Annotated in this window: 51 protein-coding genes and 1 tRNA gene (2 of these 52 cut by a window edge); 21 read left to right on the top strand and 31 right to left on the bottom strand. The window is 71.6% G+C overall.

Going from position 1 to position 55,112, the window contains the following annotated elements; all coding sequences use genetic code 11:
• Window positions 1–112, top strand: the 3' portion of a protein-coding gene (locus RGE_RS11340) for an ATPase domain-containing protein (protein ID WP_014428530.1). Its footprint begins 1,433 nt before the window's first position; 112 of the gene's 1,545 nt are visible here — the last part of the coding sequence; the start codon falls outside the window, past its left edge; the stop codon is at window positions 110–112.
• Entirely contained in the window at window positions 102–1,694 is a 1,593-nt protein-coding gene (locus RGE_RS11345) for a hybrid sensor histidine kinase/response regulator (protein WP_014428531.1), read from the top strand. The genes RGE_RS11340 and RGE_RS11345 overlap by 11 nt, the downstream gene beginning before the upstream one ends.
• Before the next feature lie 64 nt (window positions 1,695–1,758).
• On the opposite strand, the gene RGE_RS11350 is transcribed toward RGE_RS11345, so the two are convergent.
• The 8 genes from RGE_RS11350 to RGE_RS11385 all read right to left on the bottom strand — a co-directional run bounded on the left by RGE_RS11350 (window position 1,759) and on the right by RGE_RS11385 (window position 9,221).
• A complete protein-coding gene (locus RGE_RS11350) occupies window positions 1,759–2,685 on the bottom strand; it encodes a hypothetical protein (RefSeq protein ID WP_014428532.1) in 927 nt (308 codons plus the stop codon).
• On the bottom strand, window positions 2,682–3,224 hold the full coding sequence (locus tag RGE_RS11355; protein WP_014428533.1) for a hypothetical protein: 543 nt from the start codon (window positions 3,222–3,224) through the stop codon (window positions 2,682–2,684). The genes RGE_RS11350 and RGE_RS11355 overlap by 4 nt, the downstream gene beginning before the upstream one ends.
• Window positions 3,221–4,225: a vWA domain-containing protein gene (locus RGE_RS11360; RefSeq protein WP_014428534.1), complete on the bottom strand. Its 1,005-nt coding sequence runs from the start codon at window positions 4,223–4,225 to the stop codon at window positions 3,221–3,223. The genes RGE_RS11355 and RGE_RS11360 overlap by 4 nt, the downstream gene beginning before the upstream one ends.
• A 4-nt stretch (window positions 4,226–4,229) precedes the next feature.
• Complete coding sequence (locus tag RGE_RS11365) at window positions 4,230–5,093, bottom strand: hypothetical protein (protein ID WP_014428535.1); 864 nt, start codon at window positions 5,091–5,093, stop codon at window positions 4,230–4,232.
• Entirely contained in the window at window positions 5,090–5,989 is a 900-nt protein-coding gene (locus RGE_RS11370; RefSeq protein WP_014428536.1) for a DUF58 domain-containing protein, read from the bottom strand. Before RGE_RS11370 ends, RGE_RS11365 begins: the two co-directional genes overlap by 4 nt.
• A gap of 11 nt (window positions 5,990–6,000) precedes the next feature.
• The gene (locus tag RGE_RS11375) at window positions 6,001–7,020 is read right to left on the bottom strand and encodes an AAA family ATPase (protein WP_014428537.1); all 1,020 of its coding nucleotides are present in this window, start codon (window positions 7,018–7,020) and stop codon (window positions 6,001–6,003) included.
• A 117-nt stretch (window positions 7,021–7,137) separates the two neighbouring features.
• Window positions 7,138–7,839 carry a response regulator gene (locus RGE_RS11380; protein WP_014428538.1) on the bottom strand — a complete coding sequence of 234 codons (702 nt, stop codon included), beginning with the start codon at window positions 7,837–7,839 and terminating at the stop codon, window positions 7,138–7,140.
• The gene (locus RGE_RS11385; protein WP_014428539.1) at window positions 7,836–9,221 is read right to left on the bottom strand and encodes a HAMP domain-containing sensor histidine kinase; all 1,386 of its coding nucleotides are present in this window, start codon (window positions 9,219–9,221) and stop codon (window positions 7,836–7,838) included. Before RGE_RS11385 ends, RGE_RS11380 begins: the two co-directional genes overlap by 4 nt.
• Window positions 9,222–9,381: 160 nt before the next feature.
• Here RGE_RS11385 and RGE_RS24285 point away from each other — a divergent pair, with 160 nt between their 5' ends.
• Entirely contained in the window at window positions 9,382–9,543 is a 162-nt protein-coding gene (locus RGE_RS24285; protein WP_014428540.1) for a hypothetical protein, read from the top strand.
• 55 nt (window positions 9,544–9,598) lie between these two features.
• Here the strand turns inward: RGE_RS24285 and RGE_RS23195 are convergent, their stop codons facing one another.
• From RGE_RS23195 to RGE_RS11430, 9 genes are all read right to left on the bottom strand, one after another.
• On the bottom strand, window positions 9,599–12,244 hold the full coding sequence (locus tag RGE_RS23195) for a hybrid sensor histidine kinase/response regulator (protein WP_014428541.1): 2,646 nt from the start codon (window positions 12,242–12,244) through the stop codon (window positions 9,599–9,601).
• 330 nt (window positions 12,245–12,574) lie between these two features.
• A tRNA-Asn gene (locus RGE_RS11395) sits at window positions 12,575–12,650 on the bottom strand.
• Between the two features lie 36 nt (window positions 12,651–12,686).
• A complete protein-coding gene (locus RGE_RS11400) occupies window positions 12,687–14,849 on the bottom strand; it encodes a TonB-dependent siderophore receptor (protein ID WP_014428542.1) in 2,163 nt (720 codons plus the stop codon).
• A gap of 299 nt (window positions 14,850–15,148) precedes the next feature.
• Window positions 15,149–16,237, bottom strand: coding sequence for an NAD(P)/FAD-dependent oxidoreductase (locus RGE_RS11405; RefSeq protein ID WP_014428544.1), 1,089 nt, complete (start codon window positions 16,235–16,237; stop codon window positions 15,149–15,151).
• 23 nt (window positions 16,238–16,260) lie between these two features.
• The gene (gene fdxA, locus RGE_RS11410; protein WP_014428545.1) at window positions 16,261–16,584 is read right to left on the bottom strand and encodes a ferredoxin FdxA; all 324 of its coding nucleotides are present in this window, start codon (window positions 16,582–16,584) and stop codon (window positions 16,261–16,263) included.
• Between the two features lie 69 nt (window positions 16,585–16,653).
• Window positions 16,654–17,394: a uroporphyrinogen-III C-methyltransferase gene (cobA, locus tag RGE_RS11415; protein ID WP_014428546.1), complete on the bottom strand. Its 741-nt coding sequence runs from the start codon at window positions 17,392–17,394 to the stop codon at window positions 16,654–16,656.
• 16 nt (window positions 17,395–17,410) lie between these two features.
• A complete protein-coding gene (locus RGE_RS11420; protein ID WP_014428547.1) occupies window positions 17,411–18,142 on the bottom strand; it encodes a phosphoadenylyl-sulfate reductase in 732 nt (243 codons plus the stop codon).
• 4 nt (window positions 18,143–18,146) lie between these two features.
• A complete protein-coding gene (locus RGE_RS11425) occupies window positions 18,147–18,524 on the bottom strand; it encodes a DUF934 domain-containing protein (protein WP_014428548.1) in 378 nt (125 codons plus the stop codon).
• A gap of 12 nt (window positions 18,525–18,536) precedes the next feature.
• Window positions 18,537–20,249 (bottom strand): nitrite/sulfite reductase, encoded by a 1,713-nt coding sequence (locus RGE_RS11430; RefSeq protein ID WP_014428549.1) that lies wholly within the window; start codon window positions 20,247–20,249, stop codon window positions 18,537–18,539.
• Between the two features lie 121 nt (window positions 20,250–20,370).
• Between RGE_RS11430 and RGE_RS11435 the strand changes: the two genes are divergently transcribed.
• Entirely contained in the window at window positions 20,371–21,270 is a 900-nt protein-coding gene (locus RGE_RS11435; RefSeq protein ID WP_014428550.1) for a patatin-like phospholipase family protein, read from the top strand.
• A gap of 7 nt (window positions 21,271–21,277) precedes the next feature.
• Here the strand turns inward: RGE_RS11435 and RGE_RS11440 are convergent, their stop codons facing one another.
• Window positions 21,278–21,847 (bottom strand): helix-turn-helix domain-containing protein, encoded by a 570-nt coding sequence (locus RGE_RS11440; RefSeq protein WP_014428551.1) that lies wholly within the window; start codon window positions 21,845–21,847, stop codon window positions 21,278–21,280.
• Window positions 21,848–21,862: 15 nt separating this feature from the next.
• On the opposite strand from RGE_RS11440, the gene RGE_RS11445 reads away from it, so the two are divergent.
• Window positions 21,863–22,762 carry a DMT family transporter gene (locus RGE_RS11445; protein WP_014428552.1) on the top strand — a complete coding sequence of 300 codons (900 nt, stop codon included), beginning with the start codon at window positions 21,863–21,865 and terminating at the stop codon, window positions 22,760–22,762.
• Here RGE_RS11445 and RGE_RS11450 read toward each other — a convergent pair.
• Window positions 22,752–23,171 (bottom strand): GreA/GreB family elongation factor, encoded by a 420-nt coding sequence (locus RGE_RS11450; protein WP_014428553.1) that lies wholly within the window; start codon window positions 23,169–23,171, stop codon window positions 22,752–22,754. The genes RGE_RS11445 and RGE_RS11450 overlap by 11 nt on opposite strands.
• A 350-nt stretch (window positions 23,172–23,521) precedes the next feature.
• Window positions 23,522–24,079 carry a phasin family protein gene (locus tag RGE_RS11455; RefSeq protein WP_014428554.1) on the bottom strand — a complete coding sequence of 186 codons (558 nt, stop codon included), beginning with the start codon at window positions 24,077–24,079 and terminating at the stop codon, window positions 23,522–23,524.
• A 133-nt stretch (window positions 24,080–24,212) separates the two neighbouring features.
• On the opposite strand from RGE_RS11455, the gene RGE_RS11460 reads away from it, so the two are divergent.
• From RGE_RS11460 to RGE_RS11475, 4 genes are read left to right on the top strand one after another with little or no spacing between them, the layout of a single operon-like run.
• Window positions 24,213–25,157 carry a histone deacetylase family protein gene (locus RGE_RS11460; RefSeq protein ID WP_014428555.1) on the top strand — a complete coding sequence of 315 codons (945 nt, stop codon included), beginning with the start codon at window positions 24,213–24,215 and terminating at the stop codon, window positions 25,155–25,157.
• The gene (locus RGE_RS11465) at window positions 25,154–25,597 is read left to right on the top strand and encodes an acyl-CoA thioesterase (protein WP_014428556.1); all 444 of its coding nucleotides are present in this window, start codon (window positions 25,154–25,156) and stop codon (window positions 25,595–25,597) included. The genes RGE_RS11460 and RGE_RS11465 overlap by 4 nt, the downstream gene beginning before the upstream one ends.
• Entirely contained in the window at window positions 25,594–26,295 is a 702-nt protein-coding gene (locus RGE_RS11470; protein ID WP_014428557.1) for a nitroreductase, read from the top strand. The genes RGE_RS11465 and RGE_RS11470 overlap by 4 nt, the downstream gene beginning before the upstream one ends.
• Entirely contained in the window at window positions 26,296–27,282 is a 987-nt protein-coding gene (locus RGE_RS11475; protein WP_014428558.1) for a 2-hydroxyacid dehydrogenase, read from the top strand. It begins immediately after the preceding gene.
• Here RGE_RS11475 and otsB read toward each other — a convergent pair whose 3' ends face one another.
• Both otsB and RGE_RS11485 read right to left on the bottom strand, forming a co-directional pair.
• Window positions 27,283–28,053, bottom strand: a complete 771-nt coding sequence (gene otsB, locus RGE_RS11480; RefSeq protein WP_014428559.1) for a trehalose-phosphatase — start codon at window positions 28,051–28,053, stop codon at window positions 27,283–27,285. It lies immediately after the preceding gene.
• Entirely contained in the window at window positions 28,050–30,299 is a 2,250-nt protein-coding gene (locus RGE_RS11485) for an alpha,alpha-trehalose-phosphate synthase (UDP-forming) (protein ID WP_043785246.1), read from the bottom strand. Before RGE_RS11485 ends, otsB begins: the two co-directional genes overlap by 4 nt.
• A gap of 162 nt (window positions 30,300–30,461) precedes the next feature.
• Here RGE_RS11485 and RGE_RS11490 point away from each other — a divergent pair, with 162 nt between their 5' ends.
• Both RGE_RS11490 and RGE_RS11495 read left to right on the top strand, forming a co-directional pair.
• Window positions 30,462–31,739 (top strand): DNA recombination protein RmuC, encoded by a 1,278-nt coding sequence (locus RGE_RS11490; RefSeq protein ID WP_014428561.1) that lies wholly within the window; start codon window positions 30,462–30,464, stop codon window positions 31,737–31,739.
• Entirely contained in the window at window positions 31,732–32,916 is a 1,185-nt protein-coding gene (locus RGE_RS11495) for an MFS transporter (RefSeq protein WP_014428562.1), read from the top strand. The genes RGE_RS11490 and RGE_RS11495 overlap by 8 nt, the downstream gene beginning before the upstream one ends.
• On the opposite strand, the gene RGE_RS11500 is transcribed toward RGE_RS11495, so the two are convergent.
• From RGE_RS11500 to RGE_RS11520, 5 genes are all read right to left on the bottom strand, one after another.
• Complete coding sequence (locus tag RGE_RS11500) at window positions 32,913–33,524, bottom strand: glutaredoxin family protein (RefSeq protein WP_014428563.1); 612 nt, start codon at window positions 33,522–33,524, stop codon at window positions 32,913–32,915. The two genes, RGE_RS11495 and RGE_RS11500, sit on opposite strands and share 4 nt — an antisense overlap.
• Before the next feature lie 9 nt (window positions 33,525–33,533).
• Complete coding sequence (locus RGE_RS11505) at window positions 33,534–35,576, bottom strand: M3 family metallopeptidase (protein WP_014428564.1); 2,043 nt, start codon at window positions 35,574–35,576, stop codon at window positions 33,534–33,536.
• Window positions 35,573–36,424, bottom strand: coding sequence for a bifunctional methylenetetrahydrofolate dehydrogenase/methenyltetrahydrofolate cyclohydrolase FolD (gene folD / locus RGE_RS11510; protein ID WP_014428565.1), 852 nt, complete (start codon window positions 36,422–36,424; stop codon window positions 35,573–35,575). Before folD ends, RGE_RS11505 begins: the two co-directional genes overlap by 4 nt.
• A gap of 72 nt (window positions 36,425–36,496) precedes the next feature.
• Window positions 36,497–37,120, bottom strand: coding sequence for a response regulator transcription factor (locus tag RGE_RS11515; protein ID WP_014428566.1), 624 nt, complete (start codon window positions 37,118–37,120; stop codon window positions 36,497–36,499).
• Window positions 37,117–39,705 carry a PAS domain-containing sensor histidine kinase gene (locus tag RGE_RS11520; RefSeq protein WP_014428567.1) on the bottom strand — a complete coding sequence of 863 codons (2,589 nt, stop codon included), beginning with the start codon at window positions 39,703–39,705 and terminating at the stop codon, window positions 37,117–37,119. The genes RGE_RS11515 and RGE_RS11520 overlap by 4 nt, the downstream gene beginning before the upstream one ends.
• 169 nt (window positions 39,706–39,874) lie before the next feature.
• Here RGE_RS11520 and aceE point away from each other — a divergent pair, with 169 nt between their 5' ends.
• The 3 genes from aceE to lpdA are packed head-to-tail and all read left to right on the top strand — an operon-like array spanning window position 39,875 to window position 46,053.
• Window positions 39,875–42,577 carry a pyruvate dehydrogenase (acetyl-transferring), homodimeric type gene (aceE, locus tag RGE_RS11525; RefSeq protein WP_014428568.1) on the top strand — a complete coding sequence of 901 codons (2,703 nt, stop codon included), beginning with the start codon at window positions 39,875–39,877 and terminating at the stop codon, window positions 42,575–42,577.
• 28 nt (window positions 42,578–42,605) lie between these two features.
• A complete protein-coding gene (gene aceF / locus RGE_RS11530; protein ID WP_014428569.1) occupies window positions 42,606–44,297 on the top strand; it encodes a dihydrolipoyllysine-residue acetyltransferase in 1,692 nt (563 codons plus the stop codon).
• A 10-nt stretch (window positions 44,298–44,307) separates the two neighbouring features.
• A complete protein-coding gene (gene lpdA, locus RGE_RS11535) occupies window positions 44,308–46,053 on the top strand; it encodes a dihydrolipoyl dehydrogenase (RefSeq protein WP_014428570.1) in 1,746 nt (581 codons plus the stop codon).
• Window positions 46,054–46,147: 94 nt separating this feature from the next.
• On the opposite strand, the gene RGE_RS11540 is transcribed toward lpdA, so the two are convergent.
• Window positions 46,148–46,450, bottom strand: a complete 303-nt coding sequence (locus RGE_RS11540; RefSeq protein ID WP_014428571.1) for a high-potential iron-sulfur protein — start codon at window positions 46,448–46,450, stop codon at window positions 46,148–46,150.
• 261 nt (window positions 46,451–46,711) lie between these two features.
• Between RGE_RS11540 and RGE_RS11545 the strand changes: the two genes are divergently transcribed.
• Window positions 46,712–48,130, top strand: a complete 1,419-nt coding sequence (locus RGE_RS11545; protein WP_014428572.1) for an EAL domain-containing protein — start codon at window positions 46,712–46,714, stop codon at window positions 48,128–48,130.
• Between the two features lie 16 nt (window positions 48,131–48,146).
• On the opposite strand, the gene RGE_RS11550 is transcribed toward RGE_RS11545, so the two are convergent.
• On the bottom strand, window positions 48,147–48,692 hold the full coding sequence (locus RGE_RS11550) for an NUDIX hydrolase (RefSeq protein WP_014428573.1): 546 nt from the start codon (window positions 48,690–48,692) through the stop codon (window positions 48,147–48,149).
• Window positions 48,693–48,755: 63 nt separating this feature from the next.
• Between RGE_RS11550 and RGE_RS11555 the strand changes: the two genes are divergently transcribed.
• From RGE_RS11555 to pgeF, 3 genes are read left to right on the top strand one after another with little or no spacing between them, the layout of a single operon-like run.
• Window positions 48,756–49,445: a fumarylacetoacetate hydrolase family protein gene (locus tag RGE_RS11555; RefSeq protein WP_014428574.1), complete on the top strand. Its 690-nt coding sequence runs from the start codon at window positions 48,756–48,758 to the stop codon at window positions 49,443–49,445.
• Window positions 49,446–49,447: 2 nt separating this feature from the next.
• Window positions 49,448–50,083: a maleylacetoacetate isomerase gene (maiA, locus tag RGE_RS11560; RefSeq protein ID WP_014428575.1), complete on the top strand. Its 636-nt coding sequence runs from the start codon at window positions 49,448–49,450 to the stop codon at window positions 50,081–50,083.
• 4 nt (window positions 50,084–50,087) lie between these two features.
• Window positions 50,088–50,873 (top strand): peptidoglycan editing factor PgeF, encoded by a 786-nt coding sequence (gene pgeF, locus RGE_RS11565; protein ID WP_014428576.1) that lies wholly within the window; start codon window positions 50,088–50,090, stop codon window positions 50,871–50,873.
• Here pgeF and RGE_RS23695 read toward each other — a convergent pair.
• Window positions 50,802–51,080, bottom strand: a complete 279-nt coding sequence (locus RGE_RS23695) for a hypothetical protein (RefSeq protein ID WP_014428577.1) — start codon at window positions 51,078–51,080, stop codon at window positions 50,802–50,804. The two genes, pgeF and RGE_RS23695, sit on opposite strands and share 72 nt — an antisense overlap.
• A gap of 133 nt (window positions 51,081–51,213) precedes the next feature.
• Here RGE_RS23695 and phaC point away from each other — a divergent pair, with 133 nt between their 5' ends.
• From phaC to phbB, 3 genes are all read left to right on the top strand, one after another.
• Window positions 51,214–52,905 carry a class I poly(R)-hydroxyalkanoic acid synthase gene (phaC, locus tag RGE_RS11570; protein WP_014428578.1) on the top strand — a complete coding sequence of 564 codons (1,692 nt, stop codon included), beginning with the start codon at window positions 51,214–51,216 and terminating at the stop codon, window positions 52,903–52,905.
• A gap of 28 nt (window positions 52,906–52,933) precedes the next feature.
• Complete coding sequence (locus tag RGE_RS11575; RefSeq protein WP_014428579.1) at window positions 52,934–54,115, top strand: acetyl-CoA C-acetyltransferase; 1,182 nt, start codon at window positions 52,934–52,936, stop codon at window positions 54,113–54,115.
• A 105-nt stretch (window positions 54,116–54,220) separates the two neighbouring features.
• The gene (gene phbB / locus RGE_RS11580) at window positions 54,221–54,958 is read left to right on the top strand and encodes an acetoacetyl-CoA reductase (protein ID WP_014428580.1); all 738 of its coding nucleotides are present in this window, start codon (window positions 54,221–54,223) and stop codon (window positions 54,956–54,958) included.
• 21 nt (window positions 54,959–54,979) lie between these two features.
• On the opposite strand, the gene RGE_RS11585 is transcribed toward phbB, so the two are convergent.
• Window positions 54,980–55,112, bottom strand: the 3' portion of a protein-coding gene (locus RGE_RS11585; protein WP_014428581.1) for a YitT family protein. Its footprint extends 491 nt past the window's final position; the window shows 133 of its 624 coding nt (coding positions 492–624); its start codon lies beyond the right edge, outside the window — the gene reads right to left on this strand; its stop codon occupies window positions 54,980–54,982.

Genomic DNA, 55,112 nt, shown 5'->3' on the forward strand with positions numbered 1-55,112 from the left:
GTCGGGCGTGCCCGAGGAGACCGCCGGGCCCCAGCCCGATCCGGCGTCGGGCGCCGCGCCGGATCTTGCCGTCCCGGATGCCGCCAACGGGGGCATCCGGCATGACGAGTGACGAACGAGCCCCCGCGGAGCACCGCGTCCTGCTGCTGACGCCGACCCAGCGCGACGGCCAGATCGCGCTGCGCCTGCTCTCGGCGGCCGGCATCGCCTGCCTGGAATGCGCGGACAGCCAGGCCTTGGCCTGGGAGATCGAGCTCGGGGTCGGCGCCATCGTGATGACCGACGTGGCCGTCTCGGATCCGAACTTCCGGCTGGTCCGCGCGGCGCTGGCGAACCAGCCCGACTGGTCCAAGGTGCCGGTGGTGCTGCTCAGCCGCGAGCGCGATCTGCCCTGGGCCGCGCAGCGTCTGATCGACGAGCTCGACAACGTCACGGTCATCGACCGTCCGTCCTCCCTGCGGACACTGCTGAGCTCGGTCCAGGCGGCGCTGCGCGGCCGCCGCTGGCAGTACGAGATCCGCGACCGCTTGGTCGAGCAGACCTTCGCCCGGGCCGCGCTGCAACAGGCCGACCGGCGCAAGGACGAGTTCCTCGCCACGCTGTCGCACGAGCTGCGCAACGGCCTGGCGCCGCTGGTCTACAACGTCGCCATCGGCAACCGCAGCCTGGACAACACGCCGTTGCTGCAGGAACTCTTCGCGCGCACGGGGCGCCAGGTGCACCACCTGGTGCGGCTGGTCGACGACCTGCTCGACGTGGCGCGCATCAGCACGGGCAAGATCGAGCTGAGCCTGGAGCGGCTGAACGTGCTGGACATCGTGAACCTGGCGCTCGACGCCTGCCGCGCCGAGGTTCAGCGCAAGCGCCACCGCTTCGTCATCGTCGAGGAGTGCGGCACCGATCTCGTCGTGCGCGGCGACCGCGTCCGGCTGACCCAGGTCCTGTCGAATCTGCTGTCCAACGCGGCCAAGTACATGGACGCCGGGGGCACCATCACCGTGCGCGTCGCCCACGATGCCGGCCAGGCCGTCGTCGAGGTCTCCGACACCGGCGTGGGCATTCCGCGCGAGTCGCTGCACAAGGTGTTCGACCTGTTCTCGCAGGTGCGCAACCAGCAGGCCTACTCTCAGGGCGGGCTGGGCATCGGGCTGTCGCTGGTCAAGCAGCTCGTGGAGATGCAAGGCGGCAGCGTGAGTGCCGCGAGCGACGGCCCCGGACGCGGCAGCACCTTCGCCGTGCGGCTTCCGGTGGTCGAGGCGGCCGAGCCGGCAGCCGCGGCGCCCGTCGCCGACGGCGCGGGCGAGCGGCCCGCCGAGCGGCCCTTGCACGTGCTCGTGGTCGACGACCAGTTCGACGTCGCCTCGTCGCTGGCCGACATGCTGCGCCTCGAGGGCCACGACGTCGAGGTCGCCAACAACGGCGTTCAGGCCTTGAACCTCGCGCGCGGACGGCGGCCCGACCTGGTGCTGCTCGACCTGGGCATGCCGGGGATGGACGGCTTCGAAGTCGCCCGCCGTCTGCGCATGCAGCTCGACGGCGAGCCACGCGTGCGGATCGTCGCGCTCACCGGCTGGGGGCAGGAAAGCGACCGCGAACGGACCAAAGCGGCATCCTTCGACAGCCACCTGGTCAAGCCGCCGGCACCGGCCGAACTGGAAGTGCTGCTCGCTCAGGCGCGGCAGGCGTCGCCATGACGCCGTGGCGGGCGATCGTGCCGCCGGCCTCGCGCGCCCGCCGCGGCCACAGCCGGACCGGCCATCAGGCCGAGCGGGGCCGCCGCGCGGCCACGGCATCGGGCACGAAGCGCGCGGCCAGCAGCAGCAGGGCCAGCAGCGCCGGCAGCCAGCGCAGGTCGGTGGCCACCGGCTGCGGCCGCGCCAGCGCCGGGTCGAGCATCGCGTCGGCCGCGGCCTGCGGCGCGGACAGCCGCCGGTAGCCCAGCCCCAGCAGCTTGCCCAGCGCCTGCAGGTGCTCTTCGCGCAGTTCCGACAGGTGCTCGTGCGCGCTGCCCGGGGTGTCGGGGCCGAAACGCTGCACCACGTCGTCGGCGGCCCACCAGCCGAGGCGGCGGCCGTTGCGGTCGACGCGCGGGATGCGCGCCGGCACGTCGCCGCCGACGCCGATCAGCCAGCCGCCGGTCTCGCCGGGCGTGATGTCCTGCATCGGGGGCTGCACCTCGCGGTGGCGCAGCGGCGGCGCTTCCTGGCCGTCGGTGAAGAACACGACACGCGTGTCCGGGTCGATCGCACGCGCCGCCCGCAGCACCCAGGTCGTGCCCTTGCCGATGTTGCTGGCGTTGGCCCAGCGCATGCGCCCGTCGACCTGCTCGAGCGACGCGAGCAGGGCGTCGTAATGGGCGCAGACCTCCACCGGCAGCATCAGCGGCATCACGCGGTAGTCGGCGAAGACCGCCCAGCCGATGCGCGAGCCGCAGGGCAGGCGACGCAGTGCCTCGCGCGCTGCGGCGCGCGCGAAGGCCAGCCGCGTCGCCGGCACGCCGGCCAGCTGCTGGTCCTCGACTTCCATGCTCTGCGTGACGTCGAAGGTCACGAGGTACTGGAAGGTGGCGCGCTGCAGCGTCAGCGGCGGCAGCCACACCGCCGCGGCCAGCAGCGCCGCCGCAGCGGCGATCGGCAGGTTCTGGCGCGAGCCCAGGCCGCGCGCCAGCCAGCGCCAGGCGCTCAAGGCAGGTCTCCCGGCTTCATGCCGCGCAGCGAGATCTCGCGGCGCTCGACCGGCTCGTTGTCTTCCTCCTGCGGCGCGGCGTCTTCCTCGGGCGCGGCGCGCAGCGCCCGCTCGAGGTTGTAGCGCGCGTCCCAGGCCTGCGGGTCGGCGCGCAGCAGGTCGCGGTAGCGCTGCTTGGCCAGCTCGATGAGCGGCCCGGCCTCGCCGCGCTGGCCCTGTGCCAGGCCCTGGCGCAGCACGAGGTTGCCGAGGTTGTACTGGGCGTCGCGGCTGATCGAGTCGCCGCCGCCGGGCTGCACGAGGCCGCTGTAGAGCTTGAAGGCCTCGTCGAAGGCGCCGGCCTTGGCGAGGGCGGCGGCATGGGCCAGCCGCACCGGGCGCGGCGCGTCGCGTGCCACCGCAGCGTCCGGCCGCGACGCGGCGCCGACGGCGTTCAGCAGCTGGTGCTGGCGCTGGAGCTGCAGACCGTGCCAGGCTGCGACAGCGGCCGCGGCCAGCGTCGCGAGCGCGAAGGCGGCGTGTGCGGAGAGTCGTTTCATGCGGTTCGCCAGTCGTCGAGTTGCAGCGCCCGGCAGGCCAGCAGCCCCAGGCAGCACAGCAGTGCGGCGAGGAAGCAGCCGGGGCTGTAGTCCAGCCGCGGCACCTGCTGGAGGTCGCTGAGCGGGTAGTTCTGCTGCCGGTCGATCTCGGCGATGGCCGAGGCCAGCGCCTGCGGATCGTCGGTCTGGAACAGGTGGTAGGGCGTGGCCAGCGTCTTGAAGAACGCGTGCAGCGCGGCCTCCTCCTCGGAGTCCAGCGTGCCGGCGACCGGCCGCGTCAGGTCGGGCGAGTTCGGCCCGCTGCGGATGTAGATCCAGTACAGGCCGATGCGCTGCCGCGCCAGGCCGGCGGCGATGCGCCGGCGCTGCTCGTCGTCGAGCTGGGCGCCGCCGTCGGAGACGACGATGACGATGCGGCTGCCGGTGTAGCGCCGGTGCTCGAACTGCCCGATGGCCGCCAGCAGCGCAGGCCCCATCAGCGTGTCGGGCAGGCCGCGACCGATGGCGGTGGCCTTCAGCCCGGCCAGCACGGTGGCGTGGTCCTGCGTGAACGGCGCCACCAGCATCGCGCTGGTGCTGAAGGTCATCAGCGCGAAGCGGTCGTCGGGGCGGCGCTCGACGAAGTCGGCGAGCAGCTCGCGCACGACCTGGTTCTTGGTCGGCCGGCTGGCGTTGATCTGGCCGCCGGACTTAACGTCGCGCTGCATCAGGTTGGCGTCCATGCTGGAGCTGCGGTCCATCAGGATCAGCACCTCGGCGCCCTTGCCGGTGCGCAGCACCTGGGTGCCGCTCCGACCGGGCCCCGCCAGCCCGATCACCGCGGCGCAGATCGCGCCGCAGGCGAAACCCCGCCACAGCAGGCCGGCGGCGCGGCCCCAGGGATCGGCGGGCAGCCAGCCCACGGCCGCGAAGCTCAGCGTGTCGCGGCGCCGCCGCAGCAGCGGCAGCACGGCCAGCGGCAACAGCAGCAGCCACGCGGCTTGGAGGAAATCGAAGTCCATCGGCTCAGCGCTGGTGGCGGCGTTCGACGTCGCGCAACGCGCGGGCCAGCGCGTGCAGCGACGGCGCCGGCCCGGCCGCGCCGGTCGTGCCGGCGAAGAAACGCAGCTCGGACTGGCGGAAGAAGGCCTCCAGCTGGGGCGCCAGCGGACTCAGCTGCGGCGACTCGGCCAGCAGCCGCGGCAGCGTGCCGCCGTGCACGACGTGGCCGGCGCTGGTGTTCAGCGCGCGGTGCAGCACCCGCCAGGCCTCGGCGCTGTCGGCCTCGGTGCGGCGCAGCTCGCGCCAGGCCCGTGCGAACGGCAGCCGGCGCGCCTCGTACAGGTTGCGTGCGGCCCACCAGCCGCCCCAGGCCGCCAACAGGGCGGCCAGTGCCGCGAGCGACGCCGTCAGGCGCCGCCGCGGGCCGTCGTCGGGCACCGGCACGGCTGCACGGTCGGGCTGCAGCGCCTGCAGCGCGCCCTGGTCGAAGGTGGCACGCGACGTCATCGGGCCGATGCTGACCGGCCAGGTCGGCACCTGCAGCGGGCCGGCCGCGGTGGCCAGCGTCAGCGCCGGCAGCGAGGCCGCCAGCAGCGTGCGCGGCGAGTTGACGACCTGGTACTCGATCACCAGCCAGCGCCCACCGGCGTCGTCGCGCTCGACGCGCAGCGCGCGGCGCTCCAGGTACAGGCCGACACGATCCAGCGGCAGCGCTGCGGCGTCGACATCGTGTCCGTCGGGCAGCCGCACACGCTGGCTCAGCACGTCGCCCAGCAGGTGGCCGAAGCTGCGCGGCTGCTCGACGGTCGCCACGGGTGCGGCCGGTGCCGCCGGCGGCCCCAGGCACACCAGCGCCAGCACGAGTGCGGCGAGGCCCGGCGGCTTCATGCCACGGCCTCCATGAAGTAACGGGTCAGCGCCTCGGCGTCGAAACGGCCCTGCAACTCGAACGGCGCCAGGCCATGCGCCGCGAACAGCGCCTGCAGCTCGGTGCGGCGCCGCGCCACGGCTTCGGCCCAGCGCCGGCGCAGCGGCTCGCGCAGCCACAAGGTGCGGCGCAGGCCGGTCTCGGCGTCGCTGACGGCCAGCAGCGCGTGCGCGGCCGGCGGCGCCGTCTCGGCCGGATCCCAGGCGACGATCGGCAGCACGCAGGCCGGCGCCAGCTGTTCGAGCACGCCGTGCAGCGCCTGCAGCGGCCAGTGGAAGTCCGACACCAGGAAGACCAGCCCGGGGCGGCCGGCCAGCGGCGCCACGGTCTGCTGCAGCGCCCGGGGCGTCAGCTCGTGGGCGCGGTCGTGCTGGTCGGGCGCTTCGGCATGGCAACGGCGCAGGGCCTCGGCCATCAGCTGGCCGGCGCCCCGGCTGTGGCGCGCGGGCATGAACAGATCCTCGCGCCGGCCGTGGTCGAAAGCCAGCAGCCCCAGTGCGTCGCCGCTGCGGTAGGCGCTGCGGCCCAGCGCCTCGACGAAGTCGGCGACGACGTCCAGCTTGCGGTGCCGGGCGCCGAAATGCATCGACGCCGAGACGTCGACGACCGCGTGAACGGCGACCGCGACGCGCTGGCGCGGCAGGCGCACCAGCCAGTCGCCGCGCGGGTCGCGCAGGCTGGCGCGCAGGTCGATGCGGCGCGGGTCCGGGTGGTCGAACAGCCGCCGGTGCGCCGCGAACACCTGGCCGGCACCCAGGCTGCTGCCGCGGTGTGCGCCCGGCCGCTGGCCGCCGAAGACGGCGGGCAGCCGGTAATGGAACTCGGCCGCCGCCGGGCCGGAACGAGGCCCGGACAAGTCCTGAGCTCTCATGGCGCCGCCACCCGGTCGACGATCTGCTGCACCAGCGCCGGCGCCAGCTCGGCGCGGCGCAGCTCGTAGACCGGCGTGAAGAACACGCGGTGCGCCAGCACCGACGGCAGCACCGTCAGCAGGTCCGCCGGCAGCAGGTGGGTGCGGCCTTCGAGCCAGGCGACGACGCGCGCGGCGCGCAGCAGCGCGCTCATGCCGCGCGGGCTGGCGCCGGCCAGCACCAGGCGGCGCATGTCGACGCCGTCGAGCTGCACGCCGAAGCGCTGCGGGGCCTCGGTGGCTTCCCAGACCTCCAGCACGTAGCGCTCCAGCGTCGGGCTGGCCGTCACCGAGGACTGGATCAGCGTGCCGATCGTGTTGAGCTGCCCGGCCGGCAGGATCGCCGCCGGCACCTGCTCGATCAGCCGGTCGGCGTCGTGGAACACGGTGTCGAAGACCAGCGCCCGCCTAAGCTCGCGCTCGGCGGGCTTGCCCATGTTCAGCTCGAACATGAAGCGGTCGCGTGCCGCCGACGCGAGCTCGAAGGTCTCCTCCTTCTCGACCTTGTTGCGGTCGGCGAAGACCGTCATGTGCGGGAAGCGGTACTCGCGGTTGAAGGCCGACACCGTGCGCTCGGCCATCGCGCGCAGCAGCAGCGACTGCACCTGCGGCCGGGCGCGGTTGATCTCGTTGAAGAAGAAGGTCGTCAGGCGCTCGCCGTGGCGCAGCAGCGGGCCCGGGTCGATGCGCGGCCGGCCGTCGGCGTCGACGTAGGTGTGATAGATCAGGTCGCCGGGCATCAGGTCGACGGTGCCCTCGACACGCTCGAAGTCGCCGCCGACGGCGCGTGCGAAGGCGCGCAGCACCGTCGTCTTGCCGACGCCGACGTCGCCTTCGAGCAGCACATGGCCGCGTGCGAACAGGGCGACGGTGATCAGGCGGATCGTCGGCGCCTGGCCGATCACCGCGCGGGCGACCTCGCGCTCCAGGCGCAGGGCCAGTTCACGCCAGTCTTGAAGTTCTCGTTCGGGGTCCATCGGCGGCTCACGGTGTGGGTTCGGGGCGCAGTCCGCCGCGCCGCGGGCCGGGAAGGCCGCGGCGGAGCGCCTGCGGGCAGGAGAGGGCGGGCCGCTCAGCCCGTCGGCGGCGGGCGTTCAGTCATCGCAGCGCCCCGCGGGCAAGCCGGGCACCGGGAACGGCAGCGCCGCGGCGACGTCGTCGACGCGCACCAGGCCGATGCTCAGCGCGAACCAGACCAGCTGGGCGTCGGTGCGCACGCCGATGCGGCTCTTGATCGCGTAGTGGTAGTTGCGCACCGTCTTCTCGCTGAGGTTCAGCGCGTCGGCGATCGCGTCGCTGGTGTGGCCGGAGGCGACCAGGCGCAGGATCTCGACCTCGCGCGGGCCCAGGTCGTCGAGCACCGCCACCGGGTCGGCCAGGCGCTGGGTCTCGATCGCCTGCCGAGTGTCCTCGCACAGCGCCTGCTCGCCCTGCGACACGGCCAGCACCGCGCGCACCAGCTCCTTGGGGCCGCTGCTCTTGGTGACGTAGCCCCAGGCGCCGGCCTGCAGCACCTTCAGCGCCATCGACGCGCCGCTGTGCATCGTCACCATCAGCACACGCGCGTCGGCGTCGCGCTGGCGGATGTGGCGCAGCGCGTCCAGGCCGCTGGCACCGGGCAGCAGCATGTCCATCACGACGACGTCGGGGCGGTGGCGGCAGAAGGCCTCGTAGGCGCTGTCGGCGTCCACCGCTTCGGCGCAGACGCTCAGGCTGGGCTGGCGCTCGAGCAGCCGGCGATAGCCTTCGCGCACCACCGGGTGGTCGTCGACGAGCAGGACGCTGACCGGCTTCATGCGGCGGCGCGGTGCAGGGCCGCGTCGTTGGCCGGCAGCGGGACCACCGCCGCGACGCGGATGCCGGCGCTGCCGTTGGCGATGGCCAGCGTGCCGCCGAGCGCGCTCAGGCGCTCGCGCAGGCCGGGAATGCCGTGGCCGCCGATACGGCCGATGCGCGCCGCGTCGCCGCCGCCGTCGTCCTCGACGGTGATCGCCACCGCCTCGCCGTCGCGCGCCACGCGCAGCGCCACCTGCGTCGGCACGCCGTGGCGCGCGGCGTTGTTCAGGCACTCCTGGGCGATGCGGTAGACGTCGATCGCGATCGGCCGCGGCAGCGCGGCGATCGCGCCGTGGACCTGCAGCTGGAACACCGAACGCGAGGCCGTCAGCAGGTTGTGCTCGCTGATCAGCTGGCGCAGGCTGGCCTCCAGCCCGATCTCCTCGATGTCCTGGGTGCGCAGCCGTACCAGCGCGCTGCGCAGCGTCTTCATCATGCGCGCCTGGGCGCGGCCGATGGCCTGCGCCTCCTCGGCGATGTCGGGGCGATCGGCCGGCGCGCCGGCTTCGATCGACGCGGCCAGCGCGGCGGTCGCCGTCAGGCACTGGCCGAACTCGTCGTGCAGGTCGCGCGCCAGCGCGCGGCGTTCGTTCTCCTGCACCTGCAGCAGCCGCGTCGTCAGCAGGTTGCGCTCCTCGTGGGTATGAGCCAGGCGGCCGGCGAGCTGGTTCACCGCGCCGGCGATCAGCGCGAACTCGCCGGTCCGGAACGCGGGCAGGCGCCAGGCCAGCTCGCCGTCCTCCAGGCGGCGCAGGCCGGCGACGATGGCACGGGCCGGGCGCAGCGTGCGGCCGATCATCAACGCCGTCAGCAGCGCGATCGCCGCGGCCATGCCGGCGGCGATGCCCGCGACCAGCGAGACCTGCTGCCAGGCCAGGCGGATCGCCGCGCCGCGGTCGGGCGTGTTGACGATGTAGCCGGCGGCCGGTGCGCGCGCGAACAGCGGCCGCCGTGCCGAGCTGTCGTGGCGGAACAGCGCGCCGTAGCCGGCGACGAACCACGCCGGGGCCTGCGGCCCCAGCGCCGCGGTCTGGCTGCACAGCGTGCGCTCCGGCTCGCCGTGCAGCGCGAAGCTGACGCAGACGCCGGGCGAGATCAGGTTCAGCGTCTCGAAGGACTGCCAGTCCGACACCGGGATGTTGAGACCGGCACGTGCGCGGCCGCGCCACAGCAGTTCCTGCCAGTACAGCGCTTCCAGGTGCCGGCCCACGCGCTGGGCCGACAGCTCGGCTTCGTGTTCGACGCTGCGGTGCGTGTCGACGACGATCCAGGCGATGGCCGCGAGCAGGCAGGCGACGGTGATGACGACCAGCCGGACGACGAGTTGGGGCAGCAGGTTCATCGCCGGGCGCTCCGTTTCACTTCTGGTGAGCCAAGTGTCGGCTCGGCTTCACCGGCGCCGCAAGGCGTGCAAACACCGCCGGGGCGTCGTCGGGCAAATTGCCCAGCCGAGGCCCGCGCCAAGGCCCAGGCCGCCGCGGCCCCCCGGCAGCTGGCTGGCGATGGTGCTGCAGCACCACCTGGCCATCGCGCTGACCGCGCACTCGCTGGCCGGCGGCAGGCTCGCCCAGCGTCACGTCCAGGAGTTCGAGCGCTACATGAAGGGCGCCGACGACCGTGCGCCCCGGTCGCCCGTGGCGGGCGGCGTGGCGTACACCGTCTGACGCGCAGCGTGCCTCGAGGCCGTGACCGTCCGCGCCGGGGGACGGCGCGGCCGCGTCAGGGGCCGGCCACGCCCCCGGCGTCGTCGAGCAGCTGCTGCAAGGCGTCGAACGCGACCGGCTTGGTCAGGTGCCGGTCGAAGCCCGATTCCCGGGCGCGATGCCGGTCCGCGTCGCTGCCCCAGCCGGTGAGCGCCACCAGCAGGCTGTCGCGTCGGCCGTCCCAGTGCGCCGTGAGTTCCTGTGCCAGCTCGTAGCCGTTGCGGCGGGGCAGGCCGATGTCCAGCAGGATCAGCTGCGGCCGGAAGTCGCGTGCGGCCTCGAGCAGGCCGTCGCCGTCGTATCGCAAGCGGACCTCGTGTCCGGCGCCGCTCAGCAACGCGGCCAGCATCTCGGCCGCGTCGACGTTGTCGTCGACGATCAGGATGCGCCTGCCGCCAGCTTGGGGCGAGGCGTGCGCAGGCGCCTCGGCGAGCCGGCGGCCCGGATCGGCCACGCGAGGCAGCCGCACCTCGAAGCGGCTGCCCTGGTCGCGCCCGGCGCTGACGAGCTCGACCGTTCCGCCGTGCAGGCCGACGAGCTGGCGCACCAGCGACAGGCCGATGCCGAGGCCGCTTCCCGGGCCGGGATCCGTGCGCGCCTGGAAGAAGAGGTCGAAGATCTCGCTGGCCAGCTCGGGCGGAACGCCGATCCCGTTGTCCGAGACCGCCAGGCGCACGAAACCGTCGCCGTCATCGCGAAGCCGCACCTCGATGCGGCCGCCCGGCGGCGTGTAGCGCGCGGCGTTGCTCAGCAGGTTGCTGACGACCTGGACCAAACGGGCGTGGTCGGCGTGCGCGTGGCAGCCCTCGGCCGGCAGGTCCAGCGTGAGCCGGTGGCCGGCCTGTTCGAGCAGCGAGCGTGCCGCCTCCACCGCGGCTTGCACGACCTCGCGCAGGTCGACCGTCTCCATGCGAAGTTCGAGCTTGCCGCTGCCGATCCGCGAGACATCGAGCAGGTCCTCGGTGAGGCGCACGATGTGCCGGATCTGCCGGTCCATGATCCCGAGCACGCGTTCGGACAGGTCGGCGGCGGCATGCCGCTGCAGCATCGACACGCCGTGCTGGATGGTCGCCAGCGGGTTGCGCAGCTCGTGCGCCAGCATCGCGATGAAGTGGTTCTTGTTCTGGTCGGCCTGCGCCAGGATGCGTTCGGCGCGTTTGCGCTCGCTGATGTCGATGACGAAGCCGACCAGCAGCCGGCCGTCGCCGCTGAGCCGCGCGCAGGCGACGAGCACCGGCACGCGGTGGCCGGCCGCGTGCAGGTACTCCTTCTCGTAGATCCTGGACACGCCGTCGCGGGCGACCTCGGCGATCGCGTGGCGGTCCGCATCCAGATGCTCGGGCGGCGTGACCTCGTCCCAGCGCAGGGCGCCTGCGTCGAGCTCGGCACTGCTGCGGCCCAGCAGGCGCAGATAGGCGCTGTTGGCCCCCAGGATGCGGCCGCTCTCGTCACCGGTGACCATGCCGATGGGGCTGGCCTCGAAGATGCGGCGCAGGCGGTCCTCGCTCTCACGCAGTGCGGCTTGCACCTCGTGGCTCTTCGTGACGTCGCGGAAGAAGACCGCCAGGCCTTCGCGCGAGGGGTAGCAGTGGCACTCGATCCAGCTGTTCAAGGGCTCGGGGTAGAACGCCTCGAAGTGCACCGGCTCGCCGCTGTCCATCGCGCGGCGGTATTCGGCCCCGAAGCGCGAGGTCGCGGCGTGCGGGAACAGGTCCCACAGGCATCGGCCCAGCACGTCCTCGCGGCGCAGCCCGAACATGCGCGCACCCTGCTCGCTGAAGTAGGTGTAGCGCCAGGCCTGGTCGAGGAAGGCGAAGCCGTCGGTGATGCTGCCGAGGATCTGGTTCAGCGAGTCGTTGGAGGCGGCCAGCTGCTGCTCGAGCCGCTTGCGCTCGGTGATGTCGCGCGAGATCCCGAGCAGGCCCGCGACCTGGCCCTCGCGGCGCCAGGGCATCTTGCGCGACAGCCAGACGACGGGCCTGCCGTCCGGCCGCGGCACCACCTCCTCGATCTCCTCGGCGATGCCCGACTCCATGATGCGCCGGTCGTTGCGCATGACGGCCTCGGCGGCGGCGGGATCCTGCAGGAGCTCGCGATCCGTGCGCCCCAGCACCTCGTGCGCCGGTTTGCCGATGAGTGCCAGCGTCGCAGGGTTGGCCAGCAGCAGCCGGCCCTCCAGATCCTTGGCGAAGATGACGTCGGGGGAGGCGTCGGAGACCGCGCGCAGCAGCGCGGCGCTGTGCGCGGCATCGTCGACGGTCGGCGCTGACGCCCGGTCGTCGCCATCGGGCGCGAGGGCATGCGGGTGGGCCACCAGCAGCACGGCCGCGACGCCGCCCGCGTCGCCGAGCAGCGGCGTCACGGACAGGTCGAGCGTCGTTCGCGTCCGCAGTCCGTCGCGCCGCAGCTCCCAGGGCAGGCGCTGCGGCGCTCGCGCTTCGCCGGCGTAGCCGGCACGGATCATCGGGTCGAGCGCCGGCGCCTGCGGGCTGGACGCCGTCTCGAAGGGCAAGCCGAAGCAGCGCGGATGCGAATCGCCGCACAGCGGCGCAAAGGCATCGTTGTAGACCAGCACGCGCCGCGGGCCGAGCAGCAGCGCCATGGGCTGGAGACTGCGCCACAGCAGCGGGATCACGGTCGCCAGTTCGCCGTCCCGGGCCATCGCGCACGCATCGGCATCCGCGGCCCACGAGGCCAGCAGCGCAGTGAAGAGCTGCGCGGCGCGGGCCGGGCCTGCACCAGGAGCGGAACTCGACGACGGGTCACACATGCGGCGGCGTCCGACGGGAAACGAGACGCGGCAAGGCTAACCCAGCCGACAGAGGCCTTCCGTGCCGTCCGGCCCGTCCGGATCTATCGCTTGGGGGGTGCGCGGCGAGCGCAAGGGCGCGAGAAGCGCTTACGGGCGCGCCCACGCAGGCCGCGCATGAATCCGGCGGCCCCGAAAAGCCAAAAGGGTCAGCGATTTGCATCGCTGACCCTTCGGTTTGTTTGGCTCCCCGACCTGGGCTCGAACCAGGGACCTACGGATTAACAGTCCGGCGCTCTACCGACTGAGCTATCGGGGAAGGAAGACCAAGAGTATAGCCCGAAAACTCAGTTTGTCAAAACTTGAGTGATGCGCTGGCTCTCCAGGTACGCGATTGCAGCGGGTACAGGTAGACGTGGTCGAACTGGTAGGGCGACTCTTTCCAGGCCTTGCGGTCGAAGACGTTGTCGACGCCGGTGCGCCAGGTGATGCTGCGCCCGCCGGCCAGTGTCTGCGTCCAGCGGGCACCCAGGTCCAGGCTGGCCCAGCCGGGGATGCGCACGCTGTCGTCGTAGGGCAGCACGACGCGGTCGCCTTCGGCGCGCAGGTCGGCCTGCAGCAGCAGCCCGGCGGCCTGCGGCACGCGCCAGTCGGCGCCGACGCGCAGCGTGCGCGCCGGCACGTTCTCCGGCCGCAGGCCGTCGCCGCTGCCGCTCTCGTGGCGCACGGCGTCCAGCAGCATCGCGCTGGCGCGCCAGTCGACGGCGCCGGTGCGCCAGACGACGCTGGCTTCGACGCCGCGGTGGCGCTGCTCGCCGACGACGCCTTGGCGGCACGAGTCGGGGACGTCGTCGGCGCAGCCGGCGTTCAGCTCGCCGGTGCGCGGGCGTTCGATCTGGAACAGCGCGACGCTGCTCTCGACTTCCCGCCCGGCGTACTTGAGGCCGATCTCGCGCTGGCGGCTCTTCAGCGCCGGCAGCGCCTGGCCGGCGTTGGCGTAGCGCGGACGGTTCGGCACGACGGCCGACTCGACGCCGCGGCCCCAGCTCGCGTAGACCATCGTCGCCGACGTGAGCTGGTAGGCCAGCGCGGCCCAGGGCGTGGTGAAGCTCTGGTCGTAATCGGTGGCGCGCAGGCTGCCGGTGCTGTCCGGGCTCGTTCTCCAGCTCTCGCGCGCCAGCCGGGTGTGGCGCAGCCCGGTCCACAGGCTCCAGCCGCCGGGCAGCGTCATCGCGTCGCGCACGAAGAGCTCGGTGCTGGTCTCGTCACGGTCGGTGTTGGCGTCCGGGTAGCCGGCCGACGGCGGCGACACCAGGCTGCCGTCGTCCTTGCCGGTGCCGGCGATGTCGAAGACCTGATCCTCGAAACGCCCGCGGTAGCGGCTGCGCAGTGCGCCGAACTCGATCGCATGCTCGACGGCGCCGGTGCGCGCCGTGCCGCTGGCCGCGATCTCCAACGCGGCACTGTCGCGGCGCTCGTCGAGGCTGGTGTACTGCCAGTAGCTGAAGCTGCCGTCGGGGGCGAAGCGGTCGCACCACTGCGGGCACTGGTAGTCGGCGTTGTAGACCCCGTAAGGGAAGGCCGTGCGGTCGTCGGTGCGCAGCTTCTGCACCATCGCCTGGGCGCGCAGCTGCCAGTCTTCGGCGATGCGCTGGCGCCAGCGCAGCGAGGCCGTCGTGCCCTCCATCTCCACCGGGCCGTTCCAGGGCTGGTGGTTCAGGTTGTTCAGCAGGTCGATGTCGTGCGCGTCGGGCACGGTGTTGCCGCGCATGCTGTAGCCGGCGGCGCTGGGCTGCTGCTGGCGGCTGTTCTCGATCTCGAACTCGACGATGCTGCCGGGGTTCAGCTGCCAGTCCAGCGCCACGGCCAGCAGGCGACGGTGGCCGTCGCTGTCGCGCAGCCGCGGCTCCATGTCCTCGTAAGCGGCGTTGACGCGCCAGCCGAAGGCGCCGTCGGGGCCGCTGCGGTCGCCGACGTCGACGGCCGCGCCGGTCGTGCCCGCACCTTCCCACCACACCGTGGCGCTGCGCTTGTCGGCCACCGGGCGCTTGACGCGCAGGTTCACCAGGCCGCCGGGCGCGCTGGTGCCGGCCTGCATGCCGCTGGCACCCTTGAGCACCTCGACGGCTTCCTTGTTCTCAAGGGCGAACGCGGTCTCGCCGCTGACCGGCAGGCCGTCGCGGCGGATGTTGAAGCGGTTGTCCAGCGTGTAGCCGCGCACCGAGAGCCCGGCCCAGTAGCCCGGCGAGTCGTAGGCCACGGAGATGCCGGCGTCCAGCCGCGTGACCTCGCCCAGCCGGGTGACGTTCTCGTCGGCCAGGCGCTCGGCGCTCCAGCTCTGCGCCTGCAGCGGCGTGCGCGCGTCGGTCTGGCCGGGGAAGCCGGCGAAAGCCGGCAGGCGCTCGGCCGCGCCGGTGATGGTGATCGTCTCGGTGCTCTGCGCCTGGGCGGCGCAGGCAGAGGCGAACAGGGCCGCGGCGAGGGCGCAGCGGGTCGGGACGTGATGATTGGTTGCCATCGGAAGCCTTGGACGATGGCAGGTCGGCATACCGGAGCGCGGCACGGCGCAGGACCGCGCCGTGGAACCCGTGGTGTGCTTCCCTGCGCGAGCATTACCTCGTGCCGTCCGGTGAAGGACGGGTCGCCGCCTCGGCCTAACGGCTTCGGCGGGCGATCAGGTTCAAAGGGACTCTCTCAGTCGGCCGTCCGCGTTTGGCAGGCGGCCAACACCCCTAGCGAATGCCTCGTGCACCGGGTCGGGTGCATGAAGCGGCGCGGATCATAACGGGGCCGGCGGGCCGCCGGCGACGATCCGTGTCAATCCTGCGACGGCGTCTCGACGCCCAGCAGCCGGTGCAGCTGCGGGCTGGAAGTCGTGTACTGCAGCAGCGCGCGGCGCTCCGGGTCGACGTAGGGCACGGCGGCGAAGGCGGCCAGCGTGGCCTCGTGGAAGCCGCAGAGGATCAGCTTGCGTTTGCCCGGGTAGTGGCAGATGTCGCCGACGGCGAAGACGCCCGGTGTGCTCGTTTCGAAGGTCGCCGGGTTCACGGTGACCAGCTTGTGGTCCAGCTCCAGCCCCCATTCGGCGATCGGGCCCAGCTTGGGGCTCAGGCCGTGGAAGACGAGCAGGGTGTCCAGCGCCAGCGTCGTGCTGCTGCCGTCCGGGCGCATCAGCACCAGGCGGGCCAGGCGCTCGCCGTCGGTCTCGAAGCCGGTCGGCTGGCCGATGACGACCTCCACCGCGCCGGCCTCGCGCAGCTCGGCCAGGCGGCGCAGCGTCGCGGGCAGGGCACGGAACTCGTCGCGCCGATGCAGCAGCGTCACGCGCGCCGGGCGGGCCTGGTCGGTGCTGGCGAAGTGGATCGCCCAGTCGAGTGCCGAATCGCCGCCGCCGGCGACGACCAGGTGCTGGCCGGCAAAGGCCGCCGCGTCGGCGACGCGGTAGAAGAGCTGGCGCCCGGCGAAACGTTCGATGCCCGGCAGGCGCAGCGCCTTGGGCTGGAAGGAGCCGACGCCGCCGGCGACGAAGACCGTGCGCGCGACAAAACGCGTGCCGGTGCTGGTGGCGACGTCGAAGCGGCCGTCGGCGGCGCGTTCCAGCGAACGCACCTCCTGGCCGAGATGGAAGTTCGCGCCGAAAGGCGCGATCTGCTGCCGTAGCCGCTCGACGAGCTCACGCCCGGTGCACACGGGCACGCCGGGGATGTCGTAGATCGGCTTGTCGGCGTAGAGCTCGGCGCACTGGCCACCGACGTGCGGCAGCGAGTCGACGACGTGGGCGCGGATGTCCTGCAGCCCGAGTTCGAAGACCTGGAACAGCCCGACCGGGCCGGCGCCGATGATCAGCGCGTCGGTCTCGATCGGGGATACGACGGCGGGAGCGCCGGGCGAGGGGGAAACAGTCATGCGTTCGCCGGGCGCCGCCCGGGTCAGCGCTGCAGGTGCGGCAGCTTGTTCTTGCGGTCCTTCCACTCGTCGGCGTCGGGCAGCGAGCCCTTGCGCTTGGTGATGCTCGGCCAGACCTTGGCGAGCTCGGCGTTGAGCTGGACGAACTGCAGCTGGTCCGAAGGCACGTCTTCCTCGGGCAGGATCGCGTTGGCCGGGCACTCGGGGATGCAGACCGCGCAGTCGATGCACTCCTCGGGATCGATGACGAGGAAGTTCGGCCCTTCACGGAAGCAGTCGACGGGGCACACATCCACGCAATCGGTGTACTTGCAGCGGATGCAGGAATCGAGAACGACGTGAGTCATTGGAACGGGCTCGGTTGTGATGTCAGGAACTGACGCGGTCGCGGGCGAGGGCGCCAAGCGGGCGGAATTTTACGCCGCGCCCTCGGGGGTCCCGGCTTGATCTTGCTCATGCGTCAGGGTGAGCGCCGACGCACCGGCGCCGACGATGACGACGGTCGGCTGCCCGGCGTGGCGCGCGCTCGCGTCGGCCAGCGAAGCGACGTCGTGGTGGCTGCGCAGCTCGTCGGGCCAGCCGGCGCGCGAGACGACGAGTGCCGGCGTGTCGGCCGGCCAGCCGGCGGCGCGCAGGCGTTCGCCGAGCACGCCGAGCTGGCTGCCGGCCATGTAGAAGACCTGGGTGTCGGCGGCGTGCGTCACCTCCAGCCGCCGTTCACGGGTCATCGCGGTGCTGAAGGCGACGCTGCGGCCGCGGGCGCGGCGCGTCAGCGGGCGCTGCGCCGAGGCGGCTGCGGCCAGCGCGGCGCTGACGCCGGGCACCACTTCGCTGTCGATGCCGGCGCGGGCCAGTGCGGCCAGCTCTTCTTCGAGCCGGCCGAACAGGCTGGGGTCGCCGCCCTTGAGGCGCACGACGACGGCGTGACGCCGCGCCATCTCGACGAGCAGGGCGTCGATCTCGGCCTGGTGGGTGGAATGGCGATAGCCGCGTTTGCCGACGTCGATCCACTCGGCGCGCGGTGCGAGTTCGCGCAACGCTGGGTCGGTCAGCGCGTCGCAGAGCACGACCTCGGCCTCGGCGAGGCGTCGCGCGCCGCGCACGGTGATCAGGTCTGCGGCGCCGGGGCCGGCGCCGATGAAGACGACGCGGCCCATCAGCGGCGCCGTTGTATCACGCGGCGATCGGCTCGGGCCGCAGGTGCAGCCCGCACTCCTTGGCGCCTTCCTGCTCCCACCACCAGCGCCCGGCGCGGTGGTCCTCGCCCAGCGAAACGGCGCGCGTGCAGGGCGCGCAGCCGATGCTCGGGAAGAACTGGTCGTGCAGCGGGTTGTACGGCACGTCGTGCGTGGCCACGTAGTGCCAGATGTCGGCTTCGCTCCAGTCGGCCAGCGGGTAGAACTTCTCGCGGCTGTCGGCGTCGAGCTCGAAGTGCGGCACGCGCGAACGCGATTCCGACTGCTCGCGGCGCAGCCCGGTGATCCAGGCGGTGCGGCCCTCGAGCAGGCGGCGCATCGGCTCCTTCTTGCGCACATCGCAGCAGCTCTTGCGCAGCTCGACGCTGCGGTACATCGCGTCCTCGCCGTGGCGGCGCACGAACTGGACGACGGCTTCCTGCTGCGGGCGGAAGACCTGCACCTCGACGCCGTAGCGCTGGCGGATGCGCGGGATCAGCGCCAGTGTCTCGGCGTGCAGCGCGCCGGTGTCCAGCGTCGCGACCGGGATCGCCAGGCCGTGGCGCGCGATCAGGTCGGTGATGACCATGCCTTCGACGCCCAGGCTGGTGGCCTGGACGATGCGGCCGGCGTGGTCGGCGGCGGCCTCGCGCAGCAGCGCGACGGCGTGCGCGACCCGGGCATCGTGGCCGCGGGTCTTGCGGGCATGCAGTTCGATGGCGGTAGGCATACGTTCAGGCCGCTCGGGCGTACGGGGTGGGTTGGGCGCCGACGGCGTCGCGCTGGTACTGGCCGGGGAAACGCCCCAGCGTGCGCAGCGCGACCGCCGGATCCTGGTCGGCGCGCAGCTGGGCGGCGTCGAAGCCGCAGCGCTGCAGCATCGGCAGCATGTCGCCGACGACGTCGCCGGCGGCGATCAGCTCGCCGGCGTAGCGCAGACGCAGGCGCAGCAGAACGGCCTGCGAGTAGGCGCGGCCGTCGGTCCACTTCGGGAAGTGCAGCACGACGGCGCGGGCGGCGGCGATCTCGTCGCGGCGCTCGAGCACGTCGACGGCGTTGTCGAGGGCCAGCGCGTCGGCGGGCAGCGGGGAGTTCTGGTCGATCAGGCGCATGGACATCTCGGATCAGGCTTCGGCCGCGGCGGTGCTGCGGCGCACGGCGTCGGCGGCGGCGCGCAGCGGGGCGATGCCCAGGCGGCGCACGGTGTCGACGAAACGTTCGCCGGCCTGGCGCTCGGCGCGGTAGACCTCGACCAGCGCCTCGACGACGTCGGGCACCTCGTCGGCGGCGAAGGACGGGCCGATCACCTTGCCGGCCGCGGCCGGGCCGTTGGCCAGCGAGCCGTCGGAGCCGGCGACCGTCACCTGGAACCACTCGCTGCCGTCCTTGTCGACGCCGAGGATGCCGATGTGGCCGGTGTGGTGGTGGCCGCAGGAGTTCATGCAGCCGCTGATGTGCAGGTCGAGGTCGCCGAGCTCGTAGAGCGCGTCCAGGTCCTCGAAGCGCTCGCGGATCGCCGCGGCGATTGGCAACGAACGGGCGTTGGCCAGCGAGCAGAGGTCGCCGCCGGGGCAGGCGATCATGTCGGTCAGCAGGCCGATGTTGGGCGTCGCGAAGCCGTCTTCGCGCGCGGCCAGCCACAGCGCGCGCAGCTCGTGCTCGGCGACCCAGGGCAGCAGCAGGTTCTGGTCGTGGGTGACGCGCAGTTCGCCATGGCTGAAGCGCTCGGCCAGCTCGGCGGCACGGTCCATCTGGTCGGCTGTGACGTCGCCGGGCGCCTGGCCGGCGCGCTTGAGCGACAGCGTCACGGCGCGGTAGCCGGCGAGGCGGTGGGCGTGCACGTTGCGCTCCAGCCAGCGCGTGTAGGCCTTGGGCGCGTCGGCGTCGACGGCGTGGGCCGGCGGCGCGGCTTCGGTCACCGGGGCGACGAAGTTCGCGGCGACGCGGTCGAGCTCGGCCTGCGGCAGCTCGGGCGCGCCGTCGGCCAGCAGCGCCTCGTATTCGGCGTGCACCTCGCGGATGAACTGCTCGCCCAGCGCCTTGACGAGGATCTTGATGCGCGCCTTGTAGATGTTGTCGCGCCGGCCGTGCAGGTTGTAGACGCGCACCACGGCCTCGAGGAAGACCAGGATGCGCTGCCAGGGCACGAAGGCCGCGACCTCGGTGGCGATGATCGGCGTGCGACCCATGCCGCCGCCGACCAGCACGCGAAAACCCACCTGGCCGGCGTCGTCGCGCAGCAGCTGCAGGCCGACGTCGTGCCAGGCGATGACCGCCCGGTCGTCGGTCGCGCCGGTGATCGCGACCTTGAACTTGCGCGGCAGGAAGGCGAACTCGGGGTGCAGCGTGCTCCACTGGCGCAGCAGCTCTGCGTAGGGGCGCGGGTCGACGATCTCGTCGGGCGCGATGCCGGCCAGCGCGTCGGTCGTCACGTTGCGGATGCAGTTGCCGCTGGTCTGCACGCCGTGCAGGTCGGCTTCGGCCAGCAGCTCCATCACGTCGGCCGAGCGCTCCAGCGGGATCCAGTTGAACTGGCAGTTGTGGCGCGTCGTGAAGTGGCCGAAGCCGCCGCGTTCGTTGGGCGTGCCGGCGTCCTGCAGATCGAACTCGCGCGCCACGCGCGCCAGGGCGCGCAGCTGGCGCGAGGACAGCTCGCCATAGGGCACCGCGATGCGCGCCATCGGCGCGTGGCGCTGCACGTACCAGCCGTTCTGCAGCCGCAGCGGACGGAACAGCTCGTCGGGCAGCTGGCCGGCCAGATGGCGTTCGAGCTGGTCGCGGAACTGCGCGGCGCGGGCCCGGATGAACTGGCGGTCGAACTCGGTGTACTGGTACATGGACGGCAGGATTCGCTTTTGCCGCGACTGTAGAGACGCAGCTTATAGGTTCAAACTACAGAATTATCTCGTGCTTATCGCTGATGGTTATGAGTAAGCCTTCTTACAATCACCAGCGACCATGCGCAGACTTCTCGGGACGCTCCTCGTCCTTCTCCTGGCCGCGTGCCAGAGCGTGCCGCTCCCGGCACCGACCCCCTCCCACCCCGTCACCGACTCCGCCACGACGCCCAAGCCGCCGCCGCGCCCGCCGCGCATCGGCCTGGCGCTGGGCGGGGGCGCCGCGCGCGGCTTCTCGCACATCGGCGTGATCCAGGTGCTCGAGGAGAACGGCATCCGCCCGGACCTCGTCGCCGGCACCTCGGCCGGCAGCCTGGTCGCCGCGCTCTACGCCTCGGGCAAGAGCGGCGCGGAGCTGGGCATGCTGGCGATGACGATGGACGAAGGCGCGATCACCGACTGGGCCTTCCCCGGTCGGGCGCTGCTGCGGGGCGAGGCGCTGGCGCGCTACGTGCGCGAGCACACCGGCGGCCGCGCGATCGAGCAGATGCGGCTGCCCCTGGGCATCGTCGCCACCGACCTGGACAGCGGCGCGCCGATCCTGTTCCAGCGCGGCGACACCGGCACCGCGGTGCGCGCGTCCAGCGCCGTGCCGGCGGTGTTCCAGCCGGTGACGGTCGGCGGCCGCGAGTACGTCGACGGCGGCCTGGTGTCGCCGGTGCCGGTGCGTTTCGCGCGCCAGATGGGCGCCGAACTGGTCATCGCCGTCGACATCTCGGCGGTGCCCGACGGTGCGCCGACCGGCGACGCGATGAAGATGCTGCTGCAGACCTTCTCGATCATGAGCCGCAGCATCAACACCTACGAACTGCGTGACGCCGACGTCGTGCTGCGCCCGGCGCTGAACGGCGTCTCCAGCGCCGACTTCACGGCGCGCAAGCGCTCGATCCAGGCCGGCCGCGAAGCCGCGCTGGCGGCGCTGCCGGCGATCAAGGCCAAGATCGCGGCGCTGACGCGCTGACCGGCGCTCAAGCGACGACGTTGCGGATGAAGCGCGTCGTCGCCTCGCCGGCGTTGACGTAGGCGTAGGGCTGCGAACTGGGGTAGACGAGGTAGTCGCCCGCGGTCAGCTCGCGCGCGCCGTCGGCCAGTTCCAGCCGCAGCCGGCCTTCGACGACGACGATCATCTCGTGCCAGCCCTCAGGGTCGGGTTCGGCGTCGTAGCGCTCGCCCGGCGCCAGCGTCCAGGCCCAGAGCTGGGCCTCGTGGCGCGCCGGCACGCTGGCCTGCAGCACCGCGACGCTGCCGTCGTGGCGGCCGCGCCAGGCGACGGCGTCCAGGCGCAGCGTCTGCGCTGCCGGGTCTCGCACCAGGTCGACGAAGCCGACGCCCAGCGCCTCGGCCAGCCGGTCCAGCCGCGACAGGCTGATGTTGGTGTCGCCCTGTTCGAGCGCGACGATCATGCGCCGGCTCAGGCCCGAGGCTTCGGCCAGCGCGGCCTGGCTCAGCCCGGCCTGCTGGCGCGCGGCACGCAGGTTCTGCCCGACGAAGGCGAGCACGTCACCGTGGCGCGAGGCAATGTGCAGTTTATTGCTCATGTTATCCTGAGCAGTATGTTGCACATGTTCGATCGCGGCAAGGCCGCCTGGCCGTTCAGCCGCCAGGAAGCGGCGCTGATCGCGATCACCATGCTCTGGGGCACGACCTTCCTGATCGTGCACCTGGCGATGCGCCACAGCGGGCCGTTCTTCTTCGTCGGCCTGCGTTTCGTCACCGCGGGGCTGGTCGCGCTGCTGGTGTTCCGCCGTGCGCTGGCCGGCCTGACGCGTGAGGAGCTGTGGGCCGGCACCGCGATCGGCGTCTCAATCTTTCTCGGCTACGGCCTGCAGACGCTGGGGCTGCAGACGATCAGCAGCAGCAAGTCGGCGTTCATCACCGCGCTTTACGTGCCGTTGGTGCCGCTGCTGCAATGGCTGGTGCTGCGCGAGGCGCCCAAGCCGATGGCGATGCTGGGCATCGTGCTGGCTTTCGCCGGGCTGGTGCTGCTCGCCGGGCCGGAAGCCGGCAGCGGCGCGATCGGGCCGGGCGAACTGGCGACCATCCTCAGCGCCTTTGCGATCGCCGCCGAGATCCTGCTGATCGGCCGTTTCGCCCGCCGCGTCGACGTGCGCCGCATCACCGCGGTGCAGTTGCTGGCGGCCGGTCTGCTGTCTTGGGCGGCGATGCCGGTGCTCGGCGAAACGATCCCGGCGTTTTCCTGGGTCTGGCTCGCCGCCGCGGTCGGGCTCGGTGCGGCCAGCGTCGCGATCCAGCTGACGATCAACTGGGCCCAGCGTTTGGTGGCGCCGGTGCGCGCGACGATCATCTACGCCGGCGAGCCGGTCTGGGGCGGCGTCGTCGGCCGCCTGGCCGGCGACCGCCTGCCGCCCGAGGCTTTCGTCGGCGCCGCGCTGGTGCTCGCCGGCACGCTGGTCAGCGAACTCAGGCTGCGGCGCCGCAGGGTCAGCGACTGAAGTCGCCGGCGGCTTCGGGCTGGTAGGGCAGGGCCTCGATGCGCGCGGTGTGCTCTTCGCCGGCCGGGCCGCGCCAGCCGATGCTGTCGCCGACGCGTGCGCCCAGCAGCGCCATGCCCAGCGGCGAGAACACCGAGATGCGCCCGACGCCGTCCGTCAGGTCGTCGGGATAGCAGAGCGTCAGCTCCAACCGCTCGCCGCCGCGCGACAGGACGACACGCGAGCGCATCGTGACGACGTCGGCGGGCAGCGTCTTCGGGTCGACGACCTCGGCCAGGTCGAGCATGTCGCGCGCATGGCCAGCGAGCGCCTCCGACATGCGGGTGCCGGGGCGCGGCACCGACACGAGGTTGAAGAGGCGGACGTGGTCGAGCCAGCCGAGCTGGCGTTCGTGGACGAGAGTGTTCAAGCGGTTCTCCGGTGTGCAGGCGTTGTCCCTGGGGGCGGGGCCCGGCGACCGGAGAAGGGAGGGAAGTTCCGAGGGAGGTCGCCGGGCTCAGGAGAGTGCGGCGGCGACCGGCTGGCGCCATGCGCGCAGCACCACGCCCGCCGCGAAGGCGTGCTGGGTGAAGGCGGAGCGAGACGACATGGGCCGATGGTAAGCCGGGCAGGCGGCGCTTGAAAAGAAAGAGCCCGGCGCGGGGCCGGGCTGAAGACATCGTTGCGGTTGCGCGGATGCCGAGGAGACAACCTTCCAGAGAACGCCGGGGCGAGCCCCGACGAAACTCAGATGCGGTGCGCCCCGCAGGATTTCAAGACTCAGGCGGCGGTGCGCTTGGCGCGGCCGGTGCTCTGCGTGGCCTTGACGGCGGTGTTCGTGACGGCCTGGAAGTTGGCTTCGGCCACTTCGGCGGCCTGCTTGGCGGCCTTCTGCACGCTCTCGAACGCGTTGTTGGCGGCCGAGACGGCCGAGCGCACCAGCGCGGCGGCGCTCTCGGTGCCGGCCGGGGCGTTCTTCACCGCAGTGTCGACCAGCGCCAGCGTGGTCTTCTGCGCGTCGGCCAGCGTCGCTTCGGCGACCTTGGAGAACTCGGCGTTGGTGCCGGCCAGGATGTCGTACAGGTGACGGCTGTAGGCGGCGGCCTTCTCGGCGCTCGGTTGCAACAGGCCGGCCTGCAGCGTCAGCAGTTCCTGCGGATCCTTCACCGACAGCGCGGCCTTGGTCGTTTCAGCCAGTTCGCTCAGCGAGGTCTTGGTGACCTGCAGGTTCAGCTCGACCAGCTTCTCCACGCCTTCGAAGGCGGTCTGGGTCAGGCCGAACAGGGTCTCGACCTGGGCCTTTTGCGCGGCAAGCCATTGTTCCGGGGTGTAGGTCATGTCGATCTCCGTGTGTGGGTGACAGAATTGCTGCACTGCAGCATGAGTTGAAGTATAGGGATCGATCCCGGCACTGCAAGCGATTTTTGCTGCACCGCAACATTCTAGGGAGCCGTTCCTAGAATCGACCGCGATGCGCGCCTTCCACTCGGACCGCTTCGTGCTGCCGCTGCCGGCCGGCCACCCCTTCCCGATGAGCAAGTACCGCTTGCTGCGCGAGGCGGTGGCGGCGACGCTGCCGCAGATCGCCGTCGAAGCGGCACCGGCGGCCAGCGACGGTGAACTGGCGCTGGCGCACGAACCGGCCTGGATCGACGCCGTCAGCCACGGCACGACCAGCGCCGCGCAGCAGCGCGAGATCGGCTTCCCCTGGAGCGAGGCGATGGCCGAACGCGCCCGGCGCTCGGTCGGCGCGACGATCGCCGCGGCGCGTGCCGCGCTGTTCGACGGCGACGGCGTCGCCGCCAACCTGGCCGGCGGCACGCACCACGCCTACGCGCACAAAGGCTCGGGCTACTGCGTGTTCAACGACGTCGCCGTGGCCGCCCGCCTGATGCAGGCCGAGTGGCACCGCATGCACCGCGCCGGGCTGCAGGTGCTGGTCGTCGACCTCGACGTGCACCAGGGCAACGGCACGGCCTCGATCTTCCGCGACGACGCCAGCGTCTTCACGCTGTCCTTGCACGGCGCGAAGAACTTCCCGTTCCGCAAGGAAGCCAGCGACCTGGACGTCGAACTGCCCGACGGCTGCGCCGACGCCGAGTACCTGGCGGCGCTGGACGCCGCGCTGGCCGAGGCCTGGCGCCGATTGCCGACGCCGCCCGGGCTGGCCTTCTATCTGGCCGGCGCCGACCCGCACGAGGGCGACCGCCTGGGCCGCCTGAAGCTGAGCGCCGAAGGCCTTGCCGAACGCGACCGGCGCGTCTTCGCCGCGCTGGCCGCGCGCCGCGTGCCGGTCGTCGTGACGATGGCCGGCGGCTACGGCCGCGACATCGCCGTCACCGTCGAGATCCAGCGCCGCACGCTGGAAAACGCGTTGGCGGCGCAGCGCGCCTGGACCGGAGAATCGTCCGCATGAGCCACCGCCCGCAGCCGCTGCCGCGCAGCCACTACCCACGTTTCGACTCGATCACGACACGCTGGATGGACAACGACGTCTACGGCCACGTCAACAACGTCGTCTACTACAGCTTCTTCGACACCGCGGTGAACCGCTGGCTGATCGAGGCCGGCGCGCTGGACATCCACGCCGGCGAGGTCATCGGCCTGGTCGTCGAGACCCGGTGCCAGTACTTCGCGCCGCTGGCCTTCCCGCAGCGCGTCGACGCGGGCCTGCGCGTCGCGCACGTCGGCCGCTCCAGCGTGCGCTACGAGGTCGGCCTGTTCGCCGAAGGCGAGCCGACGACGGCTGCCGCCGGCCACTTCATCCACGTCTACGTCGACCGGGCCACGCGGCGCCCGGTCGCGCTGCCGCCGGCGCTGCTCGCCGCCCTGCAACCGCTCGTCCTTCCCGCATGAGACCCACACCCGAAACCATCTCCGCGGTCGATGCCGCGATCACGTCGCGCCGCTCGATCCGCGCCTTCCGTCCCGACCCGGTGCCGCGCGAGACCGTCGAACGCATCCTCGAGGTCGCTTCGCGTGCACCCTCGGGCACCAACGTGCAGCCCTGGAAGGTGACGGTGCTGACCGGGGCCGCCAAGGCTCGGCTGTCGGCACGCATTCGCGCCGCCTACGACGACCCGGCCGAACGTGCGCGCCACGCCGAGGAGTACGCCTATTACCCGGCCGAATGGGTCTCGCCCTACATCGAGCGCCGGCGCAAGGTCGGCTGGGACCTGTACGGGCTGCTGGGCATCGCCAAGACCGACAAGGCGCGCATGCACGCGCAGCACGGCCGCAACTACGCCTTCTTCGACGCGCCGGTGGGCTTGATCTTCACGATAGCCCGCGTGCTCGGCCAGGGCAGCTGGCTGGACTACGGCATGTTCCTGCAGAACGTGATGGTCGCCGCGCGGGCCCGCGGGCTCGACACCTGCCCGCAGGCCGCGTTCACGCAGTTCCACCGCATCGTCGCCGACGAGCTGGCCTTGCCCGACAGCGAGATGCTCGTCTGCGGCATGGCGCTCGGATACGCCGACCCCGAGGCGCCCGAGAATGCCCTCGTCACAGAGCGCGAGCCCGTCGCGGGTTTCGCGCGTTTCCTGGAGTCCTGAATGTCCCGTCCCGCCGTGCTCGTCGCCCGAGCCGTGTTCCCCGAAGTCCTCGAGCGCCTGAGCCGCCATTTCGAGGTCGAAGCCAACCCCGACGACAGCGCCTGGAGCCGCGAGGAGCTGCTTGCCCGACTGGCCGGCAAGTCCGGCCTGTTCGCCACCGGCAGCGTGCAGGTCGACGCCGCGCTGCTCGAGGCCTGCCCGCAGCTGCGGGTCGTGGCCAACATGGCGGTCGGCTACAACAATCTGGACATCCCCGCCTTCAACGCCCGCGGCGTGCTGGCGACCAACACGCCCGAGGTGCTGACCGAGACCACGGCCGACTTCGGCTTCGGCCTGATGCTGGCCGCCGCGCGCCGCATGAGCGAGGCCGAGCGCTATCTGCGCGCCGGCGAGTGGAAACGCTGGCGCTACGACACGCTGACCGGCACCGACGTGCACGGCGCGACGCTGGGCATTCTCGGCATGGGCCGCATCGGCCAGGCCATCGCGCGCCGCGGCGCGCTGGGCTTCGGCATGAAGGTCATCTATCACAACCGCAGCCGCCTGCCGGCCGAGCAGGAGGCGCCGATCGGCGCGCGCTGGGTCGACAAGGCGACGCTGCTGGCCGAAGCCGACCACCTGGTGCTGGTGCTGCCCTACAGCCCCGAGAGCCACCACGCGATCGGCGCGGCCGAACTGGCGGCGATGAAGCCGACGGCGACGCTGACCAACGTCGCGCGTGGCGGCATCGTCGACGACCGCGCGCTGATCGCCGCGCTGCGCGAGCAGCGCATCGCCGCCGCCGCGCTCGACGTCTACGAAGGCGAGCCGGCCTTCGACCCCGGCTTCCTGGAGCTGCCCAACGTCGTGCTGACGCCGCACATCGCCAGCGCGACGGTGGCCACGCGCCGGGCGATGGCCGAGCTGGCGGCCGACAACCTGATCGCGGCGCTCACCGGCGGCACGCCGCCGACGCCGGTCAACCCCGAGGTGCTGGCGCGGCGCTGATCAGCCGCGTGCCGGCAGCAGCGCCAGCAACTGCTCGAGCAGCTGCGCCACCTCGGACTGGCTGTCGAGAAAGAACCGCGCCTGTGAGGCCGGTTCGCGGCCGACGCGCAGCGTCAGCCAGTGCAGCGGCGCGCGTTCGAACACGACCTCGTCGTTGACGTCGTCGCCGACGAAGAGCGCGCTCTCGCAGCCGGCGGCGGCGACCAGCGCGAAGATCGCGTCGGCCTTGTCCGGCGCGTCGGCGCCCACGACGTTGACGACGCACTTGCCGCCGAAGCGCCGCAGGCCGGTGTCCAGCGTGCCCAGCGTCGTGTCGATCGCGGCCAGCGCCGCGTCGCGGTCGCGCGCCAGGCGGTAGTGCAGGGCCAGCGAATGCTGCTTGTCCTCGATGCGCACACCGGCGGCGGCCAGCGCCGGTTCGGTCTCGCCGAGGTGGCGGCGCAGCGCGTCGAGTGCCAGCGTCGTCTGCGCCGAGGTCGGCGCGATCGGGTTCTCGGCGCCGTGGTTGCCGACCACCCAGGCCGGCTCGAAGCCCAGCCGCGGGCGCACGTCGCCGATCGAGCGCCCGGTGACGATGGCCAGCGGCCGGCGCGCGGCGAGCTGCGCCAGTCGGCGCGACAGCGCCGCCGAGATGCGTGCGTCCTCGGGGCGCGCGACGATGGGCGCCAGCGTGCCGTCGAAGTCGAAGGCCAGCAGCGGGTCGCGGCGGCAGATGGCTTCCAGTGCGGCCTGGCCTTCGGGCGAAAAGAGATGTCGTTTGGGCGTGTTCATCGGCTGCGGTGCCGGTAGCGCTCGACGCGGGCCTCGATGCGTTCGCGCAGGCGCGAGCGTCCGGCGTCGGCAAGCATCAGGCCCGCCCAGCGGAAGACGTTGGCCTCGCGGATCGTCATTCGCAGGCTGGCCATGCGTTCGCGCTGCTCGGCGCGCGGCATCGTCAGCGCGCGGTGCAGCGCGTCGGCCGTCTCCTCGACGTGGTAGGGGTTCACGATCAGGGCTTCGTTCAGTTCGCGTGCGGCACCGGCGAAGCGGCTGAGGATCAGCACGCCTGCTTCGTCGTCGCGCGCCGCGCAGTACTCCTTGCAGACCAGGTTCATGCCGTCGTGCAGGCTGGTGACGACGCAGACCTCGCTGGCGCGGTAGAGCTCGTTGACGGCGTCGCTGTCGTGGTGCTCCGCGAGCAGCCGCACCGGCTGCCAGTGTTCGTTGCCGAAACGCGTGTTGATGCGTTCGGTGATCTCCTTGATGCGGTCCTGGAAGACGCGGTACTCGGGCAGCGAGCTGCGCGTCGGCGCGGCCACCTGCACGAAGCTGAAGCGGTCGATCCAGCGCGGGTACTTCTCCAGCAGGCGCTCGACGGCGTGCAGGCGCTCGACGATGCCCTTGGTGTAGTCGAAGCGGTCGACGCCGCAGGCGATCAGCTGGTCCTCGGGCAGGCCCAGGCGGCGGCGTACCGCGAGGCGGCACTCGTCGACCGAGGGCCAGCGCGCCACCGTCGCCTCGTCGGGCCACTCGATGGAGATCGGGTAGCTCTCGATGAAGGTCTCGTCGTCGCGGTAGGACACGACCGAGTGCTCGTGTTCGATGCGCGCCTCGAGATAGCGGTCCACCGTCTCGATGAAGTTCTTGCAGTGGTAGCGCGTGTGAAAGCCCAGGATCGTGCTGCCCAGCATGCCTTCGAGCAGCTCGCGGCGCCACGGGCAGATGCCGAAGCTCTCGGGGTTGGGCCAGGGGATATGCCAGAAGGTCAGGATCGTCGCGCGCGGCAGCTTGGCGCGCACCATCGCCGGCAGCAGCGCGAAGTGGTAGTCCTGCACCAGCACGATCGGGTCTTCGCTGCGCGCCTCGGCGACCACCGCGTCGGCGAAACGCTGATTGACCTCGCGGTAGCGCTGCCAGTCGGACTCGCGGAACACCGGGCGCACGTGGGCCACGTGGCACAGCGGCCACAAGCCTTCGTTGGCGAAACCGAAGTAGTAGCCGGCTTCCTCTTCCTCGGTGAGCCAGAGGCGGCGCAGCGTGTAGTCCTCGTGGCCCGGCGGCACGCGGATGCGGTCGTTCGCGTCGACGACCTCGCGGTCGGCGCTGCCGCTGCCGTGCGCGATCCAGGTGCCTGAGCAGGCGCGCATCACCGGTTCGACGGCGGTCACCAGGCCGCTGGCCGGGCGTTTGACGACGACGCTGCCGTCTTCGTTGCGCTGGTGCAGGTAGGGCTCGCGGTTGGAGACGACGATGACCTCGTCTCCGCGCAGCTGGGTGCGCAGCAGCAGGCGCAGGCGCTCGGCAGTCCATTCGGACTCAAGCCCCAGCGAGCGCCGGTACTCGTCTTCGAGGTCGCGCAGCCGCGAGCGCAGCTCCAGCGCCAGCGGTTCCAGCTCGGGCGAGGGCTCGTCGACCAGCGGCCGCACGATGCCTTCGCCGCGCAGCAGCGCACGCGCGCCGCGCATCCAGCCGCGCCAGCTGACCTGGGCGACGACCATCGTGATCAGCGAGATCGTCACGCCCAGCGCGATGATCAGGATCAGCAGGTAGCGCCGCGTGTCCTGGCTGCGACGCTCGATGAAGCTCATGTCCTGCAGCAGCACCAGTTCGCCGACCTGGCCGGTCTCGCCCTGCACCGGGTAGATGCCGGCGTGCACCGCGCCGCCGGCGATCGACAGCTCGGGGTCGGGGCGCGACGCGGCCTCGCGCACCTGGGCGCAGGACAGGTCGGGCGGGAAACCGTAGCTGGCCACCGCCAGCCGGTCGCCGGGTTCGCACAGGCCGATGGCGACCATGCGTTCGTCCTGTACGGCGCGGTTGAACAGGCTGCGCAGGCGGTTGGCACGGCGGCCGTCGGACAGCGACTCGACGATCGAGTCCGACAGCGTGTTGGCGACGAGGTTGCCGCGGGTGCTGAGGTCGCGCGCGAACCAGCGCAGCGTCAGTTTGTCCATCAACGGCAGCGCCAGGTAGGCGGCTGCCACCAGCGTCGCGACCAGCGGGAGCAGGAAGCGCAGCTGCAGGCGCAGGGTTCGCATCAGGGCGGTGGAACGGGCGATCGAGGCGTCCGAGCAGTTCAAAGAGAGGTGGGCACTGTAGCGAGCGACCCTCACATTCGTGAGAACCCTCACGGATCGCGGGCATGAATCCCGCTTTCGCCGGCGGCACCAGGCCGGGGCCGGGCCTGAGACAATGGCGCGATGCCCGAATGGACCGTTCCGGCGCTGCTGGCGCTGAACCTGCTGCTGCTGGCCTGGATCGCACTGCGCCGCCCCGATGACGGGGCCGAGCGCCGACTCGAGACCGAACTGCGCGACGAGTTCGCGCGCACGACGACCACGCTGCGTGCCGACCTGGCGACGCTGCAGCGCTCGCTGCTGGCCCACGGCGGCGAGAACCAGCGCACGCAGAACGAGCAGATCGACGCGATCCGCCGCCAGTTCGCCGCGTCGCAGGTGCAGGCCGAGGCCTCGATGCGCCGCTTCGGCGAGACGCTGGCCGAGCGCCTGCAGGCGCTGTCCGACGCCAACGAACGCCGCCTGGCCGCGCTGCAGGACGGCAACGAGCGCAAGCTCGAGCAGATGCGCGCCACGGTCGACGAGAAGCTGCAGTCGACGCTGGAGCAGCGCCTGGGCGAGAGCTTCCGCCAGGTCGCCGAACGCCTGGAGCAGGTGCACCGCGGCCTGGGCGAGATGCAGACGCTGGCGCGCGACGTCGGTGCGCTGAGCCGGGTGCTGACGAACGTGAAGACACGCGGCGTCTTCGGCGAGGTGCAGCTCGCCGCGCTGCTGGAGCAGGTGTTCACGGCCGAGCAGTACGCGGCCAACGTCGCCACCGTGCCCGGCAGCAACGAACGCGTGGAGTTCGCGATCCGCCTGCCGGGCCAGAAGGACGGTGCGCCGCTGTGGCTGCCGATCGACGCCAAGTTCCCGCGCGAGGACTACGAACGCCTGCTCGACGCCCACGAGCGCGCCGACGCCGCCGGCGTCGAGACCGCGGCGCGTGCGATCGAGCAGCGTCTGCGCGCCGAGGCGCGCACGATCCGCCAGAAGTACGTCGCGCCGCCGCACACCACCGACTTCGCGATCCTCTTCGTGCCCACCGAAGGCCTGTATGCCGAGGCGCTGCGCCGCCCCGGGCTGGTCGACGCGCTGCAGCGCGAGCACCGCGTGATGCTCGCCGGGCCGACGACGCTGCTGGCGACGCTCAACAGCCTGCAGATGGGTTTCCGCACGCTGGCGCTGGAACGCCGCTCGGCCGAGGTCTGGGAGGTGCTGGGCGCGGTGAAGACCGAGTTCGGCAAGTTCGGCGAGGTGCTCGCCAAGACCAAGAAGAAGCTCGAAGAGGCGCACGGCGCGATCGACCAGGCCGAGGTGCGCACGCGGCAGATGGCACGCCAGCTGAAGGGCGTCGAGGCCTTGCCCGAAGGCCGTGCGGTCGAGCTGCTGCCCACCCAGGGCGAGGGCCGTGATGGCTGAGACCGACGCGACACCGCAGCGCGGCCCCGGCTGGCTGGCGGCGCTGATCGCCGGCCAGGTGGGGCTGCACGCGGCGATGGCCGGCTTGCGCATGGCCGCGCCGCTGCAGGCGCTGCGCGAGGGCTTCAGCCCCTGGGCCGTCGGCCTGCTGCTGGCGCTGTTCGCCGCCGCGCCGGTGGCGCTGGCGCTGCACTCGGGCCGCCTGGCCGACCGTCACGGTTACCACCGGCCGGTGCACATCGCCGTCGGGCTGGAAGTCGGCGCGCTGCTGCTGGCGGTGGCGGCCAGCTTCGCCGGCGGCACGCCGGGTTTCGTGCTGCTCTGCGTCGCGGCGATGCTGGCCGGCGCAGGCGCCAACATGGGCATGCTGACGATCCAGCGCACCGCCGGGCTGGCGGCGCACGACGGGCCGGAACGGGTGCGTGTCTTCAGCTGGCTGGGCATCGCGCCCTCGTTTTCCAACGTCGTCGGCCCGGTGGCGATCGGCTTCGCGATCGACCTCGCCGGCTTCGGCGCCGGTTACGCGCTGATGCTGCTGCTGCCGCTGGTGACGCTTTTCACCTCTCGGCGCGTGGCGCGCGTGGTGCCCCAGGCACGCCCGCCGCGCGACGGCACGGCCTGGGACTTGCTGGACTCGCCGGGCCTGAAACGCCTGCTGCTCGTCAACTGGCTGCTGTCGATGTGCTGGGACGTGCACAGCTTCGCGGTGCCCATCCTCGGCCACGAACGCGGCTACAGCGCCTCGACGATCGGCCTGGTGCTGGGCACGTTCACGATGTCGGTGACGGCGGTGCGCGCCGTGATTCCCTGGATCGCCGACCGCCTGGACGAAACGACGGTCGTGCGTGCCGCGATGCTGGGCACCGGCGTCGTCTTCGCCGCCTATCCGCTGGCCTCGTCGCCGTGGGCGATGGGCGGCTGCGCGGTGCTGCTGGGCGTGACGCTGGGCGCGGTGCAGCCGATGATCATGTCGACGCTGCACCAGCTGACGCCGGCCCACCGCCACGGCGAGGCGCTGGCTTTCCGTTCGATGGCGATCAACGCCTCGAGCACGGTGATGCCGCTGGTCTTCGGTGCCGCCGGCACGGTGGTCGGCGCGGCGGTGCTGTTCTGGGCCGTCGGCGGCGCGGTCGGTGCCGGCTCTTGGGTCGCGCGGCGGCCGACCGAAAGCGCCTAGAAGCGGAAGCCGCCTTCGGCAGGCGGCGGCGCCTCGGCCGGCGAGGCCGATGCCGGCTCGGTGGCGGGGCGCGCGGTGCGCGCCGGTGCGGCTTCGGTGAGCGGCGTCACCGGCGGCGGCTGCCAGCTGCGCGGCAGCTTCGATTCCTTTGGATAGCCGGCGGCATCCAGATAGGAGTTCCAGTCGGCCGGCGCCAGGCCGCGCAGCACCTGCTGGCCGACCGTCAGCGCCGGCACGGTGCGCGCGCCGGTCAGGCGTTCCAGCGCCAAGGTGTCGTCGTCGCTGGCGATGCGGCGTTCGCGGTAGGGCACGCCCCGCTGCAGCAGCAGGGCACGCGCGTTGTCGCAAGGCGGGCAGTCGGCGGCGGTGTAGAGCTGCACCGGGTAACGGGCGCTGGCCTGGCGCAGTTCCAGCGGCAGCGAGGCGTCGCCCAGCGGCGTCGTCTCGCCGTTGCGGCCCAGGCTGGTGATGCGCGCGTTGGCCGCGGCCGGCGGCCGGTCGGTGTAGGTGATGCTGCCGTCGGGCCCGATCACCTTGTACAGCGACCAGGCCGGGGACGCGGCCGCGACCAGCGCGGCGGCGATGGCGAGCTTCAGCGGGGCGGACATGCTGCCAATCTAGCGCAGGACCGCGGCGTCGGGCGCGTCCATGCCCTGGTGGCGCAACAGCGCGTCGAGACGGGGTTCACGCCCGCGGAACGCGACGAAGCTGGCCAGCGCCGGACGGCTGCCGCCGGCTTCGAGGATGCACTCGCGGAAACGCCGCCCGGTCGCCGCGTCGAAGACACCGGCTTCCTCGAAGGCGCTGAAGGCGTCGGCCGACAGCACCTCGGCCCAGGCGTAGCTGTAGTAGCCCGCCGAGTAGCCGCCGTCGAACAGATGCGTGAAGCTGTGCGGGAAGCGGTGCCAGTCGGGCATCGCCCAGCCGCCGATCTCGGCGCGCACTTCCTCGGCCAGCGCCATCACGCGCCCTTCGTTGCCCGGCTCGGCATGCAGCCGCATGTCGAACAGGCCGAACTCGGCGTGGCGCAGCATCATCAGCCCGCTCTGGAAGTTCTTCGCCGCGACCATGCGCTCGAAGAGCTCGCGCGGCAGCGGCTCGCCGGTGTCGACGTGCGCCGACAGCCGCGACAGCACCTCCCACTCCCAGGCGAAGTTCTCCATGAACTGGCTGGGCAGCTCGACGGCGTCCCACTCGACGCCGGAGATGCCGGCCACCGCCAGTTCGTCGACCTGGGTCAGCATGTGGTGCAGGCCGTGGCCGAACTCGTGGAACAGCGTGACGACGTCGTCGTGCGACAGCAGCGCCGGCTTGTCGCCGACCGGCGGCGCGAAGTTGCAGACCAGGTGCGCCAGCGGCCATTGCAGGCCGCCGCCGTCGGGGCGCGCCCAGCGGCCGCGCGCGTCGTCCATCCAGGCGCCCGACTGCTTGCCCGGGCGGGCGTGCAGGTCGAGGTAGACGCCGGCGATCGTGCGGCCGTCGCGGCGCAGCTCGCAGAAGCGCACGTCGGGGTGCCAGACCGGCGCTTCGGCGGCAACGATCTCGACCTCGAACAGCGTGCGCACCAGGCCGAACAGGCCGTCGAGCACACGCGGCTCGGTGAAGTACTGGCGGACCTCGGCGTTGGAGAAGGCGTAGCGCGACTGCTTCAGGCGCTCGCTGGCGTAGCGCCGGTCCCAGGGCTCCAGCGTCGACAGGCCCAGCTCGCGCGCGGCGAAGTCTTCGAGTTCCTGCTTGTCGGCCTGCGCGAACGGCCGCGCGCGGCGCGCCAGGTCGCGGATGAAGTCCATCACCTGCGCCGGCGTCTCGGCCATCTTGGGCACCAGCGAGAGCTCGGCGTGGCTGGCCAGGCCCAGCAGCGTGGCTTCCTCCTGGCGCAGCGCGACGAGTTCGGCGATCAGCGGGCCGTTGTCGAGCTCGGCGGCACCGAACTCGCTGGCGCGTGTGGCGTCGGCGCGGAACAGCTGTTCGCGCAGGCCGCGGTCGTGCGCGTACTGCAGCACCGGGCGCAGCAACGGCTCGTGCAGCGTCAGCTTGTGGCCCTCGCGGCCTTCGGCGGCGGCGGCCGCTCGCGTGGCCTCGACGACGTCGGCCGGCACGCCGGCCAGCGCGGCGGTGTCGACGTAGAGCGCGAAGCCGTCGGTGGCGTCGAGCACATGCTCGCCGAAGCTCTGCGACAGCTCGGCCAGGCGCGCCTGGATCGCGGCAAAACGCTCGCGCGCCGCACCCTGCAGCTCGGCGCCGCCGAGCACGAAGTCACGCAGCGCGTCGGCCAGCGCCTTGCGGCGCGCCGGTGCCAGCGACGCGGCGGCGGGCTGCGCGGCGACCGCCTTGTACTTGGCGTACAGGCGCTCGTCGGCGCCCAGGCGGGTCAGGAAATCGGTGACGCGCGGCAGCGCCTCGCCGTAGGCGGCGCGCAGCTCGGGCGTGTCGGCGACGGCCTGCAGATGTCCGACCGCGCCCCAGGCGCGGCGCAGGCGCTCGACCGGCACGTCCAGCGCGCGCGACAGCGCCTCGTAGTCGGCCGGCACCGCGTCGGAGACGGCGGCTTCGAGCGCCGCGTCGGCCTCGGCCAGCAGCGCGTCGACCGCCGGCACGACGTGCTCGGCGCGGATCTCGGCGAAGCGCGGCAGGCCGGAGAAGTCGAGCAGCGGGTTCAACGCGCGACGCCCTGGGCCGTCTCGGCCGCCTGCAGCGTGTTGACGAGCAGCATCGTGATCGTCATCGGGCCGACGCCGCCGGGCACCGGGGTGATCCAGCCGGCGACTTCGCGCACGCCGGCAAAGTCGACGTCGCCGCAGAGCTTGCCCTCGTCGTTGCGGTTCATGCCGACGTCGATGACGATCGCGCCGGGCTTGACCATGTCGGCGGTGACCGTGTTGCGCCGGCCGACCGCGGCGACGACGACGTCGGCCTGGCGCACGTGGTGGGCGAGGTCGGCGGTGCCGCTGTGGCAGACGGTGACGGTGGCGTTGGCCTGCAGCAGCAGCAGGGCCATCGGCTTGCCGACGGTGTTGCTGCGGCCGATGACGACGGCGTGCTTGCCCTTGAGGCTCTGGCCGGTGCTCTCGATCAGCTTCATGCAGCCGAACGGCGTGCAGGGGCGCAGGCCGGGCAGGCCGCTGGCCAGCTCGCCGGCCGACAGCACCGAGAAGCCGTCGACGTCCTTCTCCGGCGCGATCGCGGCGATGACCTTCTGCGGGTCGATGTGCCTGGGCAGCGGCATCTGCACCAGGATGCCGTCGATCGCCGGGTCGACGTTGAGCGCGGCGATGCGCGCCAGCAGCACGTCCTCGGCGAGGTCGGCGTCGTACTTCTCGAACACCGAGTGCAGGCCGCTCTCGCCGCAGGCCTTGATCTTGTTGCGCACGTAGACCGCGCTGGCCGGGTCTTCGCCGACGAGGATCACGGCCAGCCCGGGGCGACGGGGCAGGGCGGCGGCACGTTCGGCGACGCCGGCACGGAGGGTTCGGGACAGCGCGACGCCGTCGATCAGCTGGGCGGTCATTCTTCTATCGGCTCCACAAACGAGAAAGGCCGCTGGGGCAGCGGCCTCGGGACGGGTGTCCGGGGTTCTGGCTCAGGACTTGCCGTGCGCGCCGAGCGCGATCTTCAGCAGATCGGCCACGGTGTTGGCGTTGAGCTTTTCCATGATGTTGGCGCGGTGCGCCTCCACCGTCTTGATGCTGATGCCCAGGTCGTCGGCGATCTGCTTGTTCAGGCGGCCGGCGACGATGCGCTCGAGCACCTGCGACTCGCGCGTCGTCAGGCGGGCGAGCAGCGCGTCGCGGCTGGCCTGTTCCTGGTGCTGGCTGAAGGCCTGGCGCGCCTGGTCGAGCATGCGCTCGACCAGCGACACGAGTTCCTCTTCCTTGAAGGGCTTCTCGATGAAGTCCATCGCGCCCTTCTTCATCGTCGTCACGGCCATCGGCACGTCGCCGTGGCCGGTGATGAAGACGATCGGCAGCGGGCTCTTGCGTTCGAGCAGACGGTCTTGCAGCTCCAGGCCGCTCATGCCGTCCATGCGGATGTCGGCGATGAGGCACGCCACTTCGCGCGGGTCGAAGCGCGCGAGGAAGGACTCGGCCGAGTCGAAGCACTTGACGCGGTAGTCCTTGCCTTCCAGCAACCACTGCAGCGAATCGCGCACGGCCTCGTCGTCGTCGACGACGTAGACGGTGCCCTTCTTGGGGATCAGGCTCATGTGGAGGTGACGGTGGGGTTGGGGGAGACCGTCGAACCGGTGTCCTCTCCAGAGCCTGCCGCCTCGTGGCGCGCCGCGATGTCGACGGGCAGGGTGAAGGCGAAACGGCAGCCGACGATGTGATGCCCATTGTAGAGGTTCTGGGCCCGCATCCGACCCCTGTGCGACTCGATGATCGAGCGGCAGAGGGACAGCCCGATGCCCAGCCCTTCGGCCTTGGTCGAGAAGAAGGCTTCGTACAGCCGGCCGAGCACTTCTTCCTTGATGCCGGGGCCCATGTCGGTGACGCTGAACTCGATGACGTCGCCTTCCTCCTGCGCGAAGCGCGGCACCACCGACAGCTCGATGTGGCGCCGCGCCGACGGCAGCCCGGCGCTGTCGATCGCCTCGGCGGCGTTCTTCAGCAGGTTCAGCAGCACCTGCTCGATCAGGATCGGGTCGCAGGACAGCGTCGGCAGCCGCTGCGCGACGTAGGTGTGGATCGCCACCTGGCGCCGGCGCAGCTCGATGCCGGCCAGGTCGACCGCGTCCTCGACGATCTGCTGCGCCTGCGCCGGCTGGCGCTGCGGCTCGCTGCGTTTCACGAAGGAGCGGATGCGGTGGATGATCTGGCCGGCGCGTTCGGCCTGGCGCGCGGTCTTCTGCAGCGCGGCGACCAGGTCGTCCTGCGAGATGCTGCCGGCCTTCACGCGCGAGACCATGCCGTTGCAGTAGTTGGTGATCGCGGTCAGCGGCTGGTTCAGCTCGTGCGCGACCGACGAGGCCATCTCGCCCATCGTCACCAGCCGGCTCGTCACCTGGGCCTTCTCGGCCTGCATCGCCGCCTGCTCCTCGGCCCGGCGGCGGGCGCTGATGTCGGTGGCGATCAGCATCTGCGCCAGGCGGCCGTCGGTCCACTGCAGGTAGCGCGAGCGCACGTCGAACCACTTCTGCAACGACTCGACGAAGACCTCGCGCGGGCTGGTGCCGACCTCGGTCAGCTCGTGCGTCGGCAGGCCTGAGAGCTGGTCGACGTCGTCCTCGGCACCCGGGATGAACTCGGCCGGTGCGGCGCCGCCGGTCAGCAGCGCGTGGCCGCGCGCGTCGCCGCCGAACCACAGCCGGTAGGAGCGGTTGGTGAACAGCAGCTCGCCCTGCTGCACCGACAGCACCGAGACCGAGGCGTCCAGCCCCTCCAGCACGGTGGTGAAACGCTCGTGCGAGGCCGAGAGCTGGTCGCGGATGCGCTTGGCCTCGGTGATGTTGGTCATCGAGGTCATCCAGCCGGTCTGCTGGCCCTTGGGGTCGATCAGCGGCGAGACGTACATGCGCGCGTCGAAGACGAAGCCGTCCTTGCGCATCACCTTGACCTCGATGCCGCCCGAGGGGCTGCGGCCCTGCAGTTCCAGCTGCAGGAAGCGGCCGTTCTCCTCGACGCGGTCTGGCGGCCAGTAGGGGAAGGGCGGCAGGCGGCCGATCAGCTCCTGCTCGGTGAAGCCGGTCATCTGGCAGAAGGCCGCGTTCACGTAGGTCATGCGGCCGTCCAGGTCCATCGCGCGCATGCCGGTGGGCATGGAGTTCTCCATCGCGCGCCGGAAGTTGGTCTCCTGCACCAGCGCACTCTGGATGCGCGCGCGATGGCGCACGTGGCGCCAGGTGCCGAAGAGCATCCACACCGTCAGCCCCGACAGCGCGACGACCATCCAGAACAAGGTGTTGCCGACCAGGCCCTTGGACGTCGGGTAGCCCTGGCCGCGCAGCATCAGGCCGTTGAGCGCCGGGGTCAGCGGCGCGTCGCTGATCAGCGGTTCGCGGCCACCGACGGCGTCGGGCAGCCGCGTCACCGTGCTGACGAGCACGCTGCCGTACTGGTCGACGACCGAGATCATGTGGCGGCGCGCGACGTCGGCTGGCACGAAGTTGCGCAGCAGCGTGTCCACCGAGTACTCGACGACCAGCGCGCCGGTGAAGCGGCCGTGGTCGATCAGCGGCATCTGCAGCTGGAAGTAGGCGTTGCCGATGTCGTCGACGAAGGCGCCGGAATAGGTCGGCAGCCGCGTCGTACGCGCGCCGTCGAAGGCCAGCGCCGCGGCACCGTTGCGCGCCGTCAGCGGCGCCAGCGGCGCCTGCGATCCGGGGCGCTCCTCGCGCACCGCTGGGTCGGGCGCGTACAGCGTCGCGCGATGGATGGCCTTGGGCACGCGGTCTGCCCCGACCCAGCTGATCTGGATGATCTCCGCCCGGTCCTTGGAAAACGCCTGCGCCTGTTCGAGAAAACGTTCGGGCGACGCGCCCGGCGTGGCCAAGTCGCGCGCGATCGGCGTCAGCTGCTCCTGGGTCTGGATCAGGCGCAGCCCGATCTGCTGCTGCGTCAGCTCGGCGTCGCGTTTGATCGACTCGGTCTCGCGCACGATTTCCTCGTTGCGCAGGTACCAGAAGGCCGAAATGATGGCGGCCAGGAACAGCAGCACCGAGGCCAGCGGGTCCAGCGTCGCCAGGCGGTCCTGGCGCGACGGGGACAGCCCGCGCCACCAGCCGGAGAAGGGACGGCGGCGCCGGGTGATGTCGGATGCGGCGCCAGGAGGCGGAGCGGGAGTCGGGGCCATCGGGCCATTATCCCGAGCGACGGCGGTGGATGCGGTTCGGGGCAACGCCGAGGCGCTGATGCGAATGACGCGAATATCGCAATATGAGAAGTGCCCGCACTATTCGAAATTCGCGCAAGTTGTGCCACACTCGCGCCCGTTTTCGGCCTGACGACAGAAGGAGACAAGCATGGCTGCTCAGCTGGATGCCCTGCCGGGCGATCCCCGTGACCACGATGCGCAAGAGACGCGCGAATGGCTGGAGGCGCTGTCCGCCGTCATCGCCAACGAAGGCCCCGAGCGGGCGCACTACCTGCTCGACCAGCTGATCGACGAGGCGCGCCGCGCCGGCGTCAACCTGCCGTTCTCTGCCAACACGGCCTACGTCAACACCATCCCGCCCGACGAGGAAGAGCGCAGCCCCGGCAACCTCGAGCTCGAAGGCCGGCTGCGTGCGGCGATGCGCTGGAACGCGATGGCGATGGTCGTCAAGGCCAACCGCCTGCACCCCGAGGACGGCGGTGATCTGGGCGGCCATATCAGCTCCTTCGCCTCGGTGGCGCACATGTTCGCCGCCGGCTTCAACCACTTCTGGCATGCCGACAGCGAAGGCCACGGCGGCGACCTGCTCTACATCCAGGGCCACAGCGCGCCCGGCATCTACGCCCGCGCCTTCCTCGAAGGCCGCTTGAGCGAGGAGCAGCTGCTGAACTTCCGCCAGGAAGTCGGCGGCAAGGGCCTGTCGAGCTACCCGCATCCGAAGCTGATGCCCGAGTTCTGGCAGTTCCCGACCGTCAGCATGGGCCTGGGCCCGCTGATGGCGATCTACCAGGCGCGCTTCCTGAAGTACCTGCACGCGCGCGGCATCGCCGACACCTCCAAGCGCAAGGTCTGGGTCTTCCTGGGCGACGGCGAGATGGACGAGCCGGAAAGCACCGGCGCCATCGGCCTGGCGGCGCGCGAGAAGCTCGACAACCTGATCTTCGTCGTCAACTGCAACCTGCAGCGCCTGGACGGCCCGGTGCGGGGCAACGGCAAGGTCATCCAGGAGCTCGAAGGCGAGTTCCGCGGCGCCGGCTGGAACGTCATCAAGCTGATCTGGGGCAGCAACTGGGACCCGCTGCTGGCGCGCGACAAAGATGGGGCGCTGCGCCGCATCATGATGGACACGCTGGACGGCGACTACCAGGCCTTCAAGGCCAACGACGGCGCCTTCGTGCGCAAGCACTTCTTCGGCCGCGACCCGCGCACGCTGGAGATGGTGTCCAAGATGAGCGACAGCGACATCTGGCAGCTGCGCCGCGGCGGCCACGACGCCAACAAGGTGTACGCCGCCTTCCACCGCGCCAACGCCCACACCGGCCAGCCGACCGTCGTGCTGGTCAAGACCGTCAAGGGCTACGGCATGGGCAAGGCCGGCGAAGGCAAGAACACCGCGCACCAGGCCAAGAAGCTGAGCGACGAGGACATCCGCTACTTCCGCGACCGCTTCAACGTGCCGATCCCCGACAGCGAGCTGCCGAAGATCCCGTTCTACAAGCCGGCCGACGACACGCCGGAGATGCGCTATCTGCACGAGCGCCGCAAGGCGCTGGGCGGCTACCTGCCGCAGCGCCGCCGCGTCGCCGACGAGAGCTTCACGGTGCCGCCGCTGGAGACCTTCAAGGCCGTGCTCGACCCCACCGCCGAAGGCCGCGAGATCAGCACCACCCAGGCTTACGTGCGTTTCCTGACGCAGCTGCTGCGTGACCAGGCGCTGGGCCCGCGTGTCGTGCCGATCCTCGTCGACGAGGCGCGCACCTTCGGCATGGAAGGCCTGTTCCGCCAGATCGGCATCTACAACCCCGAAGGCCAGAAGTACACCCCGGTCGACCGCGACCAGGTCATGTACTACCGCGAGGACAAGGCCGGCCAGATCCTGCAGGAAGGCATCAACGAGCCCGGCGGCATGGCCAGCTGGATCGCCGCGGCGACGTCGTACAGCACCAACAACCGGATCATGGTGCCGTTCTACGTCTACTACTCTATGTTCGGCTTCCAGCGCATCGGCGACCTGGCCTGGGCAGCCGGCGACATGCAGGCGCGCGGCTTCCTGCTGGGCGGCACCTCCGGGCGCACGACGCTCAACGGCGAGGGCCTGCAGCACGAGGACGGCCACAGCCACATCCTGGCCGGCACGATCCCGAACTGCGTCAGCTACGACCCGAGCTTCGCGCACGAGGTCGGCGTCATCCTGCACCATGGCTTGAAGCGCATGGTCGAGAAGCAGGAGAACGTCTTCTTCTACGTCACGCTGCTCAACGAGAACTACCCGATGCCCGGCCTGAAGCCCGGCACCGAGGAGCAGATCATCAAGGGCCTGTACCTGCTGGAGCCCGGCGCCGAGCACGCGCCCAAGGTCAACCTGCTGGGCAGCGGCACCATCCTGCGCGAGGCCCAGGCCGCGCGCGACCTGCTCGCCGTCGACTGGGGCGTGTCGGCCAACGTCTGGAGCGCGCCGAGCTTCAACGAGCTGACGCGCGACGGCCAGGACTGCGAGCGCTGGAACCTGCTGAACCCGACCGCCGAGCCGCGCGTGCCCTACGTCGCGCAGCAGCTGGGCGCGCACGCCGGCCCGGTGATCGCGTCGACCGACTACATGAAGAACTACGCCGAGCAGATCCGCCCGTTCCTGCCCAAGGGCCGGGTCTACAAGGTGCTCGGCACCGACGGCTTCGGCCGCAGCGACTTCCGCAGCCGGCTGCGCTCGCACTTCGAGGTCGATCGCCACTACATCGTCGTCGCCGCGCTGAAGGCGCTGGCCGAGGAAGGCACGGTGCCGGCGGCCAAGGTCGCCGAGGCGATCGCCAAGTACGGCCTGGACCCGGCCAAGGCGAACCCGCTGTACGCCTGAAAATCGAAAAGACTAACGGAGATAACGCATGGCGGTGGTGGAACTGAAGGTCCCCGACATCGGCGACTTCAAGGACGTCGAGGTCATCGAGCTGCTGGTCAAGCCGGGCGACACGATCGCGCTGGACCAGTCGCTGGCGACGGTCGAATCGGACAAGGCTTCGATGGAGATCCCGGCCGAACGCGCCGGAACGGTGCGCGAGCTGAAGATCCAGCTCCGCGACAAGGTGAGCCAGGGCAGCGTGATCGCGCTGCTCGAGGTGGCCGACGAGGCCGGTGCGCCGGCGGCCGCAGCTGCGGCCCCGGCGGCCCCGGTGGCGGCGCCCGCTCCCGCGGCTCCGGCCGGAGCACCTGCTCCGACGCCGGCCCCGACGGCGGCCACCGCCAGCATCGAGGTGCTGGTGCCCGACATCGGCGACTTCGCCGAGGTCACGGTCATCGAGGTCTTCGTCAAGCCGGGCGACACGATCAAGGCCGAGCAGAGCCTGATCACCGTCGAGAGCGACAAGGCCTCGATGGAGATCCCGTCCTCTCACGGCGGCGTGCTGCGCGAGCTGAAGGTCAAGCTGGGCGACAAGGTCAGCCGCGGCTCGGTCGTCGCGGTGCTCGAGGTGGCGGCCGCCAGCGCGCCGGTGGCGCCGGTCGCGGCACCCGCGGCTGCGGCCGCAGCGACGCCGGCCGCGCCTGCGCCGGCTGCTGCCGCCCCCACGCCGCCGGCGTCCGCGCCGGCCGTGGCGCCGGTGCCGGCACACGACCCGAGCGCGCCGGTGTCCGCCACGCTGCCGCACGCGTCGCCGTCGATCCGGCGTTATGCGCGTGAACTCGGCGTGCCGCTCGAGGAGCTCGAGGGCAGCGGCCCCAAGGGCCGCATCACCCAGGAAGACGTGCAGGCCTTCGTCAAGGGCGTGATGGCCGGCGAGGCGCAGACCCGCGCCCAACAGGCCAAGGCCCCGGCCGCCCCGGCCGCTGCTGCCGCCGCCGGCACGCTGCCCGGTCTGCTGCCCTGGCCGCAGGTCGACTTCACGAAGTTCGGTGCGGTCGAGCGCCAGTCGCTGTCGCGCATCAAGAAGATCAGCGGCGCCAACCTGCACCGCAACTGGGTGCTGATCCCGCACGTCACCAACCACGAAGACGCGGACATCACCGAGCTGGAGGCGCTGCGCGTCCAGCTCAACAAGGAGAACGAGAAGTCGGGCGTCAAAGTCACGATGCTCGCCTTCCTGATCAAGGCCTGCGCCGCGGCGCTCAAGCAGTTCCCCGAGTTCAACGCCTCGCTCGACGGCGACGAACTGGTGCTGAAGAAGTACTTCCACATCGGCTTCGCCGCCGACACGCCCAACGGGCTCGTCGTGCCGGTGATCCGCGACGTCGACAGCAAGGGCATCCTGCAGATCAGCCGCGAGATGGCCGAACTGGCCAAGAAGGCGCGCGACGGCAAGCTCTCGCCGGCCGAGATGACCGGCGGCTGCTTCTCGATCAGCTCGCTGGGCGGCATCGGCGGCACCTACTTCACGCCGATCATCAACGCGCCCGAGGTCGCGATCCTGGGCGTGTGCCGCAGCGCGATGAAGCCGCAGTGGAACGGCCGCGAGTTCGTACCGCGGCTGATGCTGCCGCTGTCGCTGAGCTGGGACCACCGCGTCATCGACGGGGCCGCGGCGGCGCGTTTCAACGCCTTCCTGGCGTCGGTTCTGGCGGACTTCCGCCGCGTGATGCTCTGAGGGGAACGCGATGGCCGTCATCGAGATCCGCGTTCCCGACATCGGCGACTTCAAGGAAGTCACCGTCATCGAAGTCCTCGTCGCCGCCGGCGACACGGTCAAGCCCGAACAGAGCCTGATCACCGTCGAGAGCGACAAGGCGTCGATGGAGATCCCGTCGCCGCACGCCGGCGTGCTGCGCAGCCTCGCCGTGAAGGTCGGCGACAAGGTCAGCCAGGGCGTGCTGCTGGCGAACATCGAGACCGCCGAGGCGGCGGCACCGGCCCCGGCGGCTCCCGCCGCGCCCGCCCCGCAGCCTGCAGCGCAGCCCGCGCCGGCCCCGGTGGCCGCTGCGTCCGGCGACGCCTACGACTGCGACCTGCTGGTGCTGGGCGGCGGCCCGGGCGGCTACTCGGCTGCCTTCCGCGCTGCCGACCTCGGCATGAAGGTCGTGCTCGTCGAGCGCTTCCCGACGCTGGGCGGCGTCTGCCTCAACGTCGGCTGCATCCCCAGCAAGGCGCTGCTGCATGTCGCCGCGGTCGTCGACGAAGCGGCGCACCTGGCGGCCGCCGGCGTCAGCTTCGGCACGCCGCAGATCGACCTGGACCAGCTGCGCGCGCACAAGCAGAAGGTCGTCTCCAAGCTCACCGGCGGGCTGGCCGCAATGGCCAAGATGCGCAAGGTGACGGTGGTGCAGGGCGTCGGCGCCTTCGCCGGGCCGCACGAGCTGGCCGTGGAGCTCTCGGCCGGCGGCACGCAGACGATCCGCTTCGCCCAGGCCATCATCGCCGCCGGCTCCGAGGCGGTGAAGCTGCCCTTCCTGCCCGACGACGAGCGCATCGTCACCTCCACCGGCGCGCTGCAACTGCGCCAGCGGCCGAAGAAGATGCTGGTCATCGGCGGCGGCATCATCGGCCTGGAGATGGGCACGGTCTATTCGACGCTGGGCGCGCGCCTGGACGTCGTCGAGATGCTCGACGGCCTGATGGCCGGCGCCGACCGCGACCTGGTCAAGGTCTGGCAGAAGATGAACGCCCACCGCTTCGACCGGCTGATGCTGAAGACCAGGACGGTCGGCGCCGAAGCCACCGCCGACGGCATCCGCGTGCAGTTCGAGGCGGCCGACGGCACGCGCAGCGACGGCGTCTACGACCTCGTGCTCCAGGCGGTCGGCCGGCGCCCGAACGGGCGTGCCATCGGCGCCGAGCGTGCCGGCGTGCAGGTCGACGAACGCGGCTTCGTGCCGGTGGACGTGCAGATGCGCACCAACGTGCCGCACATCTTCGCCATCGGCGACCTGGTCGGCCAGCCGATGCTGGCGCACAAGGCGGTGCACGAAGGCCATGTCGCCGCCGAAGTCGCCGCCGGCGACGACAAGGCGCGTTTCGACGCCCGCGTGATCCCGGGCGTGGCCTACACCGACCCCGAGGTCGCCTGGGTCGGCCTGACCGAGGACGAGGCCAAGGCGCGCGGCGTGGCGGTCAAGAAGGGCCTGTTCCCGTGGTCCGCCTCGGGCCGCGCCATCGCCAACGGCCGCGACGAAGGCTTCACCAAGCTGCTGTTCGACGCCCAGACGCACCGCATCCTGGGTGGCGGCATCGTCGGCACGCATGCCGGCGACATGATCGGCGAGGTCGCGCTGGCCATCGAGATGGGCGCCGACGAGGTCGACATCGGCCGCACGATCCACCCGCACCCGACGCTGGGAGAGTCGCTGGGCCTGGCCGCCGAAGCCGCGCACGGCAGCTGCACCGACCTGCCGCCGGCGCGGCGCTGACGGCGCGTCACGCAAAAGGAAGAGGGCTCCCGCGGGAGCCCTCTTTTTTGGCGAAACACCGGCCCGCGTCGGTGGCGCGGGCGAACGGGTTTCCTCAGGCCTTCTTTGCCCAGGCGCTGCACCAGCCCTTGTTGTTCACTTGCTTGCCGGCGAACAGCGGGCAGTTGCCGGTCGCGTCGGTCGGCTTGCCTTGGAACAGGGCGCAGTTGCCGCAGTGGGAACCGGCGACGAACTGCTTGTACTTCGCCTTGTCGGCCTTGGCGGCGTCGGCGACGTAGCCCAGCGCGACGGCTTGCGGGTCCTTCTCGTCCACCGGTGCGGCCATGGCGCTGCGGCCAGTGAACAGCGCGGCGCCGGCCAGCGGGACGATCTGGATGAATTCACGACGAGAGGTCATTCGCGGTCTCCGAAAGGGAAGTCGATGCGGGTGGCCCATGACGTCTACGCACGTTTGGACCAACACCCGAGACGGTAACGCAACATGAGCCTATTCGGCTGACATAGATCGTATCTCGCTCGGCTTTGCGTCGCTATCCGACATCAATGACGGCTAATGTGTGCAAATGCGAAGCGTTCTCAATTGCAAATGAAGTGCTAATCGCCACCATTTCGCGGGGTCGGGCTCAAGTCGGCCCGGCCCGCGGACGAAGCTGCTGGCATGCTGGGCGATCCGACGCCCGCCCGGCGACGACGCGAGGAACCTCTGCCGCCGCTGCCCGATTTCATGCCCGACGCGCTACGTCGGCGTCTTGCCGCCTGGTACCAGGGACGGCGCGAGGACGCGCGTCCCGCGGCGCCGGTGCCCGCGGTCGCCGCCGAGCGGCTGGTGGAGGTCGGACGCGAGGCCGACCGCGTCGAGGCGCTGCGCCGCGAGGCCCACACCGACCCGGTGTCGGGCCTGCCGAACCGGCGCCACTTCGTCGGCCTGCTCGGCAGCGTGCTGGGGCAGGGCGCCGCGCCCGAGCGCTCGCTGCTGCTGCTGCGCGCGCTGAACCTCGGCCCGCTGCGGCTGCAGATCGGCGACGACGCCGTCGAGCGCCGCATCGCGCTGATCGGCGAGGCGCTGGACGCCTATCCGCAGCACGTCGTCGGCGCTTTCGCCGGGCGCTTGAACGACAGCGACTTCGCGCTCTGCCTGCCGGCCAACGGCGTCGCCGACGAGACCGCGCGCACGCTGCTCGAAGCCTTGCGCGCGACACCGGCGGCCGGGCCGGGCGGCATCGAGCTGGCGATCGGCGGCGCCGACGACCTGCGGGCCGGGCTGCCCGGCGACGCGCTGGCCGCGGCCGACCTGGCGCTCGCCCAGGCCGAAGCCGCCGGCCCGTTCAGCATCGAGATCCATGCCGGCGGCGGCGCGGTGCAGGGCGAACAGGCCTGGCGCACGCGCATCGCCGAGGCCTTGCAGGACGGCCGCGCGGCGCTGGGCGAGTTCCCGGTTGTCGCCGCCGACGGCCGCCTGCTGCATCTGGAATGCCCGCTGCGCCTGCAACTGGATGCCGGCGGCCCGTACCGCGAAGCGCAGCGCTGGCTGGCGATGGCCACCCGCTCGCGGCTGCTGCCGCGCGTGGACCTGATGGCGATCGAGCTGGCCCTGCTGGCCATCGACCGCGACGGCCGTGCACGCTGCGTTCACGTCGGTGCCGCGTCGCTGACGACGCCGGGCTTCGTCGCCGAGGTCCAGCAGCGCCTGCAGGCCCAGCCGGCGGCGGCGCGTCGGCTGCTGATCGACGTCGGCGAAGGCGTCTGGCTCGAACGTGCGCTGCCGCGCCTGGGCGATGCGGCCCAGGCCTGGCGCGCCTGTGGCGTGCGCCTGGGCGTCGAACATGCCGGCGCCTCGATGCACGCGCTGGCGCGGCTGGCCGGACTCGGCCTGGACCACGTGCGCATCGAAGCGCGTTTCCTGCGCGGCGCGGCCGGCGATCCGACCGTTCATGCCTTCGCCGCCGGCCTGGTCGGCCTGGTGCACGGCATGCGGCTGGTCCTGGTGGCCGAAGGCGTCGACGACGAGGCCGACCTTCAGGTGCTGTTCGACGCCGGCTTCGACGCCGCGACCGGGCCGGCGGTGCGCGCCCTCTGAAGCCGCCGGGGCGGCGTCAGCGGATGTCGCCGGCGTGCACCTCGAAGCGGCCGCGTTCGCGGTCGGCGAAATACAGCCGCAGCGTCTCGCGCACCGTTCGGAAGGCCAGTTCGTCCCAGGGCACTTCGTGTTCGCGGAACAGCCGCGCTTCCAGCGTCTCGGGGCCGGGCGCAAGCACCGTGTCCTGGAGCTGCGCCAGATAGAAGAAATGCACCTGGCCGGCGCTGACGACGTTCAGCACCGTGAACAAGGCGCCGAGCTCGATGCGTGCGCCGGCTTCCTCGTCGGTCTCGCGCATCGCGCCTTCGGCGGTGCTTTCGCCCAGTTCCAGGAAGCCGGCCGGCAGCGTCCACAGGCCGTGACGGGGCTCGATCGCACGCCGGCACAGCAGCACCTGGTCGCCCCAGGCCGGCACGGTGCCGACGACGTTGATCGGGTTCTCGTATTGGATCTCGCCGCAGGCGGTGCAGATCGCGCGTTCGCGGGTGTCCTCGGGCGGGACGGCGTAACGTGCCGGGTGGCCGCAGACCCGGCAGTGACGGATGCGGCGGGGCTCGAACATGGCGGCAGTGTAGCGGCGGCGCGTGGCATCATCGTTTCATCGTCCACTGTCTTGATCTTGGATATGCACGTCCTGCCCGCACCCGCTCCCGTCACGCTGCCGGTCGCCGGCGGCGGTGTTTACCCGGTGCGTCGCATCTATTGCGTCGGCCGCAACTACGCCGAGCACGCGCAGGAGATGGGCCACACCGGGCGCGAGGCGCCGTTCTTCTTCATGAAGCCGGCCGACGCGCTGCTGCCGGTGGCCGAAGGCGAGACCGGCACGATGGACTATCCCTCGCTGACGGCCAACCTGCACCACGAGATCGAGCTCGTCGTCGCGCTCGGCCGCGGCGGCCGCGACATCCCGGCAGCCGAGGCCACCGAGTGCATCTGGGGCTACGCCGTCGGCCTGGACATGACGCGCCGCGACCTGCAGAACGAGATGAAGAAGCAGGGCCGGCCCTGGGAGATCGGCAAGGCCTTCGAGCAGTCGGCACCGATCGGCCCGCTCGTGCCGCGCACACGCTGCGGTACGCTCGAACGCGGCGCGATCACGCTCGCCGTCAACGGCCAGCCGCGGCAGAAGGGCGATCTCTCGGACCTGATCTGGAGCATCGCCGAGACGATCGAACAGCTCAGCCGCGCCTGGCAACTGCAAGCCGGCGACCTGATCTTCACCGGCACGCCGGCAGGCGTGGGGGCCGTCGTGCCGGGCGACGTGATGGAAGGGGCCGTCGAAGGCCTCGGCACCCTGCGCGTGGCCGTGAGGTGAGCATGGAGCTCTACAACTACTTCCGATCGTCGGCCTCCTGGCGGGTGCGCATCGCGCTCGCGCTCAAGGGGCTGCAATACGACTACAAGCCGGTGCATCTGCGCCGCAACGAGCAGTTCCAGGAGTCGTATGCCGCGGTGTCGGCGGCGCGCCTGGTGCCGCTGCTGCGCGACGGCGACGCGGTGATCACGCAGTCGATGGCGATCATCGAATACCTCGACGAGACGCACCCCGAGCCGCCGCTGCTGCCGGCCGACCCCGTGGGCCGGGCGCGCGTGCGTTCGCTGGCCTACGACGTCGCCTGCGAGGTGCACCCGCTGAACAACCTGCGTGTGCTGCGCTTCCTGGTGCACGACCTGAAGCTGTCCGAAGACGACAAGAACCGCTGGTACCGGCACTGGGTCGAGACCGGGCTGGAGACCGTCGAGCGCCAGCTCGCGGCACAGCCTTCGACCTTCTGCCACGGGGAGTCGCCGACGCTGGCCGACTGCGTGCTGGTGCCGCAGGTGATGAACGCCCAGCGTTTCGACTGCCGCCTGGAGCACGTGCCCAACGTGCGGCGCGTCTTCGACGCCTGCCTGCAACTGCCGGCTTTCGCCGACACCCAGCCGTCGCGCTGTCCCGACGCCGAGGCCTGAGTCCATGCTGCTGCACCCCGAGTGGCCGGCGCCCGAAGGCGTCGGTGCCGCCTTCAGCACCCGCCAGGGCGGCGTCAGCGCCGCGCCGTTCGACAGCCTGAACCTGCGCCCGCCGGGGCTGCGCGGCGACGCCGTCGACGCGCCCGAGGCGGTGCGCGAGAACCAGCGCCGCTTCGCCGCGGCGCTCGGCGCGCGCCCGGTCTACCTCGACCAGGTGCACGGCGCGGCCGTCGTGCGGCTGCGTGGCGACGAGCCCTCCGACCTGCTGGCCCAGGCCGACGCCAGCGTGACGACGGCTGCCGGCGTCGCCTGCACGGTGCTGGTCGCCGACTGCCTGCCGGTGCTGCTGTGCACGGCCGACGGGCGTGGGGTCGGCGCGGCGCACGCCGGCTGGCGCGGCCTGGCCGGCGGCGTCGTCGAAGCCACCGCCGCGGCGCTGTGCGAGGCCACCGGCGCGGCGCCGCAGGATCTGCTCGCCTGGCTCGGGCCCTGCATCGGGCCGCGCCAGTTTGAAGTCGGTCAGGACGTCGTCGAAGCCTTCGGCGGCGATCCTGCCGCCGAGCCGGCGGCCGACGTCTCGGCGCTGTTCCGCCCGCGTCGGCGCGCCGACGGCGAGCGCCGCTGGCTCGCCGACCTGCCCGGGCTGGCCCGCCGGCGTCTGGCGGCGATGGGTGTCGAACGCGTCAGCGGCGGCGCCTGGTGCACCGTCGAGGACGGCTCACGGTTCTTTTCGTTCCGCCGCGACCGCCTCACCGGGCGCATGGCCGCCGCCGTCTGGCGCCGCGGCTGAAGCGGCGGCCGCTTCGGCGGCTTCTGCGGCACGGCGCGCGCGGCGCCTGGCCGGCGTGCCCATGACGTAGAGCACGATCGAAAGCGGCAGAAGACCGTACATCGTGAAGGTGACGATGGCGCCGAGCACGCTGCCGTGGGGCGACAGCGCTTCGGCCAAAGCCATCATCAGCACGACGTACATCCAGGCGATGGGGACGATGTACATCTGGGTTAGGGTGTTGCGGTCCGTAAGTATCGCGGCCCGCGTCAACCCGAGGTAAGCCGCCCGGCCTACAACCGTTGCGAGTCGAGGGGCCCGCGGTTTGCCGCAGCCACCATCGCCAGCGAGGAGACAAGCCATGACGAGCAAGCGCAGCTTGCCGGCCGCCGACGGCACGCCAGCCGCGGCTTTCGGCGCCGCGGTCGGTGAACTGCTGAAATCGGCGGCCAGCCTGCGGGTGCCGCAGGAGGCCCTGGCGGCGATCCAGGGCGACTACCTGAAGGCCGCGTCGGACCTGTGGAACGAGGCGCTGCAGCGAGCCGCGCAGGAAGCTGCTGCGCAGCCCTCTCTGGGCGACCGTCGCTTCTCGGCCGAGGACTGGGCGAAGAACCCCGGCGCCGCCTACGTCGCCCAGATGTACCTGCTGAACGCGCGCACGCTGCAGCGCATGGCCGACTCGGTGCAGGGCGACGCCAAGGCACGCGAACGCGTGCGTTTCGCGGTGCAGCAGTGGGTCGAGGCCGCCAGCCCGAGCAACTACCTGGCTTTCAACCCCGAGGCGCTGCGCAAGGCGCTGGAGAGCCAGGGCCAGAGCATCGCCACCGGCGTGCGCCAGCTCGTCGAGGACCTCGCCAAGGGCCACGTCTCCCAGACCGACGAGACGCTGTTCGAGGTCGGCCGCAACGTCGCGACGACCGAGGGCACGGTGGTCTTCGAGAACGAGCTGTTCCAGCTCATCGAGTACCGGCCGCTGACGGCCACCGTACACCAGCGGCCGATGCTGTTCGTGCCGCCGTGCATCAACAAGTACTACATCCTCGACCTGCAGCCCGAGAACTCGGTGATCCGCTACACCGTCGAGCAGGGCCACCGCTGCTTCGTGATCAGCTGGCGCAACCCCGACGCGTCGCTGCGGAACCTGGGCTGGGACGACTACATCGAGCGCGGGCCGATCGAGGCGATCCGCGTCGTGCGCGAGATCACGCGCAGCGAGACGATCAACACGCTGGGCTTCTGCGTCGGCGGCACCATCCTCTCCACCGCGCTGGCGGTGCTGGCGGCACGCGGCGAGCGCCCGGCGCAGTCGATGACGCTGCTGACGACGCTGCTGGACTTCAGCGACACCGGCGTGCTGGATCTCTTCGTCGACGAAGCCGGCGTGCAGTGGCGCGAGATGACGATCGGCGCCGACGCGCCGGGCGGCCCGGGGCTGCTGAAGGGCCAGGAGCTGGCCACGACCTTCAGCTTCCTGCGCCCCAACGACCTGGTCTGGAACTACGTCGTCGCCAACTACCTGAAGGGCGAGACGCCGCCGCCGTTCGACCTGCTGTACTGGAACAGCGACTCGACCAACCTGCCCGGGCCGATGTACTGCTGGTACCTGCGCCACATGTACCTGCAAAACGAGTTGAAGCAGCCCGGCGCGCTGATCGTCTGCGGCGAGAAGGTCGACCTGGGCACGATCGACCTGCCGACCTTCGTCTACGGCTCGCGGGAAGACCACATCGTGCCGTGGAAGGCGGCCTACGCCTCCGTTCCGCTGCTGAGCGGCGACCGCACCTTCGTGCTCGGCGCTTCGGGCCACATCGCCGGCGTCATCAATCCGCCGGCCAAGGGCAAACGCAGCCACTGGCTGAACGCCGCGACGCCGGCCACCGCCGACGAGTGGTTCGCCGGCGCCACCGAACATCCGGGCAGCTGGTGGCCGGTGTGGAGCCGCTGGCTCGCCGGCCACGCCGGGCGCAAGGTCGCCGCGCCGAAAACACCGGGCAGCCGCCGCCACAAGGCCCTCGAGCCGGCGCCGGGCCGCTACGTCAAGGCCAAGGCCTGAGCCCCATCGAAAACGACAGGAGACTTCCATGAGCACCGACATCGTCATCGTCGCCGCGGCCCGAACCGCCGTCGGCAAGTTCGGCGGTTCGCTGGCGCGCACGCCGGCGACCGAGCTGGGCGCGGCGGTCATCCGTTCGCTGCTGGAACGCAGCGGGCTCGAAGGCGGGCAGGTCAGCGAGGTCATCCTCGGCCAGGTGCTGCAGGCCGGCTGCGGCCAGAACCCTGCGCGCCAGGCCGTCATCAAGGCCGGGCTGCCGAACGCCGTGCCGGCCTACACGATCAACAAGGTCTGCGGCTCGGGGTTGAAGGCGGTGATGCTGGGCGTGCAGGCGCTGCGCGACGGCGACAGCGAAGTCGTCATCGCCGGCGGCCAGGAGAACATGAGCGCCTCGCCGCACGTGCTGCCGGGCTCGCGCGACGGCCAGCGCATGGGCGACTGGAAGATGGTCGACACGATGATCGTCGACGGCCTGTGGGACGTGTACAACCAGTACCACATGGGCATCACGGCGGAGAACGTCGCGCGCCACTACGGCATCACGCGCGAAGCCCAGGACGAGCTGGCGCTGGCCTCGCAGCGCAAAGCGGCCGCGGCGCAGGACGCCGGGCGCTTCAAGGACGAGATCGTGCCGATCCTGCTGCCGCAGAAGAAGGGCGACCCGCTCGTCTTCGACGCCGACGAGTACATCAACCGCAAGACCAGCGCCGAAGCGCTGGCCGGCCTGCGCCCGGCCTTCGACAAGGCCGGCTCGGTGACCGCGGGCAACGCTTCCGGGCTCAACGACGGCGCCGCGGCGGTGATGCTGATGAGCGCCGCCCGGGCCGAGCGCCTGGGCCTGGAGCCGCTGGCGCGCATCGCCAGCTACGCCAGCGCCGGCCTGGACCCGGCGACGATGGGCATGGGCCCGGTGCCGGCCTCGCGCAAGGCGCTGGAGCGTGCCGGCTGGAAGGCCGCCGACCTGGACTTGCTCGAGATCAACGAGGCCTTCGCCGCCCAGGCCTGCGCGGTGCACCAGCAGATGGGCTGGGACACCGAGAAGGTCAACGTCAACGGCGGCGCGATCGCGATCGGCCACCCGATCGGCGCCTCGGGCTGCCGCATCCTGGTCACCCTGCTGCACGAGATGCGCCGGCGCGGCGCCCGCCGCGGCATCGCCTCGCTGTGCATCGGCGGCGGCATGGGCGTGGCGCTGACGGTCGAGCGCTGACCTACGGCGGCGCCCCCCACGAAGAGGAGGCGCTAGTGTCGTTGCCGATGGCGCCGGCCTGACGGCGCGGCCACGATCGGACTCAACAGTTCAAGGAGACAGCACATGGCACAGAAAGTTGCGTACGTCACGGGCGGCATGGGCGGCATCGGCACGGCAATCTGCCAGCGGCTGGCGCGCGAGGGCTTCAAGGTCATCGCCGGCTGCGGCCCCAACCGAGATTTCCGGCGCTGGCTCGACGAGCAGGCGGCGCTGGGTTACGAGTTCTACGCCTCGGTGGGCAACGTCGCCGACTGGGAGTCCACGGTCGAGGCCTTCGGCAAGGCCAAGGCCGAGCACGGTCCAATCGACGTGCTGGTCAACAACGCCGGCATCACGCGCGACCGCATGTTCCTGAAGATGTCGCCCGACGACTGGCACGCCGTCATCGACACCAACCTGAACAGCATGTTCAACGTGACCAAGCAGGTGGTGCCCGAGATGGTCGAGCGCGGCTGGGGCCGCATCATCCAGATCAGCTCGGTCAACGGCGAGAAGGGCCAGGCCGGCCAGACCAACTACTCGGCCGCCAAGGCCGGCATGCACGGCTTCACGATGGCGCTGGCCCAGGAACTGGCGGCCAAGGGCGTGACGGTGAACACCGTCAGCCCGGGCTACATCGGCACCGAGATGGTCCGCGCCATCAAACCCGAGATCCTGGAGAAGATCGTCGCGACGATCCCCGTCAAGCGCCTGGGCACGCCCGAGGAGATCGGCTCGGTCGTGGCCTGGCTGGCGGGGCCGGACTCGGGGTTCACGACGGGGGCCGACTTTTCGTGCAACGGCGGGTTGCACATGGGTTGAGCGCCACCGCCGCGGCGGTCGTCAGACCGCCGCGTAGCGGCCGGGGCGGTGGTTGACGGCCAGCGAGAAGTTCAGCGCGACGGCGCCGATGACCGACAGCACGAGCTGCCACCAGCCGACCCAGGGGATGGCTGTCAGCAGGATGGTCACGTCC

Origin of the sequence: Rubrivivax gelatinosus IL144 (genome assembly GCF_000284255.1) — a bacterium.
Classification (GTDB): domain Bacteria; phylum Pseudomonadota; class Gammaproteobacteria; order Burkholderiales; family Burkholderiaceae_C; genus Rubrivivax; species Rubrivivax gelatinosus_A.

Coding starts and splice junctions, on each gene's coding strand:
- cobA (WP_014428546.1), bottom strand. CDS start 17,394: ATGGGCCGCGTCGTCTTCATCGGCGCCGGCCCCGGCGCCGCAGACCTG.
- RGE_RS11490 (WP_014428561.1), top strand. CDS start 30,462: ATGCCCGAATGGACCGTTCCGGCGCTGCTGGCGCTGAACCTGCTGCTG.
- RGE_RS11445 (WP_014428552.1), top strand. CDS start 21,863: ATGTTGCACATGTTCGATCGCGGCAAGGCCGCCTGGCCGTTCAGCCGC.
- RGE_RS11420 (WP_014428547.1), bottom strand. CDS start 18,142: ATGCCTACCGCCATCGAACTGCATGCCCGCAAGACCCGCGGCCACGAT.
- RGE_RS11355 (WP_014428533.1), bottom strand. CDS start 3,224: ATGAAACGACTCTCCGCACACGCCGCCTTCGCGCTCGCGACGCTGGCC.
- fdxA (WP_014428545.1), bottom strand. CDS start 16,584: ATGACTCACGTCGTTCTCGATTCCTGCATCCGCTGCAAGTACACCGAT.
- phaC (WP_014428578.1), top strand. CDS start 51,214: ATGACGAGCAAGCGCAGCTTGCCGGCCGCCGACGGCACGCCAGCCGCG.
- RGE_RS11555 (WP_014428574.1), top strand. CDS start 48,756: ATGCACGTCCTGCCCGCACCCGCTCCCGTCACGCTGCCGGTCGCCGGC.
- RGE_RS11520 (WP_014428567.1), bottom strand. CDS start 39,705: ATGGCCCCGACTCCCGCTCCGCCTCCTGGCGCCGCATCCGACATCACC.
- aceF (WP_014428569.1), top strand. CDS start 42,606: ATGGCGGTGGTGGAACTGAAGGTCCCCGACATCGGCGACTTCAAGGAC.
- RGE_RS11405 (WP_014428544.1), bottom strand. CDS start 16,237: ATGACTGTTTCCCCCTCGCCCGGCGCTCCCGCCGTCGTATCCCCGATC.
- RGE_RS11485 (WP_043785246.1), bottom strand. CDS start 30,299: ATGCGAACCCTGCGCCTGCAGCTGCGCTTCCTGCTCCCGCTGGTCGCG.
- RGE_RS11540 (WP_014428571.1), bottom strand. CDS start 46,450: ATGACCTCTCGTCGTGAATTCATCCAGATCGTCCCGCTGGCCGGCGCC.
- RGE_RS11360 (WP_014428534.1), bottom strand. CDS start 4,225: ATGGACTTCGATTTCCTCCAAGCCGCGTGGCTGCTGCTGTTGCCGCTG.
- RGE_RS11455 (WP_014428554.1), bottom strand. CDS start 24,079: ATGACCTACACCCCGGAACAATGGCTTGCCGCGCAAAAGGCCCAGGTC.
- RGE_RS23695 (WP_014428577.1), bottom strand. CDS start 51,080: ATGTACATCGTCCCCATCGCCTGGATGTACGTCGTGCTGATGATGGCT.
- RGE_RS11430 (WP_014428549.1), bottom strand. CDS start 20,249: ATGTACCAGTACACCGAGTTCGACCGCCAGTTCATCCGGGCCCGCGCC.
- lpdA (WP_014428570.1), top strand. CDS start 44,308: ATGGCCGTCATCGAGATCCGCGTTCCCGACATCGGCGACTTCAAGGAA.
- aceE (WP_014428568.1), top strand. CDS start 39,875: ATGGCTGCTCAGCTGGATGCCCTGCCGGGCGATCCCCGTGACCACGAT.
- RGE_RS11470 (WP_014428557.1), top strand. CDS start 25,594: ATGAGACCCACACCCGAAACCATCTCCGCGGTCGATGCCGCGATCACG.
- RGE_RS24285 (WP_014428540.1), top strand. CDS start 9,382: ATGGTGCTGCAGCACCACCTGGCCATCGCGCTGACCGCGCACTCGCTG.
- RGE_RS23195 (WP_014428541.1), bottom strand. CDS start 12,244: ATGGCCCGGGACGGCGAACTGGCGACCGTGATCCCGCTGCTGTGGCGC.
- RGE_RS11575 (WP_014428579.1), top strand. CDS start 52,934: ATGAGCACCGACATCGTCATCGTCGCCGCGGCCCGAACCGCCGTCGGC.
- RGE_RS11435 (WP_014428550.1), top strand. CDS start 20,371: ATGCGCAGACTTCTCGGGACGCTCCTCGTCCTTCTCCTGGCCGCGTGC.
- otsB (WP_014428559.1), bottom strand. CDS start 28,053: ATGAACACGCCCAAACGACATCTCTTTTCGCCCGAAGGCCAGGCCGCA.
- RGE_RS11345 (WP_014428531.1), top strand. CDS start 102: ATGACGAGTGACGAACGAGCCCCCGCGGAGCACCGCGTCCTGCTGCTG.
- RGE_RS11460 (WP_014428555.1), top strand. CDS start 24,213: ATGCGCGCCTTCCACTCGGACCGCTTCGTGCTGCCGCTGCCGGCCGGC.
- RGE_RS11475 (WP_014428558.1), top strand. CDS start 26,296: ATGTCCCGTCCCGCCGTGCTCGTCGCCCGAGCCGTGTTCCCCGAAGTC.
- RGE_RS11440 (WP_014428551.1), bottom strand. CDS start 21,847: ATGAGCAATAAACTGCACATTGCCTCGCGCCACGGTGACGTGCTCGCC.
- RGE_RS11380 (WP_014428538.1), bottom strand. CDS start 7,839: ATGAAGCCGGTCAGCGTCCTGCTCGTCGACGACCACCCGGTGGTGCGC.
- RGE_RS11425 (WP_014428548.1), bottom strand. CDS start 18,524: ATGCGCCTGATCGACCAGAACTCCCCGCTGCCCGCCGACGCGCTGGCC.
- phbB (WP_014428580.1), top strand. CDS start 54,221: ATGGCACAGAAAGTTGCGTACGTCACGGGCGGCATGGGCGGCATCGGC.
- RGE_RS11385 (WP_014428539.1), bottom strand. CDS start 9,221: ATGAACCTGCTGCCCCAACTCGTCGTCCGGCTGGTCGTCATCACCGTC.
- maiA (WP_014428575.1), top strand. CDS start 49,448: ATGGAGCTCTACAACTACTTCCGATCGTCGGCCTCCTGGCGGGTGCGC.
- folD (WP_014428565.1), bottom strand. CDS start 36,424: ATGACCGCCCAGCTGATCGACGGCGTCGCGCTGTCCCGAACCCTCCGT.
- RGE_RS11495 (WP_014428562.1), top strand. CDS start 31,732: ATGGCTGAGACCGACGCGACACCGCAGCGCGGCCCCGGCTGGCTGGCG.
- RGE_RS11365 (WP_014428535.1), bottom strand. CDS start 5,093: ATGAAGCCGCCGGGCCTCGCCGCACTCGTGCTGGCGCTGGTGTGCCTG.
- RGE_RS11465 (WP_014428556.1), top strand. CDS start 25,154: ATGAGCCACCGCCCGCAGCCGCTGCCGCGCAGCCACTACCCACGTTTC.
- RGE_RS11545 (WP_014428572.1), top strand. CDS start 46,712: ATGCTGGGCGATCCGACGCCCGCCCGGCGACGACGCGAGGAACCTCTG.
- RGE_RS11500 (WP_014428563.1), bottom strand. CDS start 33,524: ATGTCCGCCCCGCTGAAGCTCGCCATCGCCGCCGCGCTGGTCGCGGCC.
- RGE_RS11550 (WP_014428573.1), bottom strand. CDS start 48,692: ATGTTCGAGCCCCGCCGCATCCGTCACTGCCGGGTCTGCGGCCACCCG.
- RGE_RS11515 (WP_014428566.1), bottom strand. CDS start 37,120: ATGAGCCTGATCCCCAAGAAGGGCACCGTCTACGTCGTCGACGACGAC.
- RGE_RS11400 (WP_014428542.1), bottom strand. CDS start 14,849: ATGGCAACCAATCATCACGTCCCGACCCGCTGCGCCCTCGCCGCGGCC.
- pgeF (WP_014428576.1), top strand. CDS start 50,088: ATGCTGCTGCACCCCGAGTGGCCGGCGCCCGAAGGCGTCGGTGCCGCC.
- RGE_RS11375 (WP_014428537.1), bottom strand. CDS start 7,020: ATGGACCCCGAACGAGAACTTCAAGACTGGCGTGAACTGGCCCTGCGC.